Below are 54,712 nucleotides of genomic sequence, written 5' to 3' on the forward strand. Positions count from 1 at the left end.
ACGACGCCGAAGAGCGGGGTCGTGGCATTGATGATCGAGGCGAGGCCGCTGGCGATCTGGGTCTGGCCCCAGAAGATCAGGCCGAACGGGATCAGGTTGTTGAGCAGGCCCATGCCGAAGAAGGCGAGCCACATCCGCCCGCCGACACGCATCGATAGGCCTGACAGCCTGACTACGAGGAGCAGCGCGATGGCGGCCATGCCGACGCGGGCGAGCACGACGGCGAGCGGCGGCCATTCGGCGACGGCGATCTTGCCGAAGAAGAACGAGGCACCCCAGAGCAGGGAGAGCAGCAGGAGCAGCAGCCAGTCGCTCAGGTCCATGACGGGTTGCGGAGCGGGGGAGGACGACATGGTGAACCTGCTGAACAATAACGAGCCGGAGCGATAGGCTCGCCCCGGCTCTTCCTCCACCCGTTTCCTGTATCAGGCGGCTTCTGCGTCGCGCGCCTGCCACATCGCCTGGAAGGCCGGCCGTGCCTGGCAGGCATCGAGCCAGGCCTTGACGCGCGGAGCGGCCTCGAAGAGCTGCGTTGCGGGCTTCGCGTAGCGGATGATCTCGGCGACGTTGATGTCGGCGACTGTGAAGCGGCCGCCCATCACGTAGCCGTTGTTCTCGGCCAGCGTCTTGTCGAGCACGGCGAAGGGGCCGGGCAGGGCGGCCAGGGCAGCATCGACCAGCTCGGGCTTGCGCTTCTCCGGCGGATAGGCGGCGAGGTGGAACTGCAGGTTGAGCGCGTGGGTCTCGCACTCGGTCGCCGCCCAGAGCGCCCACATCACCGCGAGCCCCTCTTCCTGCGCGTTCTGCGGCGCGAGCGGGCCACCATGCTTGCGCGCCAGATAGAGGTTGATCGCCAGCGATTCGTGCAGCTTGAAACCGTTGTCGTCGATGCTGGGGATATGGCCGTTGGGGTTGATCTTCAGGAACTCGGCGCTGCGCGTGTGCAGCGGCACTCCCGGCGCCGCCGGATCGGGGAGGCGATAGGCCTGGATCACCGGCACATGGCTGAACGGCAGGCCGAGCTCGTTGGCGAGCCAGATGACGCGCGTGGCGCGCGAACGATAGCAACCATAGATCGTTAGGGTCATCGGCGGGATTCCAGTGAGAAATGGCGGACCGTCGGCGGAGGTGGCGCAGGGCGCCGATTCCGTCGCCGCGACCTTAGGCGCGCGATGGCGCTGAGCCAATGCGGATGATCGGGGGCAACGCGCCGAAAAAACCGTTTGACGCAGGCGTTTGGCGGGTGCATTGGCCTCCTGCTCCCGGCCTTCGTGGCCGGCTGCTCACAGGAAACTTCAACCCGATGCCAAGCGACAGTCCCAGCCGACAGTCGAAGCCGTCTGCCGCCGCTTCGCGCGCCTGACCGGGTTGCCCGGCTCGCCTGCGATCCGGCCATGACGGCCCGATCGCAAGGAATAGAGCCATGAACGATACCGCCGCCACGACGGACCTCCTTGCCGTGACGCTGGCCCAGACGCTGGCGCAAGAGCATGTCGCCGACATCGTCGAGACGCTGAACGAGCAGGACGACGCGACCATCGCGCATGTCCTGGCCGAATTGCCTTTCGATCGCGCCGTCGAGGCACTCGACCAGCCGGAATTCACCGCCGCCGCCGAGGCGCTGGCCTTGCTGCCCGACGGGCGCGCTGGCGCGCTGCTCTCGGCCATGTCGGCGGACCGCACTGCCGACGTCTTCCAGGAATTCGACGAAGAGACCCGTCAGCGCCTGAGCGGCCGTATCGACCGCCAGACCCGCTCCGACCTCAACAAGCTGCTGGCTTATCCCGAGCACAGCGCCGGCTCGATCATGACGACAGAGTTCGTCAGCGTGCCCAGCAACTGGTCGGTGCAGCAGGCGCTCGACCATATCCGCCGCGTCGAGCGCTCGCGCGAGACCGTCTACGCCATCTATGTGCTCGATTCCGTGACGCGGAAGCTGGTCCGGGCCGTCTCGCTGCGGCGCCTGATCAGCGGCGACCCCGAGGCTCCCGTCGAATCGGTCGTGCCGGCGCACAAGCCGATCACCGTTGCGCCCGAGGTCGATCGCGAGGACGTTGCGCGCCTGATCACCAAATACGACCTGCTGGCCGTTCCCGTCGTCGATGCCGACGACCACGTCGTCGGCATCGTCACCTTCGACGACGTCATCGACGCGATGATCGCCGAGACGACGGAGGACGTGCAGAAGCTCGGCGGCATGGAGGCCCTCGACCAGCCCTATAATGAGATCGGCTTCCTTTCGATGATACGGAAGCGTGCCGGCTGGCTCTCGATCCTGCTGGTCGGCGAGATGCTGACCGCCTCTGTCATGCAGTACTTTGAGGGCGAGCTCGAGAAGGCGATCGTGCTGACGCTGTTTATCCCGCTGATCATGAGCTCGGGCGGCAATTCCGGCTCGCAGGCGACCTCGCTGATCATCCGGGCGCTGGCGCTGCGCGAGGTCACGCTGAAGGATTGGTGGCGGATCGCACTGCGCGAACTGCCGACAGGTCTCACGCTCGGCGCCATTCTCGGCGTCATCGGCGTTGTCAGAATCATCGTGTGGCAGTGGCTCGGCTTCTACGATTACGGGCCGCACTGGATGCTGGTGGCGGCGACTGTCGGCGGCGCGCTGGTCGGCATCGTCACCTTCGGCTCGCTCGCCGGCTCGATGCTGCCCTTCGCGCTGAAGCGGCTCGGCTTCGACCCCGCCAGCGCCTCCGCGCCCTTCGTGGCGACGCTGGTCGATGTCACCGGGCTGGTGATCTATTTCGGTGTGGCCGCCGCGATCCTGACCGGAACGCTGTTGTAGCGGCACGCTCTTCAAGTGCAACCGTGCCGTCATTCCGGGGCATCGCGTCAGCGATGAGCCCGGAACCCAGAGCCGACGCCGATTCTGGTCAAGGCGCAGGCCCGGCCGTGTTCAAATGAAACAGGGCATCGGTTCTGGGTTCCGGGCTCGGGCCTTCCGCCCGCCCCGGAATGACGGCTCGCGTTTGTGTATCGTCAGCTCGCCAGCACGCGCTGCGGGGGGAAGGTGATCTCGACCAGCGTGCCTTCCTTCTTGACTGATGTGATCGACATCGCGGCGCGGTTTGCCTCGACCAGCGCCTTGGTCAGCGGTAGGCCGAGGCCGGTGCCGCCCGCGCGCCGCGTCGTCGGCACCTGCCGGAAGGGCTCGAGCGCAAGCTTCAGCTCGTCGTCATCCATGCCGATGCCGGTATCGCGCACCCGCAGGATTGCCTCGCCCTGGTCGCCGAGCGCGGTCGAGATGATCACCTGCCCGCCGGCATCGGTGAACTTTACCGCGTTGGAGAGCAGGTTGATCGCGATCTGCCGGATGGAACGCTCGTCGGCGACGACCGGCGGCAGTTTCGGCGACAGGCCGGAGCGCAGCACGACGCGTCCGCGTTGCGCCTCGGGCTGCAGCAGCGAGACGGTCGACAGCGCGATCTCGTTCAGGTTGACGCTGACGAAATCGAGGTCGAGCTTGCCGGCCTCGATCTTGGCGAGATCGAGCAGGTCGTTGACCAGGCTGATGACGTAGCCGCCGGACTGGTGGATGTCGCGCAGATATTCCTTGTAGCGCTCGTTGGCGATCGGCCCGAAGCGTTCCTCCGCCATCACCTCGGCAAAGCCGATGATGGCGTTGAGCGGGGTGCGGATCTCATGGCTGATCTTGGCGAGCACGTCGGATTTCTGTGCGCTCGCCATTTCCGCAGCCTTGCGCGCGTCGACCAGCTCGCCCTCGGTCTTCTTCCAGGCGGTGATGTCTCGCAGCACCGCGCAGAAGCGCGGCTCGGCCCCATGCGCGATCTGGCCCATGGTCATGAATAGCGGGATCTTGCCGCCCTGGCGCACCCGGCCCTGCACCTCGCGCCCGTCGTTCAGCACCGAGGCGACGCCGCCGCCCTTGAGGCCTTCGAGATAATCGAGCGCCGGCGCATGGCTCTCGCTGGCGAAGAGCAGCGTGAACAATTCACCCGTGACCTCGCGCTGGTCATAGCCGAACAGCGCCTCGGCCGCCTTGTTCAGCGCCAGGATGCGCCCGCGATCATCGACCGTGACGACGCCGTCAGTCGCCGTATCGAGCATGGCGGTGAGTTCGTCGATGCGGGCATCGCGGGTCTCGGCGTCGAGCCTGAGCGCCTCGACACGCGCCGCCGATTCGGATTCCTCGGCAGCGAACTCGGCCGCAAGCTCGGCTTCGTCCGCCTCTTCCGGCGTCAGTACCTTGACCTCGCCGCCGCCATTGGGATGGCGGAAGGCCATCAGCGTCGCCGGTTCGTCCTGCCAGCTCACGCTGGAAAGGATGGCATCGACGCTGACAAGATGGCCGCGGCGATCGATCAGCGTCATCGCGCCACCTTCGGCGCGCGAGGCTTCCTTGATAAGGCGGCTGACATTGCCGCCGGCCTTCAAATCGGCGAGGTCGGCAAAGTCGAGCAGGTCGAGCAGCGTGCGGTTGGCGTAGAGCGCCTCGTCGCCGCGGTTCACCAGGACGGCGACGGGCAGACGGTCGAGCACATCGGCATGGGAGTTGCGCTGCCGTGCGGGCGCGACGGCAGAGTCCGCTTCGGCTCCCGCCTTCTCTGCTGCGGCGGCCGCCTCTTCGCGTTCCTTGACCTGCAGCGGCGCGACGGGCGGCAGCCTTGGGCCGACTGTTTCCTCGTCGCCGGCCAGCCGTGCGCCCAGCGCCTTAGCGATCTCGCGGAAGGCATTGCGCTCGGCCGAGCTGAGGTGAGGCTTCGACGGCTCCAGAACGGGCCGCAGCGTGGTCAGCGTGCCGTTACGGAGCGGGACGATGTTGCCGCCCGGTGCCGCAGCCTCGGCCGCAGGCTGCTCGTCGCCAAGCCATTCGGCCGGCTGAATCTCGGGTTCGTCGTCTTCAGCCGGATTCGCGAGCGGCGTGGCAACGTCTTCGTCGGCATGGCTCTCCGCTTCCAGCTGCTCATGCTGATCAGCGGCGTCTTCGGCGAGGGGCTTGGGAATGTCGTCGGCGTGCGCCGGTAGAGCAGCCGCCTCGAGCGCGATTTCCGTAGCGGTTGCAGGCTCTTCCTGCCGGCCCGCCTTGTCATCCTCCGCAGCCGGGGCTTCCGCTTCCGGCAGGTCGAGGGCGGCTTCCGGCGCGGCGAAAGGCTCGCGCTCGTTCAGGCGGGCGATGCCGAAGCCGCGAAATCCGGCGAGAGCACGTCCGGCATCGAGAAGCGGCACGCCCGAGAGCTCGACGCGTGCGCCTTCGCCGGGCGTATCCGTCTGCCAGAGCAGGGCGTGTCCGCTCCAGGTCGCCGCCGTGGCGAGCCGCTCCGCCAGCCCGCCGTCGCGGTCGAGAACGGTGGAGCCGAGGAGATCGTGCCAGCTTTTGCCGGCCAGCCCGGCTGCGGCCTCTGCGCCGGTCAGGGCTGCGATTTGGTCGGAGACGCTGGTCAGCATCCCCTCGCGGTCGCTCTGCCAGAGAAAGCGAATCATCGCCGGACGCGCCGGCGCGGCGGCTTCGACCTCGGCCGGCGGTGTAGGGGGCGTCGCGATCGTAGCGGCTGCCGCCGGCTCGCTGGACTGGGGAATCGCGATGCCCAGCCGGCGCAACTCGGCTGCCGACACGACGACCGCCAGGATCGTTTGTCCATCGGGGCAGGACAGGAGTTTGCAGCCGCAGGTCACGGGCAGGGCGGCGAAGCCCGAAGTCAGGCGCAGCCTTTCGAGGCGGATGCCGGCCATGGAGGCCAGGCCGCCGGCGAGGGCATCGAGGCGCTGCCGCGCTTGATTCGGAACGACGATTTCAGCGGTCTTGCCGCCGAGCAGAGCCTGGCCGGCGGCGTTGGCGAAGCCGGGGCGTCCGGCGTCGGCATCCCAGAGCAGCAGGGCGCCGCCCGCGGCAAAGGTCGCAAGGGCGGCGTCATCAGCCGCCGCCGCTCCCCGTCGCGCCCAGTCCTGTCCGGATTCGCTCATGCTTGCCTGCTCGTTCAATCCGCGCCCGTTATGCCTAACAAACCTTTAATAGCTCCCAAATGGCCGCAAATCCATGGAACCAAAGATCGCTCTCCCGCTTCTCCTCGAAACAGCGTTAACATGGGCGGCGTCGCGATAGGTCACGCGGTTGTCATTGCATTGCAACAATGATATTGCAGTGCACAATATTGTAAGGCTTGGCTGCAAGACGACAGGAGGATCCCATGAACGGCAAATCACCCTACGAAGTGCCAACCGAGATGCGCGAGTTCGCGGAACGCAGCGTCGAGCAGGCCCGCAAGGCTTTCGACGGCTTCATCGGCGCGGCCCAAAAGGCTGTGGATAGCGCCCATGGCTCGGCCGAGAACGCCCGCGCCAACACTCACGACGCCACCCGCAAGGCGATCGCCTATGCTGAAGACAATGTCGCGGCGGCTTTCGACTTCGCCCAGAAGCTGGTGACGTCGAAAGACCTCACCGAGGTCATGCAGCATCAGTCGGATTTCCTGAAGTCCCAGATGGCGTCGTTCCAGACCCAGCTCAAGGATCTCGGGGCTGCCGCCCAGGACGCTGCGACGAAGGCTGCCGAGACCGTCAGCAAGGCCACCAAGGGCGGCCGCTGAGGCGCGTCTGCCGGCGCTGCTGCGCGCCGGCACGCATTCTGGCCGGGCCGAGCGCCCGGCCTCCGCTGTTTGCCGCTGAAGGAGAGCCGCCATGGTTAAGCCTGCTCCCACCAGGACCACGTCCAAGGTTCCGGTCAGCCTGCCTCCGGTGAGGGCGCTGTCGCCCGCGCCTGCCGAGAAGCAGGCCGACAAGCTGCCGTCGCCGAATCCGGATGCGCGTCCCGCCGCCAGCGATGCGGCGCCGCCTCGGCCTGCTCCCGCCAGCCCGGCCGTTTCGAAGCCGGCTTCTCCCGCGGACGCGGCCCCTGCGGCGGCTGCTCCCGTCGTCGTGGCTCCCCCGGCTGTCGCTCCCGCAGTGGCCGCGCCAAGTGCAGCCGCGCCAAGTGCAGCCGCTCCGGTTGCCGCGCAGAACAAGCCTTTGGCCGCAGTCTCACCGCCGGCAGCGCGAACCGAAGCGGTTGCTCCGGCCGAGGTCGCTCCGGTCAAGGAGGCCGTTACTCCGGTTAAGGCGGATCGGCCTGCCGTGACACCGGTCTCCGTCGCTGCCAAGAAGGCGGCGCCGGCCAAGAAAGCAGCTTCGGCCAAGATCCGCATCGAGAAGCCGGTCGCCAAGGTCGTTGCGCCGAAGATTGCTGCCAAGGCCGCTCCCGCTGCGCCGAAGGTGGCCCCGCAAGCTCCCGCGCCTCAGAAGGCCACTCCCAAAACCATCGCCAAGCCCGCCGCGCCGAAGGCGACATCAGCGCCGGCGAACGCCGCTGTGGCTGCACCTCCTGCCAGGACGATCCAGCCGGTCGCTGCACCCGCTCCTGCACCCGCCAAGCCGGTGCAGCCGGTATCGCTCGATTCGCTGCCTCTGCCGCGGCCGCCCGAGGCTGTCACCGTCGCGTCCGCGACCGTGATGAGCCAGGCGCTGACGATGGCACGGGCTTTCGGCGCCTTGCAGGCCCGCATGCTCGACCATGCCTGCGCGGAACTGGAAGCGACGTTGCACGACGCCCAGACGGTGGCGCGCAGCAACAGCGCGTCCGAAGCCATCACGCTTCAGGCCAAGGCGGTTCGCCGCAGCTACGAATCCTACGCGGACCACCTGAAGGAGCTTGCGCGCGTCGCCAATGCCGCCTTGCGCAAGGATTGATGGGCCACTGTGTACGGCGCACTCTCGGGCGCGCCGAAATTCGGCCGGCCGAATGCATTACGCGGTTGCAAAAGCAAAAACTCGGCACTAGGGTCCGCGCCGCTGGTGACCCCGCCGAGGCGGCTGGTTGCAAGGCCCAAGGTACGGGCAGCCATAGCTCAGTTGGTTAGAGCGCTAGATTGTGGATCTAGAGGTCCCCCGTTCAAGCCGGGGTGGCTGTACCATCTTTTCGACGAGAATCCTGAAGCGACCGTCGGCTGGCCAGGGCTCTCCGGTGCCTGTTCGGCTCCTCTTGAAGCAAGGCCTGCGGTTCGCCATATCCTTGCCGAGCGAAAGGGTTCGCCTTTCGCCCGCGGGGTGCTGCCGGCTGCGGGTCCCGATGATAGTGAGGCGCCTTTCGAGGGCCTGGATAGATGACGCGTACGCCTAGCCTGTCCCATCCGTTCCTGCTCGGCTTCGACGACATCGAGCGTGCGCTCGACCGTGTCGCCAAGGGCGCGAGCGAGGGTTATCCGCCCTACAACATCGAGCGGCTGCCCCGGACGGAGGACGAGCCCGATCGCCTGCGCATCACGCTGGCCGTTGCGGGCTTCTCGCGCGAGCAGCTCGAGATCACGCTGGAGGAGAACCAGCTCACGATCCGTGGCCGCCAGAGCGACGATAAGAATCGCCAGTTCCTGCACCGCGGGATCGCCGCCCGTCAGTTCCAGCGCAGCTTCCTGCTGGCCGACGGTATGCAGGTCCTTGGCGCGGATTTGTCGAACGGCCTGCTCGCGATCGATCTGGTCAGGCCGGAACCGGAACGGCTCATCCGGCGTATCGATATCATGAGCCGCGAGTAGAGGACGGAGTCCCGTCCAGCTTTTGAAGGATGCGTCAGCGGTTTTCGCATCTGTTCATAATTGAAGGCGCAGTATCAGAACCGCATTCGCACTGCTCTGAAGGAGGGCGCGATGAAACAGGACAGAATCCTTATCCAGGCCGACCCGCTGACCCCTGCGGAATTCGCCGCGCTCGGCGCCGGCGAAGTGGCATATGTCAAGCCGATGACCTCGGACGAGCTGATGCGGATCTTCCCGCAGGCGCCGAAGATCGAATCCGGCTTGCAGCTCTTCACACTGCTCTCGGCCGATGGCGCGCCGATCCTCGTGACGGATACGCGCGAGGCTGCGACGGCCAATGCCTGGGAGCACGACCTGAAGATGGTCAGCGTCCACTGACGCTGACCGCCCTTCCGGGCGTTCAGGGCGCGGTCGCCATTCCGGCGACTGCTGTTTGCAGCCGCACGATATCTTCCGGCGTGGACAGGCGGTGATCGCCGTCCTTGATCAGCGTCAGCACGACCGGATCGCCGCTCAGGTGCTCGACCAGCTTCAAGGCCTGGCGCCAGGGCACGTCGGGATCGCGCATGCCCTGCAGGATATGGACGGGGCAGCCGGCCCGGATTTCGCCGCCGAACATCAGGTGCTGCCGCCCGTCCTCGATCAGGGCGCGGGTGATCGGCGTCGGATCGGGTGAATATTCGGAAGGGCGCAGCCAGACGCCTTCGTCCAGGATCGCCCGGCGGATCGCGTCGGGCATCTGCGCCCACATCAGTTCCTCTGAGAAATCGACGGCCGGCGCGATCAGAACGAGGCCGGCCGGCTGGAGCGGGGACCCGAACAGGCGGCGCGCCGCGAGCAGCGCGATCCAGCCGCCCATCGATGATCCCACCAGGATCGGAGGCTGGCGGCACTGGCTTTCGATCGCAGCGAGCGCATCGGCCAGCCAGTGCGACAAGGTGAAGCCGGCGAAGTCGCCTTCGCTCTCGCCATGGCCGCCATAGTCGAAGCGCAGATAGGCGCGCCCGGTGTCATAGGCCCAGTCTGACAGGGCCTCGGCCTTGGTCGCGCGCATGTCGGAGCGGAAGCCGCCGAGCCAGACCACGGGCGCCCCGGTGCCCGGGTGAAAGAGATAGGCGAGGCGGCGCCGATCAGGGCCGTTTCCGACGTCGAGCCATTGCGGCGGCTGGCGCTCCAAGGCAAATCTCCTGTGACGAATCGCTTGGCCGCGGCGATTAAAGGCTGCGGTCGCGGCCGCATAGGGGCATATTCGCCCCCGTTGTCGAAAGTCCAGACCAAGAGCGCATGTCCTTCAAGCCGGGTGCCCATCTTTCGCTGCCGTCGACCGAAACGCATCCGCTGGCGGGGCGGACGATCCTGCAGATCATCCCCGAGCTGGAGGCAGGCGGAGCCGAGCGCACGGCGGTCGACATCGCCAAGGGGCTGACGGATGCCGGCGCCCGCGCTCTGGTCGCGACCGAGGGCGGGCGCCTCGTCGCTGAGCTTCAGGCCAAGGGGGGTGTCTGGCTGCCCTTCCCGGCGGCCTCGAAGAATCCGGTCGCGATGGCGCTCAACATCCGCAAGCTCGTTCTGCTCTGCCGGCAGGAGGGCGTGGAACTGATCCATGCCCGTTCGCGCGCGCCGGCCTGGGTCGCGCTCGGCGCGGCGAAGCTGCTGAAGCTGCCCTTCGTCACCACCTATCACGGCTCCTACAACAGCCGTTCGGCGGTGAAGACGCTCTATAATTCGGTGATGACGCGCGGCGACGTCGTCATTGCCAACTCCGGCTATACGGCCGAGCTGATCCTGTCGAAGCATCCCATGGCGCGCGAGCGGATCAGGGTCGTCAACCGCGGCACGAATTTCTCGGCCTTCGCGCCGGCTGCCGTCGGCGCCGAGCGGGTCCAGGCGCTGCGCAAGGCCTGGGGCGTCGAGCCGCATCAGCGCATCGTCCTGCTGCCCGGCCGGCTGACCGGCTGGAAGGGCCAGCGTGTGCTGATCGAGGCTGCGCGGCTGATGCGCGATGGCGGCGACGGCGAGACCGCCTTCATCCTCGCCGGCGATGCGCAGGGGCGGGACGGCTACGTGAAGGAACTCGACGGGCTCATCGCCAAGGCGGGGCTGGAGGGCCGTGTCCGGCGCGTCGGCCATTGCACGGACATGCCCGCCGCGATGCTGTCGGCAGCGGTCGTCGCCGTGCCGTCGACGGAGCCCGAAGCCTTCGGTCGCGTCGCCGTCGAGGCGCAGGCGATGGGTACGCCCGTCGTGGTCTCCGATCTCGGCGCCGTACCGGAAACGGTGCTCGCCCCGCCGCAGGTCGCGCCGGGAGAGCGCACCGGCTGGCATATCCCGCCGGGCGATCCGGCCGCTTTGGCGGCTGGGTTGAGCGAGGCGTTGGCGCTGCGTCCGTCCGCTCGCGATGCCCTGGCGAGGCGGGCGCGCGAACATGTCGAGAAGCATTTTTCGCTCGAGTCGATGGTGACGGAAACCCTCGATGTCTACTGCGCGTTGCTGGAACGCTGAGGCGCCACGGCCCAGGTGAATGGCTGCCGCAGCGGCGTCATGCATTGACAACGCGCATCTTTGTGCAATGTGTCTCAGTCAACGGCGCGATACGCGCCAAATGCAGGAGAATACCCCATTCGTCGCCCTTACCGTGCTGCCCCGACCCCGACCAAGGAAGGTCCCCGTTCGAACCGTGATATTCGCGGAGTTCGCGAGGTTCAGCTCATCGACGACACAGGCGCCAACCGTGGCGTGGTGTCGTTCTTCGAGGCGCTGAAGATCGCCGAGGATGCCGGTCTCGACCTCGTCGAGATCGCCCCGAACTCCGTACCGCCCGTCTGCAAGATTCTCGATTACGGCCGTTTCCGCTTCCTGGAGCAGAAGAAGGCGGCAGAGGCGCGCAAGAAGCAGCGCACCATCGAGATCAAGGAGATCAAGCTGCGTCCCGGCATCGACAAGCACGATTACGACGTGAAGATGAAGGCGATGCACGGCTTCTTCGAGGAGGGCGACAAGGTGAAGGTCACCCTGCGCTTCCGCGGCCGCGAGATGGCTCACCAGGATCTCGGCGTGAAGGTGCTGGAGCGCGTCAAGGTCGATACGGCCGAGTTCGCCAAGGTCGAAAGCGACTGGCAGCTGGAAGGCCGCCAGATGGTGATGGTCCTGGCGCCGCGCTGAGGCGCCCGTCTGTCCAGCGATCTCGTTCAAGGCAGATCGAGAAGGGGCGCCTCCGGGCGCCCTTTCTCATTTCGGCCGGTGCAACAAGCCGTCGAGCATCGCGTTGAAGGCGTCGGTCGCCGCCTGTAGGGCGGCTTCCGGTTGCGGGGCATGCGCGATCCATTGGGCCGCATGCTGGGTGGCGCCGACGATCAGCCGCGCCACGGCTTCCGGGTCGAGCGGCGCCAGCGCGCCGTCCGCGACGAGTTCGCCGAGGCCCCGGGTCATCATGCGGATACAGTCGTTCTGGATCGGCCAGTTCCAGGGGTCGCCGAGCACGGCAGGCCCGTCGCGCAGGACGATGCGCTGGATCTCTGGCTCCAGCGCCATCGCGAGATAGGCGGCGCATTCGTCGCGGAACCCGGTCCAGCGATCCTCCGCCTTGGCCGCGACGGCGCGCAGCCGCACAGTCATTTCCGCGTCGATCTGGTCCAGAACCGCCGCAAAAAGTCCCTTCTTGTCGCCGAAATGGTGATAGAGCGCGCCGCGGGTCAGCCCGGCTGACGCGGTCAGGTCGTCCATCGACGCTGCCGCATAGCCGACCGTGCCGAACGCCTCGCGCGCCGCCGAAATCAGGCTGGCGCGGGTTTCCGCGATCATGTCGGCGCGAAGCCTGCGAGCCATCATAACCCTTTCACATACGGTTCGTATGTTAATTGACATGCGCAGCGTATGCAATTACCCATTCGCATACGCGGCGTATGTCCGCTCTTCCTTCGGGACAAGCCTGTCATGCCCAATCCCTATCGCGAGATTTTCCGCGCGCCAGGCGCGCTCGCCTTTTCGTCCGCCGGCTTCGTCGCGCGCCTGCCTGCCTCGATGGTCGGGCTCGGCATCGTCACCATGCTGTCGGAACGGCGCGGGGAATACGCCATCGCCGGTGCGGTCGCCGCGACCTTCGCGCTCGCCAGCGCGCTGATCACGCCGCAGGTCTCGCGCCTCGTCGATCGCTACGGCCAGCGCCGCGTGCTGATGCCGGCCACAGTGGCGGCAGCCCTGGCGCTGAGCGCGTTGATGCTGTCGACATGGGCGGGCGCTCCCAGCTGGCTGCTCTTCGTCTTCGCGCTGCTCTCCGGCCTGATGCCGAGCATCGGCGCGATGGTGAGGGCACGCTGGACCGAGTTCTACCGCGATACGCCGCAATTGCGCACGGCCTTCGCCTTCGAATCGGTGGTCGACGAGATCATCTTCATGGTCGGGCCGATCGTCGCGATCGGGCTGAGCGTCAGCCTGTTTCCCGAAGCCGGGCCGCTGGCCGCGCTGCTGTTCTTGGTCGTCGGCGTGCCGCTGCTCTGTGTCCAGCGGCGCACCGAGCCGCCCGTCCGTGCATATGCCGCGGATGCCGATGTCTCGGTCATCCGGCTTGGCGGCGTGCAGGTCGTCGTGCTCGCCATGATCGCGGTCGGTGCCATCTTCGGCACTGCCGAGATCACCGCCGTCGCCTTCGCGGAAGCGCAGGGCCAGAAGGCAATGGCGAGCGTCGTGCTTGCCATCTACGCGGCGGGCTCGCTGATCGTCGGCCTCGTCTTCGGTACGCTCAAGCTCAAGGCCACGCTCGCCACGCAGTTCCTCGCCGCGATCACGCTCGCGGCCCTGACGACGCTGCCCTTGCTGGCGGTCGAGGGGCTGGTGTCGCTGGCGCTGGTCTTCTTCCTGGCCGGGGCGGCGGTTTCGCCGACGATCATCATCGCCATGGGGCTGATCGAGCGCCTGGTCTCGCCGCGCCAGCTCACCGAGGGCATGACATGGGGCATCACCGGCATCGGCATCGGCATGGCCTTCGGCGCCTCGGCGGCCGGCGCGCTGATCGATGCCTTCGGCGCCCGCAGCGGCTTCTGGATCTCGGTCGCCGCCGGTGTCGCGGCGCTGCTCGTCACGCTCATCGGCTACAGCCGGCTGCTCGGGGAACGCAAGGAGGCCGTGGTCTGCAAAGCAGCCTGAGCCGCTTCGAACCAAAAGGGCCGCCCCTTCGGAAGGGGCGGCCCGTTCTTCTCATCGCTACCTCGGCGAAGCCGTCAACCTCAGCGAATTGGCGGGGCGTACTGCAGCCCGCCCTGGGTCCAGAGCTTGTTGGCGCCGCGCGGCAGCGGGTTGCGCGTGTTCGGCCCGAAATGCCGATCGAAGCTCTCGCCGTAGTTGCCGACAGCTTTGACGACCCGCACGACCCAGTCGTTGCTAAGGCCGAGCGCCTCGCCGAATTTGCCTTCGCTGCCGAGCATGCGGCGGATTTCGGGATTCTGCGAAGTCTTCGCCATCTCCTCGACATTGGCCTGCGTCACGCCGAACTCCTCGGCATTGATCAGCGCGAAGACCGTCCAGCGCACGATGTCGAACCAGGCCGGATCGTTCTTGCGAACCCAGGGGCCGAGCGGCTCCTTGGAAATGACCTGCTGCAGGAGTACATGCTCCTCCGGGTCCTTCAGCCTGCCGCGCGTGCCGGCAAGCGACGAGAGGTCGGTGGTGTAGGCATCGCAGCGGCCCGCCTCATAGGCCTGCACGGTGTCGTCAAGGGTGGCGAAGGCGACGGTCTCGAATTTGATGCCGTTGGTGCGGCCATAGTCGGCGAGGTTGAGCTCGGTCGTCGTGCCCTGCGCCACGCAGACCGAGGCGCCGTTCAGGTCCTTGACGTCTTTCACATTGAGCTTCTTGCGGACGATGAAGCCCTGGCCGTCGTAGTAGTTGACCGCCGTGAAGGTCAGGCCCTGGCCGATGTCGCGGCCGAGCGTCCAGGTCGTGGTGCGGGCGAGCACGTCGATCTCGCCGCTCTGGAGCGCGACGAGCCGGTTCTTGCTCGACAGCGACAGATAGCTCGCCTTTTTCGGGTCGTTGAAGATCGCCGCCGCCAGGGCGCGGCAGACGTCGGTGTCGAAGCCCTGCCAGATGCCGTTGCCATCCTGCAGCGAGAAGCCGGGCACGCCTTCGCTGGTGCCGCAGATGATGTTGCCGCGGGCTTTGATCTTGTCGAGCGTGGATTGGGCAAGCGCAGGGGCCGAGGCGGCAGCCGTAAAGGCCAGGCCGGCGGCGAGGCTAAGCAGAAACTTCTTCACAGAGGGATTCTCCAGATGCGGAACGTGACGGATGACCTTACGTCGTGACAACCGTTTGAAGGAAGAGCGCAGATACCGAGCGTTTTTCTCGGCGGCCTCTCGCCGCGTTGCCGGCTTCGCACTTGCCAGAGCGGCGCTTTTCTGCGATAGGGCCGGCCTTCGATCGCCCGGCTGATAAGGGCTGCCGTGGCGGTCGTGCTTTGCTTCCTGAAAGCAAGACATTGGCAACGCGTTCAAAAAACGCGCGGCCACGACCATTGAGGAGCTGAAATGCCCAAGATCAAGACGAAGTCGAGCGCTAAAAAGCGCTTCAAGATCACCGGTACCGGCAAGGTGCTCTACGCCCAGGCCGGCAAGCGTCACGGGATGATCAAGCGGACCAACAAGCAGATCCGCAACCACCGCGGCACGACGACCCTCTTCGAGGGCGATGCGGCCAACGTGAAGAAGTACTTCCTCCCCAACGGCTGACGCCACCTGACACACCGGAGATCATGACATGGCTCGCGTGAAACGGGGCGTGACTGCCCACGCCAAGCACAAGAAGACACTGAAGGCCGCCAAGGGCTTCTATGGCCGCCGCAAGAATACGATCCGCGCCGCCAAGGCGGCCGTCGATCGCTCGATGCAGTACGCCTATCGCGACCGCAAGAACAAGAAGCGCTCGTTCCGCGCGCTCTGGATCCAGCGCCTCAACGCTGCGGTGCGCGAGCACGGCCTGACCTATTCGGTCTTCATCGGCGGCCTGATCAAGGCCGGCATCGAGCTCGACCGCAAGACCCTGTCGGCCATGGCGATCGACGACGTGGCCTCGTTCACGGCCGTGGTCGAGACCGTCAAGGGCGCGCTCGGCACCGAAGCCAAGGCCGCCTGAGCGGACTGGTATCGCTGAATTGGAAAAGGCCGGCGGTGACGCCGGCCTTTTTCGTTGGTTGTTGCCTCAAGGTTCTCGTCGTTACTCAGGCGGGTCTGAAGCCTCATTCAGCATAACCGCGCCAACATTGAAAATGTCAGAGACAGGAAAGTCGGCGTAGATCTTGGCTGCCGCAGCCACATGGTTGGGCACGTGGATCAAGAAAGCCAGCAGCATCTCGCTGATCGCTTCTGGATCGTGGCCGTCGGGATTCTCACAGAACTCCATGTAACGGCGCAGATCGTCGAGCCAGTCGGTCATATGAAAAGCGACGTCACGTGCCTCCTCGGACGATAGCTCCATGGCTTCCACTGCTGCACGTTCGATCTGCGCTCGCATCTTTGTGGCATCGAACATTTTCCGCCTCTTCATGTCTGTACGCTGCCATTCGTCGCCGGATTCCAGCTCTCTCCTGCACCCTCGACGATGCGCTCATAGGCCTGGTCGGGCGTATCTGCATATCTGAACAGCTTCAGATCCTCCGGGCGGATGAAACCGGCCGCTTCCATCCGATCGAGGTTGAGCAGGCCCTGCCAGTAGCCGGAATCGTAGAGCACGATCGGCACCGGCCCCATCTTGCCCGTCTGCACCAGCGTGATGATCTCGAACAGCTCGTCGAGCGTGCCGAAGCCGCCGGGGAAGACCACGAGTGCCGCAGCGCGCATGGCGAGATGCATCTTGCGCATCGCGAAATAGTGGAAGCGGAAGGTCAGGTCGGGCGTTGACCAGGCATTCGGCTCCTGTTCGTGGGGCAGGGTGATGTTGAAGCCGATCGAGATCGCGCCGGCCTCGGTCGCGCCGCGATTGGCCGCTTCCATGATGCCCGGCCCGCCGCCGGTGGCGATGACATGGTGGCGCCCGGCCTCGCCGTCGCGCAGCGCGCCGCCGCGTTCGGAGGCGATGCGGCCGAACTGCCGGGCGGCTTCGTACCAGGGATTGCCCTCGCGCACCCGCGCCGAGCCGAAGACCACGATCGTCGAGACGACGCCGCGCGCCCGCAGATGGTTCTCCGCCTTCTGATATTCCAGCATGAAGCGTACGCCGCGGGTCGAATCGCCGAGGATGAAATCGGGGTCGCGGGCTGCGAGCCGATAGGAGGGCGATTCCTTCTGGGCGGTGTTGTCGGGCAAGGCATCCTCCTGCATCGGCATCGACGAAGCTGAACCGGTTCGGCAAAGCGTCGCTTCGCTCTGGCATAAGCCGGCTGTTCCCGCTAGAACGCGCCCGTTCCCACGCCTTCAACGCTTGCGACCCATTCAATGACCGATATCGCCACCCTGGAACGCGACGTCCTCGCCGCGATCGACACCGCCTCCGACGAAACGGCCGTCGAGGATGTGCGCATCGCCGCGCTCGGCAAGTCCGGCTCGATCTCGGCGCTGCTGAAGACGCTGGGCTCGATGACGCCCGACGAGCGCAAGGAGAAGGGCCCGCTGATCAACGGCCTGCGCGACCGCGTGCAGGGCGCGATCGCGGCCCGCAAGGAAGCGCTCGGCGAGGCGGCGCTGGAGACGAGGCTCGCCTCCGAGCGCGTCGACGTGTCGCTGCCGGTTCAGGATGGCCCGGAGGCGCGGGGCCGCATCCACCCGATCAGCCAGGTCATCGACGAGATCACCGCGATCTTCGGCGATATGGGCTTCGCCATTGCTGAGGGACCGGATGTCGAGACCGACGACCTCAACTTCACCAAGCTGAACTTCCCGGTCGGCCATCCCGCCCGCGAGATGCACGACACCTTCTTCTTCGCGCCGGATGCCAATGGCGAGCGCAAGCTGCTGAGGACACACACCTCGCCGGTGCAGGTGCGCACCATGCTGGTGCAGGAGCCGCCGATCCGCGTGATCTGCCCGGGCCGGACCTACCGCAACGATTCCGACCAGACCCACACCCCGATGTTCCATCAGGTCGAGGGCCTCGTTATCGACAAATCGGCCCATCTAGGCCACCTGAAGTGGATCCTGGAGGAGTTCTGCAAGTCCTTCTTCGAGATCGACGACGTGAAGATGCGCTTCCGCCCGTCCTTCTTCCCCTTCACCGAGCCTTCGATGGAGGTCGACATCCAGTGCTCGCGCAAGGGCGGCGAGATCCGCTTCGGCGAGGGCGAGGACTGGCTGGAGATTCTCGGCTGCGGCATGGTCCATCCGAACGTGCTGCGCAATTGCGGGCTCGACCCGGAAGTCTATCAGGGCTTCGCCTGGGGTATGGGCATCGACCGCATCGCCATGCTGAAATACGGCATGCCGGACCTGCGCCCCTTCTTCGAGGCTGACGTGCGCTGGCTCGCCCATTACGGCTTCCGCCCGCTCGACCTGCCGACGCTGACGGGCGGCCTTTCTTCATGATGCAGCGGACCGGCCAGGGGAGGGCGCGATGACGCCTGCGGGCTGGGCGGCGCTGTTTGCCGGGCTGCTTAGCGCGACGAACCTGGCGAGCCAGGCCATCGCGCTCCGGCGGCTGCGCCGGCCTTTGCAGCGCTCGGTCCTGCTCGACACCTTGCCGCCGGTCACCATCGTCAGGCCGGTACGCGGCATCGAGGCCTTCAGCCGCGAGACGGCGATCTCCGGGCTTGAGCTCGACTATCCCAGCTACAGCACGATCTTCTGCGTCGCCGATGCGCAGGACCCGATCGTTCCGCTGATCGAGGAATTGATCGGCATCTACGGCGCCGACAAGGTCAGGCTGATCATCGGCGACGTCGCGGTCAGCGCCAATCCAAAGCTGAACAATTGCGTGCGCGGCTGGGAGGAGGCGACGACCGACTGGGTCATCCTCGCCGATTCCAACGTGCTGATGCCGAAGGATTACCTCCAGCGGATGCTCGCCGCCTGGCAGCCTGCTACCGGGCTCGTCTGCTCGACGCCGGCCGGCTCCCGGCCGCAGAGCTTCGGCGCCGAGGTCGAATGCGCCTTCCTCAACGCCTTCCAGGCGCGCTGGCAATATGTCGGCGAAGCCTTGGGGCTGGGCTTCGCGCAGGGCAAGTCGATGCTCTGGAACAAGCCCTTCCTCGAGGCGCTGGGCGGTATCGCCGCGCTCGGCGCCGAGATTGCCGAGGATGCCGCCGCGACCAAGCTCGTGCGTGGCGCCGGCAAGCATGTCCATCTCGTCGGCCAGCCCTTCGAGCAGCCGCTCGGCCCGCGCCGCCTGGCGGATGCGGTGCAGCGCCAGTTCCGCTGGGCGCGGCTGCGGCGCGTGACCTTCCTGCCGTTCTTCATGCTGGAGCTCATCTCCGCGCCGCTCCTGCCGGCCGTGCTGGCGGCCTTCGGCGCCCCGGCGCTGGGCTTGCCGTTCTGGCTGGGGCCGCTTCTGGTGCTGCTGCTCTGGTATGTCGGCGACATCGTGCTGTCCGCCAGCGTCGGCTGGTTTGTGAACTGGCGTACGCCGCTCGCGATGCTGGTGCGAGACATCGCCTTCCCCGGTGTCTGGGCCTATGCCTTCGTCGGCGGGGAAGTGAGTTGGCGTGGCAACGCCATGAAGATCCGCACTGACGGCGCCAACGAGCTGAACGACACGACGCCGACGCTTTCGACGGCGAACTCGAAGATTTCCGACTGATCTGGCAAGCTATTGATCTGACAACGCGATGAAATTCACGATTTCCTGGCTCAAAGAGCACCTCGACACCGACGCCTCCGTCGCCGAGATCGCCGAAACCTTGACCCGCATCGGCCTCGAGGTCGAGGCGATCGAGGATCGCGCCGCCGCGTTCTCCGCCTTCACCATCGCCTATGTCATCGAGGCGAAGCAGCATCCCAACGCCGACCGGCTGCGCGTCTGCCTGGTCGATACCGGCGCGGGCGAGCCCGTGCAGGTGGTCTGCGGCGCGCCCAATGCCCGCACCGGGATGAAGGGCGTGTTCTCGCCGCCGGGCAGCTACATCCCCGGCAAGAAGATCACCCTTGGCAAGGGCGTGATCCGCGGCGTCGAATCGAACGGCATGCTGGTCTCCGAGGCCGAGCTCGAACTCTCCGACGACCATGACGGCATCATCGATCTGCCTGACGATGCGCCGGTCGGCCAGCCCTACGCGACCTATGCCGGGCTCGACGACGCCGTGATCGAGATCGCGGTGACCCCGAACCGGGCCGATGCGCTCGGCGTCGCCGGCATCGCGCGCGACCTCGCCGCTGCCGGCCTCGGCAAGCTCAAGACGCCGTCGGTACCGCCGGTACGCGGCAGCTTCCCATGCCCGGTCAAGGTTACGCTCGACTTCGCCGACGAGGACCGCAAGCTCTGCCCGGCTTTCGCGCTGCGTCTCGTGCGTGGCGTGAAGAACGGCCCGTCGCCCGACTGGCTGCAGGCGCGGCTGCGCGCCGTGGGCCTGCGCCCGATCAACGCGCTGGTCGACATCACCAACTTCATGACGCTCGACCGCAACCGCCCGCTGCACGTCTTCGACGCCGCCAAGGTGCAGGGCAACCTCACCGTGCGCCGCGCCAAGGCAGGCGAGACCATCCTCGCCCTCGACGGCAAGACCTATACGCTCACCGACGAGCAGGTCGTGATCGCCGATGAGCACGGCGTCGAGTCGCTCGCGGGTATCATGGGCGGCGAAGCCTCCGGCAGCAGCGAAACGACCACCGACGTGCTGATCGAGAGCGCGCTCTGGGACCCGCTCAACATCGCTCGCTCGGGCCGCGCACTCGGCATCAACTCGGATGCGCGCTATCGCTTCGAGCGCGGCGTCGATCCCGATTTCGCCCGGCTTGGCCTCGACCTCGCCACGGCGATGGTCATCGATCTCTGCGGCGGCGAAGCCTCCGAGATGGAGTTCGCCGGCGAATTGCCTGACAGCCCCGGCGCGATCGACTTCCCCTGGTCGGAGGTCAAGCGCCTCACCGGGCTGGACCTGCCGCAGGCGGAGATGAAGCTCGCGCTGACCTCGCTCGGCTTCCACGTCTCGGGCGCGGGTGACCGGGTCAAGGTCGCGCCGCCGTCCTGGCGCGCCGATGTCGGCGGCAAGGCGGATCTGGTCGAGGAGATCGTCCGCATCGCCGGCCTGGATCGTGTCGCCTCGACGCCGCTGCCGCGCATCAAGGGCGAGGTGGTCAAGCCGATGCTGACCGTGCTGCAGAAGCGCACCCGCATCGCCAAGCGTACGCTCGCGGCGCGCGGCCTCGTCGAGGCCGTGACCTGGTCCTTCATCTCGCAGGATCAGGCCAAGCTCTTCGGCGGCGGCTCGCCCAAGCTCGCGCTCGCCAATCCGATCGCCGCCGATCTCTCCGACATGCGCCCCTCGTTGCTGCCGGGCCTGATCCGGGCTGCGCAGACCAACGCCGATCGCGGCTTCCCCGATGTCGCGCTGTTCGAGGTCGGCCAGGTCTTCAAGAGCGACGAGCCGGAAGGCCAGCTCATCGCCGCCACGGGCCTGCGTCGCGGCACGGCCCGCCTCGAAGGCGTCGGTCGCCATTGGGATGGCGGCGCCAAGCCGGTCGATGCCTTCGATGCCAAGGCCGATGTGCTCGGCCTGCTGGCCGGGCTCGGCGTGCCGACCGGTGGCCTGCAGATCGTTGCGGGCGGCCCGGTCTGGGCCCATCCCGGCCGCTCGGCCACGCTGCAGTTCGGCCCCAAAGGCATCGTCGGTGCCTTCGGCGAAATCCACCCGCGCATCCTCAAGGCGCTCGACGTCAAGGGGCCGCTCGTCGCCTTCGAGATCCATCTCGATGCGCTGCCGCTGCCGAAGTCCAAGCCGACCAAGGTCAAGCCGAAGCTAGCCCTCTCCGACTTCCAGCCGGTGACGCGCGACTTCGCCTTCATCGTCGACAAGGCGGTGGCGGCCGGAGATATGGCGAAGACCGCCCAGGGCGCCGATCGCGGGCTCATTGCCAATGTCGGCGTCTTCGACCTCTACGAGGGCGCGGGCGTTGAGGCCGGCAAGAAGTCGGTCGCGCTCGCCGTGACGCTGCAGCCGACCGAGAAGACGCTGACCGAAGCCGAGATCGAGGCCGTCGGCACCAGGATCGTCGCCGAGATGGGCAAGCGCTACGGCGCGACCCTGCGCGGGTAACGCCGCCATCCAACGCGCGGCATGCTCGGGCTCGACCCGAGCAGCGCGTGCAGGGCGAGGCTTTCTCGCCCTCTTTTGGCAGGAGATTCTCGGGTCACCGCTTCGCGGCGCCCGAGAATGACGTCCGGGCGCCCGCCAAGCTCCCACCATTGATCAGGATTGTGTAATAATCCGTGCGCGAAATCCCTGAGCTTTCAGGGTATCGGCTGGCGTATTCTTGCATTGCCGTGGTCCGATGAGCCTCACCAAACGTCCTGTAACGGACAATCTCTTCCCCGGTTTTCGCCTGCTCGACGTTCAGACGTCGGGCGCGCGCATCCGCGTGCGGACCGGTGGGGAGGGGCCGCCGCTCCTGCTGCTGCACGGCTATCCGCAGACGCACGCACTCTGGCACAAGGTCGCTTCGCGGCTGAAGGACAGCTTCACCCTCGTCTGCGCCGATCTGCGCGGCTATGGCGACAGCGACAAGCTTGCGACGGACGCCGAGCATTCCCCCTATTCGAAGCGCGCCATGGCGCAGGACATGGCCGAGGTGATGACCGCGCTCGGCCACGAACGCTTCTTCGTCGGTGCGCATGATCGCGGTGCCCGCGTCACCCATCGCTTGGCGCTCGACCATGCCGACCGCGTCATCCGCCTTGCCACGCTCGACATCGCGCCGACGCGCGAGATGTACGCCAACACCACCGACGCCTTCGCCCGCGCCTATTGGCACTGGTTTTTCCTGATCCAGCCGGCGCCCTTCCCGGAGCGCATGATCGGTGCCGATCCGGAGGCCTATTGGCGCAAGAAATGCGGGTCCGGCTCGGCCGGGATGAGGCCTTTCGCACCTGAGGCGCTCGCCCATTACCTCCGCTGTTTCGCCGACCCCGCGGCGATCCACGGCAGCTGCGAGGACTATCGCGCCGCAGCGACCATCGACATTCGCCACGATGATGAGGATGGCGGGCGCAAGCTGACCCAGCCGCTGCTTGCGCTTTGGGGCGCGAACGGCATCATCGGAAGATGTTTCGACCCGCTGGCCTTGTGGCGTGAGCGTGCGCAGGATGTGCGCGGCCATGCCCTGCCGGGCGGGCATTATCTTGCGGAGGAGGTCCCTGATCTCGTCGCCGCGGAGTTCAGGGCGTTCTTCGGAGAAACCGCATGACCGGGACCAATCGCGTTTACCGTATCGCCGTCATCCCCGGTGACGGCATCGGCAAGGAAGTCATGCCCGAGGGCCTGCGCGTGCTGGAGGCGGCGTCGAAGAAGTTCGGCTTCGAGCTTCGCCTGGACGAGTTCGATTTCTCCTCCTGCGACTACTACGCCAAGCACGGCAAGATGCTGCCTGATGATTGGAAGGAAAAGATCGGCGGCCACGATGCGATCTATTTCGGCGCCGTCGGCATGCCCCAGCAGGTGCCGGACCACATCTCGCTCTGGGGCTCGCTGCTGCTGTTCCGGCGCGAATTCGACCAATATGTCAACCTGCGCCCCGTGCGGCTGATGCCGGGCGTGCCCGGCCCGCTCGTGGGCCGCAAGCCGGGAGACATCGACTTCTTCGTCGTCCGCGAGAACACCGAGGGCGAGTACTCCTCGGTCGGCGGGCGCATGTATGCCGGCACCGAGCGCGAGATCGTCATCCAGGAGACGGTGATGAGCCGCGTCGGCGTCGACCGCGTGCTGAAATACGCCTTCGAGCTCGCCCAGCGCCGCCCGCGCAAGAAGCTGACTTCCGCCACCAAGTCCAACGGCATCTCGATCACGATGCCCTACTGGGACGAGCGGGTGAAGGAGATGGCGAAGAACTATCCCGGCGTCGCCGTCGACCAGTATCATATCGATATCCTGACCGCGCATTTCGTTCTGAACCCGGACCGCTTCGACGTTGTCGTCGCGTCCAATCTCTTCGGCGACATCCTCTCCGATCTCGGCCCGGCCTGCACCGGTACGATAGGCATCGCTCCCTCCGGCAACATCAACCCGACCGGCGATCATCCCTCGCTGTTCGAGCCGGTCCACGGTTCGGCGCCGGATATCGCCGGGCAGGGCATCGCCAATCCCGTCGGCATGATCTGGTCGGGCGCGATGATGCTCGATCATCTCGGCGAGCACGAAGCCGCGAAGGGCATCGAGGCCGCGATCGAGCGTGCGCTCGGCGACGCTGGCACCCGCACGCGGGATCTCGGCGGCTCGCTCGGCACGCAGGCGGCCGGCAAGGCGGTCGAGCAGGCGCTTTAAGACGGCCCGCCGGTCGTCGCAAAGGATTTGAACGCAGGGATTTGAAGATATGGATTTGTCGTCGATATCGATTGTCGATCCCCTGATCTGGGGCAAGCTGGCCGAGATCATCCTCCTCAACATCGTGCTCTCAGGCGACAACGCCGTCGTCATCGCGCTGGCCTGCCGCGCGCTGGCGCCTGCGCAGCGGACCAAGGGCATCGCGCTCGGCGCCGGTGTCGCAGTGGTGCTGCGGGTGGTCTTCACGGTGCTGATCGCGTCGCTGCTCAACACGCCGTTCCTGCGCATCATAGGTGCGGTTCTGCTCGTCTGGATCGCGGTGAAGCTGATCGTTGAGGACGAGGGCCAGGACGAGGATTCGATCACCGCCAGCAGCAAGCTCTGGAAAGCGGTGCAGACCGTCGCGATAGCCGACATCGTGATGAGCCTCGACAACGTGCTGGCCATCGCCGCCGTGGCGAAGGACTCGATCCCGCTCCTCATCGCCGGCCTGATCATCTCGATCCCGCTGATCGTGCTCGGCGCTTCGCTGATCACCAATCTGCTGACGCGCTTCCCGATCCTGGTCTGGGCCGGTGCGGCGCTGCTGGGCTGGGTCGCCGGCGAGATGTTCGAGAGCGATCCCTGGCTGATCGCCCGCTTCGGCGAGGAACTGCTGCACAAGCTGGAATACCCGGCCGCGATCCTGGGCGCGCTGCTCGTGCTCGGTCTCGGCTATCTCATCAAATCGCGCCGGCCCGACCCGGCTCACTGACAAGAAAGGGGCAGACCTTCGATGGATTTTTCGTCCTCCACCTTCTGGATATCGCTGCTGCAGATCATCTGGATCGATCTGCTGCTCTCCGGCGATAATGCGATCGTCATCGCGCTCGCCTGCCGCTCGCTGCCGGAGAACCGCAAGAAGATCGGCATCTGGCTCGGTGCCGGCGCAGCCGTCGGCCTGCGCATCGTCTTCGCGCTGGTCGTCACCTATCTGCTCGCGGTGCCGTATCTGAAGGTGGTCGGCGGTGTCCTGCTGTTCTGGATCGCGATCAAGCTCGCGGTGGGCGAGGAGGAATCCCACGGCAACATCGAGGCGAGCGAGAGCCTCTGGAAGGCGGTGCGTACCATCGCCATCGCTGACGCCGTGATGAGCCTCGACAACGTCATCGCCATCGCGGCGGCCTCGCGCGGCCATCCCGAGCTCTTCATCTTCGGCCTGCTGCTCTCGATCCCCCTGATCATCATGGGCGCGCAGCTCCTGACCTCGATCATCGAGCGCTTCCCGATCCTGATCTGGCTCGGCGCCGCGCTGCTAGGCTGGATCGCGGCCGAGATGATCCTCGGCGACATCGCGGTGCTGCGCTGGCTGCAGGCGAACTGGCCGGACTGGGTCATGACGATCCCGGTCGAGGTCAATCCGCTCGGCATCGGCCCGGCGAAAATACCGCAATATGCGGCGGCGGTTATCGGTGCGCTCTTCGTCTGCGTCCTCGGCTATGTGCTGAAGCGCAAGCCGGCCGACCAGCCGGGCTGATCCCCGGCGTCAATCGAGAACGATCACCGCGGCGGCCAGGATGTCCTGGCCGCCGTTTTTCATGGTGCGGAGATACCCCGTCATGTCGGTGGGTCGCAGTGGATCCGCCACGCAAAAGTGCGTGTCTGATAACAGCCCGACCGCAAAGCTCTCCGGAGCCCGTCCGAAACCGGTGCCGAGCGCCTTCACATAGGCCTCCTTCGCCGCCCAGAGGCGGGCGAAGGCGAGGGCGCGGGCATCAGGCGCGATCGCATCCAGAGCTTCGCGTTCGGCGGGATGCAGCACATCGAGCGGCGGCAGGGCTTGTGTCTCGACCCGTTCGACATCGACGCCGACCGGCTGCGAGGCCAGGGCCACCGCGACCACGCCCGCCCGCGTCGCGAGCGAAAGCTGCAAACCCCTGTCTCCGGGCTGGACGAGCAGCGGCTGGCCTGCCGGATCGTGCGCGATCACGACCTGCTCGTCCGTGCAGCCAAGCTGGCGGGCGAGCAGGCGCCGCGCGACGCCGCGCCTCAGCGCCGAGCGCTCGCCGAGATCGCGCGGGCTCGTCCCGGTCGGGATCAGCCAGACGGCCGGTAGGGCCGGGGCCACGCTGTCGCTGGAATCGAGCCAGAGCATGGCGCGGACTCTAGAGATGCTGCCGCGTACTGTCGCGTTCTGCGCGCAATTCATGCAGCTGCGCCTTTGGTGCGCGTTGACGCGCGCGCGGGCTTTCCGCTTCTGGAACGCGATGTCGCCCGATCCGAACACATTGCCGACCACCGAAAAGCGAGCGCCGGTTACGGGCGCCGGCATGCTGCTGGGTGTGCGCAAGGTCTCTGTGCTGATGCCGGGCGTCATCGTCTTCGCGGTCGCCTTCGGCGCTGCGGCCTCGGCAAAAGGGCTGTCCTTTCTCGAAACCATGCTGATGAGCGCCCTCGTCTACGGTGGCGTGTCGCAACTCGTGGCGATGGAAATCTGGCGGCCTGAATGGAGCTGGGGCGCCATCGCTGGCCTCGCCGTCGTCACGGCGACGGTCAATGCGCGCATGGTCCTGCAGGGCGCCGCGCTCCAGCCCTGGTTCGCGCAGTATCCCAAGACGCTCAACGCCTTCCATCTCTTCTTCTTCACCGACGCCAACTGGCTGATCGGCACACGTTACCAGGCCGAGGGCGGGCGCGATCTCGGCGTGCTTGTCGGAGCGGGCATAGCGCTTTGGGCGGTCTGGGTCATCGCGACGGGCGGCGGCTACATGCTCGGCGCGCTGGTGTCGGATCCGCGCCGCTATGGCATCGACCTCGTGATGCCGATCTTCTTCGCCGCGATGATCGTGCCGCTCTGGCGCGGTCGGCGCGGCGCGGTGCCCTGGGTTGTCGCCGGGCTCGTCGCGCTGGTGACGGCCAAGCTCGTCGATGGCTATGCCTTCATCATCGTCGGCTCGCTCGCCGGCGCCGTGACGGGAGCGTTCCGCGATGACGCTGCCTGATCCCGGCACCTGGGGCGCGATCCTCGCCATCGGCGCGATGACGCTGGCGACCTATCTCTGCCGCGTCGCCGGCGTGGCGCTGATGAGCGTCATCCCGCTGACGCCGCATGTCCGGCGCGGGCTCGCCGCGCTGCCGGGCTCGATAGTGGTCGCGACCGTCCTGCCACTGATCGAGCGATTGGGCTGGACTGCGGCGCTGGCCCTGCTGGTCGCCATCGGCACCATGATCCTGCGGCGCAGCGAGCTGCTGGCGCTGCTGACCGGCATGGCCGCGATCTCCGCCCTGCGCGCGCTCGGCTTCTGACCCATCACCTGTTCCGATTGCTTCCATCACATCCCGTCATCGCGATATGCGTTGGCATGTGTTGACGGCGGACGGTGGGGGGAGGACGGTGCGGCACGGTAAAACTGACTAAAATGGAGCGCCGTCATGGCATGGTATTCTCAGACGTGGACGTGGTTCGATGGCGCCTGGCACGAGGGCAACCCTGGCATCGTCGGTCCGCGCAGCCATGTGCTGTGGCAGAGCTCCTCGGTCTTCGACGGCGGCCGCTATTTCGATGGCGTGGCACCTGACATCGATCTGCACGCTGCCCGCGTGAACCGTTCGGCGCTGGCGCTGGGCCTCGAGCCCACCGTCACCCCTGAGTTCATCGTCGAGAAGATGTATGAGGGCGCCAAGAAATTCGCGCCCGGCACGGCGCTCTACGTCAAGCCGATGTACTGGGCCGAGGCCGACGGCCCGTCGACCATCATGCCCGATCCCGGCTCGACCCAGTTCGCGCTCTGCCTGTTCGAGGCGGCGATGCCGCAGCCGACCGCCGGCTTCTCGGTGACCAAGGGCATCTATCGCCGCCCGAGCTACGAGACCGCCCCGACCGATTCCAAGGCGGGTTGCCTCTACCCGAACAATGCCCGCGTGCTGAAGGCGGCGAAGGCCGCCGGTTTCGACAACGCGCTGGTGCTCGACATGCTCGGCCATGTCGCGGAGACCGCCACCTCCAACATCTTCCTCGCCAAGGACGGCGTCGTGAAGACCCCGGTCCCGAACGGCACCTTCCTGAACGGCATCACCCGCCAGCGCGTCATCAGGCTGATGCGCGAGAGCGGCGTGGTCGTCGAGGAATGCAGCCTGCGCTACGAGGATTTCGAGCAGGCCGACGAGATCTTCATGTCCGGCAACTACTCGAAGTGCATGCCGGTGACGCGCATCGACAACCGCACGCTCCAGCCCGGCCCGCTCTTCCGCCGCGCCCGCGAACTCTACATGGACTTCGCCCACAGCAAGGCCAAGGCTGCCTGAGCCCGGCCTCCTGACATGGCGCGTCTCGCCACGCGGCTGACCGAGCGGCTTGGCATCGCCCACCCGATCCTGTCGGCGCCGATGGCGCTGGCAGGCGGCGGGGTGCTCGCCGCCGCCGTCACCCGGGCGGGCGGCCTCGGCCTGATCGGCGGGGGCTACGGCGACGGCGCCTGGATCGAGCAGCAATTCACCGCTGCCGGCAACACTCAGGTCGGCTGCGGCTTCATCACCTGGTCGATGGCAGGGAAGCCCGAACTTCTGACCCAGGCGCTGGCCCACAAGCCGGCCGCGCTGATGCTCTCCTTCGGCGATCCCACCCCCTTCGCCGCCGAGATCGCGGCCGCCGGCGTGCCGCTGATCTGCCAGTGCCAGTCGATCGCACATGTCCGGCAGGCGCTCGATGCCGGTGCCGCGATCATCGTCGCACAGGGCGCCGAGGCCGGCGGCCATGGCCATCGCCGCGCGACGCTGCCCTTCGTGCCGGAGGCGGCCGACCTTATCGCTCGCGAAAGTCCCGATACGCTGCTGCTCGCAGCCGGTGGCATCGCCGACGGGCGCGGGCTCGCTGCAGCGCTGATGCTCGGCGCCGATGGTGTGCTCGTCGGTACGCGCTTCTGGGCAAGCCGCGAGGCGCTGGTGCATGAGCGCCATCATGCGGTGGCCGTAGCCGCAAGCGGCGACGAGACCATACGTTCCGCATTGCCCGATATCGCCCGCCAGCTCGACTGGCCGAAGCCTTTCGACATTCGCGTCAGCGACAACGCCTTCATCGCGAAATGGGCTGGCCGTGATGCCGAACTGAAAGCCGCCATCGAGACGGAAGCTCCGGCCTATCGCGAGGCCTTCATGGCCGGCGATCCCGAGAAGGCGGCCGTCATCTTCGGCGAGTCGGCGGGGCTGATCGCCGATATCCCCACCGCCAGCGAGATCGTCGAGCGCATGGTGGCGCAGGCTGCGGCGCTGCTCGGTCGCGCCGATCGCCTCCTCGCCTGAGCTTCAGCGCAGGAGCCTGAGCAGCCCTGTCGCCTTCAGCGCGCTGCCTGCGAGTGCGGCGTAAACGACTGCTGCTGCCCCCGACAGGAGGATTACCGCTATCAGCAGCGGCTCGAAGGGCAGGGCCGCTGTTAGCCGCAGCGCCAGCGGCGCAGCCCACCAGGCAAGAGCCCCTGTTATGACAGCTGCAATACAAACGATCGCCGCGAAGCCCGGCAGGCGCCGGTCGACCTGTGTCCAGCCGCGCCGCCGCGCCAGCACGAACAGCGTCAGCAGGTTGACCCAGGCTCCGGCTGCGGTCGCAAGCGCGAGGCCGGGCGCGCCCCAGTCGCGCCAGAGCAGGAGCTTCAGCGCGAGATTGCAGGCGATGGCTGCGAGCGCGATCAGCATCGGCGTCTTGGTGTCGCCGCGTGACTGGAAAGCCGAAACCTGCGTCCGAATCATCACGATCGCCGGCAAGCCGAGCGCGTAGGCAAAGAGCACGGCGCCGGCCGCGGCGCTCGCCTGCGCGTCGAAGGCGCCGCGCTGGAACAGTCCGGCCACCATCAGCTCGGGCACGGCTACGAAGGCCGCGACGAAGGGCGCGCTGGCGATGAGGGAGATCGCGATGGCACGGTTCTGCGCACGATTGGCGGCAGCCTCGTCGCCGCGCGCGACGGCGCGGCTCATCGATGTCAGCGCGACGGTGCCTACGGCGATGGCGATCAACCCGAGCGGGAGCTGGTAGAGCCGTTCGGCATAGTAGAGCGCCGCATAGCCGCCGCGCGGCAATAGCGAGGCGATGATCGTATCGGCGAAGATCGCGATCTGCACTCCGGCCGAGCCGATAACGGCCGGGCCGAACGCCTTCAGAAAGCGCCGGACGCCGGCATCCATATGCGGCTTGACCACCGTGCTGGAGACGCCGGCCCGCTTCGCCGCGACGTAGAGCAGGACCCACTGCGCCACGCCCGAGATCGAGACGCCCCAGGCCGCGGCATGGGCCGCGCTCGGGAACAGGAACGGCACGGCCAGCGCCGCCATGATGATGACGTTGAACAGGATCGGCGCGGCGGCGAATGCGGCATAGCGCTCGACGGCGTTCAGCGTCGCGCCGAGGAACGTGACCATGGTCACGAACAGCAGATAGGGGAAGGTGATCCGCGTCAGCGCGACCGCAAGCTCGAAGACGGCGGGGTCGCGAGTGAAGCCGGGCGCCAGAAGCGTCACCAGCCAGGGCATGAGGGGCAGCATCAGCGCCAGCAGCGCGATCTGTACGAGAAGGAGAACGGTGAAGAGGCGGTCGGCGAAGAGACTGGCGGCCTCCTGGCCCTGCCGTTCCAAGACATGGGCATAGGTCGGCACATAGGCCTGGTTGAAGGCGCCTTCGCCGAAGATGGCACGGAAATGATTGGGCAGGCGCAGCGCGACAGAGAAGGCGTCCATCGTCGCGCCGGCGCCCAGCACGGCCGCCAGCATGATGTCGCGCGCGAAGCCGGTGAGGCGCGAGATCAGCGTATAGCCGCCGACCGACAGGATGTTTCTGAGCATGAAGGCCTAGCGGATCAGCGGCGGCAGTGCGTCGCCGCGCGGATGGTCGACCGTACGCGCGTCGAAACCGACTCGTTCCCCGATCAGGTAGAGCGGACGGCGTTTTACCTCGGCGAAGATGCGCCCCACATATTCCCCGATCATCCCGAGCGAAAGCAGCTGGATGCCGGAGAAGAACATGATCGAGACGATCAGGGACGGGAAGCCCGGCAGGTCGGTGCCGACAAGCAGCGTCCGCAGCAGGAAGTAGGCTGCCGTCAGCGCCGCGATCACCGCGATGACCGCCCCCGACCATGTCGCCACCTTGAGCGGCACTGTGGAGAAGGAGGAAAGCCCGTCGAAGGCGAAGGAGAACAGCTTGCGGTATTTGAATTTCGACTGCCCGTGCTCGCGCTCGGCGACATGGAAGGGCACGCCCACGGAGCGAAAGCCGACCCAGGCATAGAGCCCCTTCGAGAAACGCGCCCGCTCCGGCAGCGCGCGCAGCGCATCGACGGCCTTGCGGTCGAGCAGGCGGAAATCGCCGGCGCCTTCCGGCAGCGGGGTTTCGCCGAAATAGCCGAAGATGCGGTAGAACATCTTGGCGAAGTTGCGCTTCAGCCGCGTCTCGTCCTCGCGGTCGGTGCGCTGGCCGTAGACGTTGAGATAGCCCTCGCGCCATTTCGCCAGGAAGGCCGGGATGGTCTCCGGCGGATGCTGGAGGTCGGCATCCATGATGATCGCAGCGTCGCCCAGGGCGTGGTCGAGCCCGGCGGCGATGGCGATCTCCTTGCCGAAGTTCCGGCTGAAGGAGACCGCGCTGATCCGCGGATCGGCGGCATTCAGGCCGCGGATGACGGCCAGCGTCTCATCGCGGCTGCCATCGTCGACGAAGACGAGCTGCCAGGAGGAGACCGCCTCGTCGAGGACCGTCCGCAGCCGTTCCACCAGCAGGGGCAGGTTCTCCGCCTCGTTGTGCACGGGCACGACGACGGAGAGCTCCGGCCGGCCTGTGCCGGTACCGGGAGCGGCAGGAGCGGGGCTGGACGCGATGTCCGACACGGACGCCCTTTCAGCGCTAGAGCATTTTCAAGCGAAGTGGATACCGGTTCGCGTAAAGAAAATGCGATAAAACAAACGGCTCGAGCATTTTCGCGATTCAGGGAAACGCGGAAATGCTCCAGCGTCATCGCCGGATGACGCGCGTGGCACAGAACCTTAAAGCTTGCCGGCCGACAAGCCTGCCGCGCTATAGCGCGATGCAGCTGAACGAGGAATAACGAACGGCATGGCGAAAGGCTTCATCCTCTGCGCCGATGATTTCGCCCTGACCGATGGCGTCAGCCGCGCCATCCTCGACCTCCTCGGGCGCGGCAAGCTCACGGCGACCGGCGCGATGACCAACCGCCCGCATTGGCGCCGGCTCGCGCCGGAACTGGCGGCGTTTACCGGCAAAGCCGATCTCGGCCTCCACCTCAACCTCACCTGCGCGGCGCCGATCACGAAGATGCCCAGCCTCGCGCCGGGCGGCACTCTGCCCGGCCTGAAGGATGTCGCCCGCGCCGCCGTTTCCTCAGGGACTGTGCGGGCCGAGATTGCGGCCGAGATCGCACGCCAACTCGACGCCTTCGAAGAGGCGCTGGGGCGCCCGCCCGACTTCGTCGACGGCCACCAGCATGTCCATGTTCTGCCGGGTGTCCGGGGGGCGCTGCTCGACCTGCTGGCCCGGCGCTATCCAGCCGGCTCGCTCTATCTGCGCGATCCTGCCGACCGTGTGATGGCGATCCGGACCCGCGGCGTCGCCGTCGGCAAGGCACTTGTGATCGCGGGCCTCGCAACGGGTTTCCGCAGCGCGGCGCTGCGGCGGCAGCTTCGCGTCAACCGAGGCTTCTCCGGCGTGGCGCCTTTCGACCCTCAGCGCGATTTCGGCGCTGATCTCGCCCGCTTCCTGATCGATCCCGGCCCGGCCCATCTCGTCATGTGCCATCCCGGCTTCATCGACGACGAATTGGCAGGGCTCGATCCCGTCACTGCGACGCGACCTGTCGAGCATGCCGCGCTCGCCGCTTTCCAACCGCCTCCTGGCATGCCGTTGCGCCGTTTTGCAGAGCTGGCGGGCTGATCCGCGTCGCCACTGGCGCGCAAGCGATTTGTTTACCGGGATCGGCGAATGTTGGCCCAGGGTAGTTGGGCGCTCTGCTTTGCAGCTGTTGCGCCGGATTTCGGGGATATCAGGCTCGATGACGTGGTTCAGACGCGCCTCCGCTGCGGGCGAGTTGGCGCAGCCGGTCGGGCGAGGCCTGGGCTCGCTCAGCCGGCAGATCGCTGCCGCCGCCGTGGCGATCGTGGCCGTGGCGGTCGTCCTCGTCGTCATGGCGGTCGCACGCTACAATGATGCCCGCACGCGCGCCGATCTGGATCAGAAGATCACGGCGCTCACCTTGATGGTGGTCAATGCGGCGCCGTCCCTGATCCTCTCGCGCGACACCAACACGCTCGGCTACATCCTGACGTCGCTTCGGCGCGATCCCGATTTCGATGCGGGCCTGGTCGGCGATGATCTCTCCGCTCTGGCTTCGGCCGGACGCAATGAGGACGCCCGTCTCTCTTTGACGCCTCGATGGCTGGCCAAGCTCATCGGCGAGGAGCCGTGGAAGGTCCTGCAGGGTCGTGAAGAGATCACGATCGAGGATGATGTCTTCGTCTCGAAGATTCATGCGGTGCGTGTCGGCAACCAGCAGAAGCTGATCGGCTACGTCGCGCTGCGTTTCGACAAGACCCGGCTTGTGGCTCGCGCGGCCTGGGAGCAACTCGTCACCATCGGGCTTGGCCTCCTCATCCTGGTCGTGCTCGGGCCGCTGCTGTGGTTCTCGCTGTCACGGACGATGCGGCCGCTGCGCAGCATGACGAAATCGATCGTCAGCATTTCGGACGGCAAGCTGGACACTCCCATCGATGCGCTGGAGCGGCGCGACGAGATCGGCGCGATTGCGCGGGCGCTCGGCGTGCTCAAGGTTCGGTTGGCGGAGCGTGCGACGCTTCAGCAAAGGCAAAGCGTGTCGGAGGCCGAGCAGCGCGACCGCCAGCAGGGCGTCGACATGGCGATCACGTCGTTTCGCAGCGAGGTCGGGCTCGCGCTGGAAGCGTTCAAGAACAATGCCGAGCGGATGCGCGAAGCCTCGGACGGGCTCGCGCGCGTCGCCGCCGAATCGTCCCAGCGCGCCGCCCGCGCCGCCGACAACGCTCATGGCGCCTCCGGCAACGTCGAGAATGCCGCGCAGGCGGCCGAGGAGATGGGCGCGGCCATTCGGGAGGTCGAGTTCCAGGTGCGGCGCGTCCGCACCGAGATCGTCGAGGCGGCTTCCGCCTCGCGCGATACGGCCGGCTCCGTGCGCGAACTCGACGAGACGGCGCGCGCCATCGGCGAGGTGGTCAACCTGATCCGCGACATCGCCGCGCAGACCAATCTGCTGGCGCTCAATGCGACGATCGAGGCAGCGAGGGCCGGCGAGGCCGGTCGTGGTTTCGCCGTCGTCGCCTCCGAGGTGAAGTCGCTGGCGGCACAGACCGCGGACGCGACGGACCGTATCGTCGCCCAGGTCGCCGCGATCCAGGGCGCCACCGGACAGGTCGTCGGCGCGATCCAGAACATCGCCGAGCGCATGAACGCCATCGAGAAGTTCGCCAACTCGGTCGCGACCTCGATCGAGCAGCAGGCGATTGCCACCGGCGAGATCGCCAGCGGCGTGGCGATGGCGAGCTCCTCCTCGCTCTCGGTATCGAGCGATCTCGGCGTGCTCGCCGACAGCGTCGAGGAGACCGGCCGCTCGGCCGAGCAGGTGCGCGGCGCCGCCAGCGAGGTCGCCACCCAGGCGCAGCGTCTCGATTCGACGGTCGACCAGTTCCTGCGCAACGTCGCCGCCTGAGCGAAGTCGCAGCACCGGCCATAAAAAAACGGGGCCGCAAGGCCCCGTCTGTATTTCCAGCCTGCGGTAAGGCTCAGGCCTTGGCGGCGTCGTAGAGCTCCGCGACATAGTCCCAGTTCACCAGGCTCTCCAGGAAGGCCTTGAGATAGTCGGGACGACGGTTGCGGTAGTCGATGTAGTAGGAGTGCTCCCAGACGTCGACGCCGAGGATCGGCGTGCCGCCATGGACGAGGGGATTCTCGCCGTTCGGGGTCTTGCTGACGGCGAGCTTGCCGCCCTTGACCTCGAGCCAGGCCCAGCCTGAGCCGAACTGGCGGACGCCGGCCGCGGCGAAGTCTTCCTTGAATTTCTCGACCGAGCCGAAGGCATCGACGATCGCCTTCTCGAGCGCGCCCGGGATCTTGCCGCCGCCATTCGGCTTCATCCACTTCCAGAAATGGAGGTGGTTGTAGTGCTGGCCGGCATTGTTGAAGACGGGGGCGTTCTTGCCGTAGGAGCCCTTGACGATCTCCTCCAGCGACTTGCCTTCGAATTCCGTGCCCTTGATCGCGTTGTTGCCGTTGTTGACGTAAGCGAGGTGGTGCTTGTCGTGGTGGTACTCGAGCGTCTCCTTCGACATGAAGGGCTGGAGAGCATCATGGGCGTAGGGAAGATCAGGAAGAGTAAAAGTCATGAGGTCTCTCCTCGGGCTATGAAAATCGCTTGAATGAGAATGGCTTGCCATCACTGGACGGGGGCAGGGAAGCCCTGCCATTCCATGCGATAGTTAAGCCCCCCGGCGCCGGTCGACAACCGCTGCCACTGCGAAATGCGCATGTCTTCTCGACAGGCGGCCACAATCGCGCCAGATTCCTCCTTCTTAGCCGTCCGGATTGGAAACTCTCCCTTATTCAATACGTTAGATAGTCATGCGCCTTCGCTGCGTCCCAGCGCTGGTGCGGCTCATGCCAAGGATGCGAAATTGATCGCGATTTTTACCGTTCTGGGCCTCTTTCTCTTCGGTGGCGGCGCCTATGCCATCTATGACGGCTGGCCCTATCTGGTCCTCGAGCGCGGTTTCACCCAGGTCATCATCGGTTCGATCGCAAGCAGCGCCGGGTTGATCCTTATCTCGCTCGCCTGGGTCCTGCGTGAGATCCGCACGCTCAAGCGTTCGCTGGCCGAAGCCGCGCAGATGCGGCCCGATTTGCAGGCGCCGGCTACAGTCGATGTCGTGCGCGTGCCGTGGGAGGCCGCGCGTCCGGACAGCGCCTCGGGAAGTTCGGTGCTCGCGCCCGCTGCCATCGGCGCGGCAGCCGGCGCCGTCGCTGCCGGCGCGGTGGCGGATACGCTTGGGATGCCGGCCGTGGAGACGGCGCCGCCTGCGACCGAGGGCGCTTCCACCCCAGAGCGCGATCTGTTCGGAACGCTGGTGGCACGGCGCCTCGAGGAAGCGGAAGCGAAGCAGGACGACGTGCAGGAAGAAGCGGCGTTGATCGAGCCCGCCGAACCGCTGCCCGACATGTTCGAGGATGCGCCGTTCGAACAGGCCGAAGAGGCCGAGAAAGCGCCGATCGCGATCGCGACGGAGAGCCATGAGCCGGCGGAGATCGTCGCTGCGAAGATTCAGCCTGTAGCGGAGGATGAAGCTCTCGCGCATGCGGCCGAGCCGATCGTTGTCGCCCCCCCGCCTTCTGAGGAACATGCTGACGATCTTCCTGCCGCACAGGATGAAAACAAGCCTGTCACCGGGAGCGCGTCCGGCTTCGACGAGTTCAGCCTGCTGCGCGAGAGCCTGGCCGGCCATCTGAACGAACCCATCGGGACCGACACGCGGGTGGAGCCCTCGCTCGCGCCGGAGGCCGATCCGTTCGCGCAAGCCGAAGCCTGGATGGACAAGGCCTCGCCACGCAAGGAGCCATGGTTCGAGACCCACGCTCCCACAGACGAGGATGCCCCCGAGGCAGCTTCTCTGCCCTGGCCCCCGCGGACCGAGGCCCCGGATTTTACGGCTGCCTCAGAGCAGGTCGTGACGGAGCCTGACGAAGAACCGGAGGCGGTGACAGCTTCGGACGAGGTTCTGCCGGAGCATGAGGTCGTGCCGGAGCAGGATGAGCAGGAGACCCCCCCGACGACTGTAGCGGCCGGCGAGGATGCGGCAGAGGACGATCCGGCCCCGGCATCGGAGCGGGCGGCTTCCGATGAGGGCATTGTCGGCGCCTATCAGGTCGGCGACGCCCATTTCACCATCTATGCCGACGGCTCGATCCAGGCCCGGACGCCCGACGGCGAGTACAGCTTCGCCTCGATGGACGAGCTCAAGGTCTATCTCGCCAGCGAGAAGAGCCGGCTGGGCGTCTGATCAGACGCCCTTCGTCGACGGCCAGCCATCCCCGGCGGTCTGGATCGCGAAGGCATAGGCCAGCGCCGTTTCCTTGAGCGAGTCGAACCGGCCGGCAGCGCCGCCATGGCCCGCTTCCATGTTGGTGTGGAGCATGATCGGGCCGCCGCCCGTCATCGTGGCGCGCAGCCTTGCCACCCATTTTGCCGGTTCCCAATAGGTCACGCGCGGATCGGTCAGCCCGCCCATCGCCAGGATCGGCGGGTAGTCCTGCGCCGTGACGTTGTCATAGGGCGAATAGCTGCGGATCGTCTCGAACGCCTTCACGTCGCGGATCGGATCGCCCCATTCCGGCCATTCCGGCGGCGTCAGCGGCAGCGTGTCGTCGAGGATCGTGTTGAGTACGTCGACGAAGGGCACTTCCGCGACGATGCCGGCGAAGAGTCCGGGCGCCATGTTGGCGACCGCGCCCATCAGCATGCCGCCGGCGCTGCCACCTTCCGCGACGATCCGGCCATGGCTGGTGAAGCCGGCATCCGCCAGCGCTTCGGCAGCGGCGATGAAATCGGTGAAGGTGTTGCGCTTGTTCTCTCGCTTGCCGTCGAGATACCAGCGCCAACCCTTGTCAGTGCCGCCGCGCACATGGGCGATAGCATAGACGAAGCCGCGATCGACCAGGCTGAGCGGCCGCGTCCTGAAGGAGGCGGACATCGCCGAGCCATAGGAGCCGTAGCCGTAGAGCAGGCAGGGAGCCGAGCCGTCGAGGGGCGTATCGGCGCGATGCAGGATCGAGATCGGCACGCGCGCACCGTCCTTGGCCGTCGCGAAGATGCGGCGCACCTTGTAGGCGGCAGGATCATGGCCGGAAGGGATCTCCTGGCGTTTCAGCAAGCTTCGCTCGCCTGTCGCGAGGTTGTAGTCGTAGGTCTCGGCCGGGCGCGCCATCGAAGCATAGATGAAGCGCAGCGTATCGGTGTCGAATTCGTAGCCGGCATCCATGCCGAGGCCATAGGCTTCTTCGTCGAAGGCAATGCTGCTTTCCGCTCCGCTGGCGAGGTCGCGGACGATGATCCGCGGCAAGCCATCCTCGCGTTCCAAGCGGATCAGGCGCCCCTTCAGGCAGACATGGCTGATGACCAGCCGTCCCGGCTTGTGCGGCACCAGATCGCGCCAATGCTCGGGCGCGGGTCCGGCCACCGGCACGCTGACGATCTTGAAGTCTTCGGCTTCGTCGGCATTGGTCAGGATCAGGAAGTCGCCGCCATGATGCTCTAGCCCGTATTGCCGGCCGATCTGGCGCGCAGCTATCAGGATCGGTTTGGCAGTGGCGTCGTCGAGATCGACCACCCGCGTCTCGGATGTCTCGTGGTCGCCGATGGTGATCAGCAGGAAGCGGCCCGACTGCGTGCGGTCGATGTCGACGAACATGCCCGCATCCGCCTCGTCATGCAGCAGCTCGTCCGCGCTGCTCGGCGTGCCCAGCTGATGGCGCAGCACCCGCGACGGGCGATGGTCGGCATCGAGAGCGACATAGAAGAACGCGCGCGAATCATTGGCCCAGACGATGTCGCCGGTCGTATCGCGGACCTCGTCCGGCAGGTCCGTGCCGCTTTCCAGGTCGCGAACCCGGATGGTGTGTAGTTCCGAGCCTGCCTCATCGGCGCTCCACGCCAGCAGCTTGTGGTCCGGGCTATGCGCGGTGTCGCCGAGATCGAAGAAGTCCTTCCCTTCGGAGAGGGCGTCGGCATCGAGCATGATCTGCTCGCGCTCCTTCTTCGGGCCGGCGGCTTCATCTCGGGCGCGACGGCAGATCAGAGGATGCTCGGCGCCCTTGCGGTAGCGTGAATAGTAGAGAAACGGGCCATCCGGCTGCGGCACGCTGGAATCGTCTTCCTTGATCCGTCCGCGCATTTCCTTGACGAGGTCGCGCTGTAGCGCTCGCGTCGTGGCCATCAGCTTCTTGCAATACGCGTTTTCGGCTTCGAGATAGTCGCGGATGTCGTCTGGCAGTGCATCGGGATCGCGGAGGACGTCCTTCCAGTTCGATGCCCGCAGCCAGTCATAGTCGTCGCGCAGCACGACGCCGTGGACGACGGTTTCCTTCGTCCTGATTTCCGCTCTCGGCACCCTCGACCCTGATGGCGGCGCGCCGCGAACCTGACGATGCTGACCCGAGTGCATGGGAATTCTCCGATAGTGGTGGCGACAGGTAGAGAGCAGGGTGCATACTCTGGCAAGATGCATGCGAAATCGTACGTTTGATTTTACGGTGCAGTGAAAATTGCTCTCGCTGCGGTTGAATTATAGAGGTTCCAGAATTTCAATTGTTGGGAATTGTTCTCTTGCATGAATAGTCGGCATGGACTAAACGCATATCCCGATCAGTCCGCGTTGTCCGACTCTGAACGTGGTAGTGCTTGATCCGCTATCGCAAAGTTTGGTCACAAATCAGGCAGAGCAAAACGGGCGATCCTCAGAAAACCGCTTCCAAAAATGATAAGGAGTGACATCGCCATGGCCGATAACGAGGGGTCGGACTTCATCGAGCTGACAGCGGATATCGTCTCCGCTTATGTTTCGAACAATTCCGTGCCTGCATCCGAACTGCCTGCTCTGATCAGCGAAGTTCATTCGGCATTGAGCCGGGTCATTGGCGGCGCTGCCCCGATCGTTCAGATCGAGGCGCCGAAGCCCGCTATTCCGGTGAAGAAGTCGATCACGGCCGACTACCTGATCTGCTTGGAAGACGGCAAGAAGTTCAAGTCGCTGAAGCGGCACCTGCGCACGCAGTACAACATGTCGCCCGAGCAGTACCGCGAGAAGTGGGGCCTGCCGCCTGACTATCCGATGGTCGCGCCGAACTATGCCGAGGCGCGCTCCCAGCTTGCGAAGAAGATGGGTCTCGGCCAGCAGCGCCGCAAGCGTCGCTGAACCGACCCGCCGGTCTCCGGATCTGGCAATGAGGAAGCCGCCGATCGCTCGGCGGCTTTTTCATGCCTGTCACCTCGTGGCAGGAGCCGGGGATAAGGCCGAGTCCGAGCTTGCCAGCCAGAATTTAAGAATATAATCCTATTATCGAAATCGCCATCGAGGAAACCGGCGGGTCGTTAATAGGAACATATCATGAACTCAAGAAATATCCAGAGCTGCGTTTCCTTGCATGCCGCGGCGGGTGCGCGTTTGGCCGAGGCCGCGGTCGCCGCAACGGCGCGGGTTCATCTCGCCGGCATGCGGGGCGCTACCCGCGGCCCGCAGCGGGAGGCTCTGGCGCGGCAAATGGCGATGTATCTCGCCCATGTCGCTTTCGGTCTCAGCCTTACACGCGTGGGCATCTGCTTCGGCCGTGACCGCACGACGGTCCGGCATGCCTGCGCCCTGATCGAGGATCGGCGCGACGATCTGCGCCTCGAATGCGGGCTCAACGCGCTTGAGGCGGCGCTTCTCGCCTTGAAGAGCAGCTTGGAACGTCACGCCGGGAGGGCATGCTGATGACGACCGAACAGGATCGCAACCAGCAGACGCGCCTGCTGCGGCATCTGGCGGCGCCGGGATGCTATGCCGTCGCCTCGCCGCTGGGCTGCGGCCGCATCGCCCTCTATCGGGAAGCGGGCGGCACCAGCCTGGGCGCAGGCTATGTTTCGGCGGAGACGGCGGCCGCACTGGTCGCGGATGGAGCTGTCGCCTGGACTGGAGCGGGGAGGGCGGCGAGACTCGGGCTGTGTGAGCATGTCCAGGGCAACCAGCAGGTTGAGGAAGCGCGCTCGGACACATCCGATCAAGCCAGGCCCGCGCTGGACGAGCGGGAGAGCCCGTTGCTCTGGCTTTATCGCCGCCCGGGGAAGGACGGAAAACCGCAGATCGGTGACGAGGAATTCGCGGCCGGCGAACGTTTTCGGGCCGATATCACCTTGGCGCAGATGCTGCCCCGCACGACGATGAACTGGGACGCCGCGCTCACGCCGGAGCAGCGCAGCCCGGGGCCTCGCGATGTGGGGGGAGCGTCCGATACGTCGCTCGCGGCGCGCCAGCGCGTCAGACTGGCCTGCGAGACGTTGGGGCCGGAACTATCAGGGCTCGCCATCGATGTCTGCGGCTTCCTGAAGGGGCTCGATCTCGTCGAGAAGGAACGCCGCTGGCCGGCGCGCTCGGCCAAGGTGGTGCTCCGCATCGCTCTGGCGAGGCTGGCGACACATTATGGGCTGGACCGCCGGGCGCGACCCGCAGGACTTCGAAGCTGGCAGTCGCAGGATGCCAAGCCCGCCCTCCTTCCCGTGGCGGCCGAGTGAAGCCGCTCAGCCTGCCGCCGCCGCGCGGGCGTCGTTCTTGATCCGGTCGATCATCGCGCGCACGCCGTTCGAGCGCTGTGGCGTGAGATGGGCGGCGAGGCCGAGCTTCTCATAGATCGCGAAGGCATCGGTCGCGAGGATCTCGGAAGCCGGCCGGCCCGAGAAGATGGCGAGCGCCAGCGCAACCAGCCCGCGCACGATATGGGCGTCGCTGTCTCCCAGGAAATGCAGACGTGTCTGCGGGCCGGGGCCGCCCTCGCGATGGACATCGAGCCAGACCTGGCTCGCGCAGCCGCGCACCTTGTTGACGTCGTTGTGGGCAGCTTCGGACAACGGCTCGAGACCCTTGCCGAGCTCGATCAGGTAGCGATAGCGATCGTCCCACTCGTCGAGCAGTTCGAAATTGGCGACGATGTCGTCGAGAGATGTTGTCATGTCCTGCCTGGCCGCGGTCGCGCATCCCTAAAGATGGGCGGCGCGCCCTCTTCCCGCGAGGGGCGCGCGACGTCAAGCGCGCTAACGTGACGAGGGCTTCGCCGTCGCAGTCGTCATCGCCGTATTCAGGGTGCGCTCGCGCATCACGGGGTCGAGCCCTGCCAGAATCTCGGCCGCCTCCCGCGCGGCCGTCAGGCTGCCGGCGGCGTTGCGTGCGCCCGCCTGGGCGCTCTCGACAGCCTGGCGGACGGCCTGCGGCAGCGTCGTATCGGCGGGCTTGCCGCTGTGAACCGGCGAGTTCACCGCGATAAACCCGATGATCGCGACCTTGCGCAGGAAGTGAGCCATCTCAATCTCCATCGCCGGCGCGTCTCGTTCGGCGCCGGATGACAGACACTACGCGCCGATCCGGAAAAATCGCGTCATTCCGAAGGCTCAAATGCGAGTCGAATGCAACGAGCGATCTTCAGTTTCCGTTCACCCTGCCGCGAACATCGCGATGCCTTCGAAAATTGCGCGGTCGCAGATTAAATGCATGAAAAACATCAGATAATTTTACTTGAATGGCCTGAATGAGAGTTTCGGCGCAATGGGCCTTAAGCCCCGCTTAAACCGCTCGTGGCGAGATGCAGGGCGCGGACGGTTGGTCCGCAGAGTTTGGGCGTTGCGTTCCGTATGGCAATCACGGCACTGAGGACACAGGCGGCGGCACTGGTGCACGCATCGGTGCGGTCGAACCCGGCCGAGCGGTTGCGTCACGAGCGCTTCGTCCTGTCGCGCCTGCTCGTCGGTGGCGGCGCGCTCAGTCTCGCTCCGGCCTATCTTGCGTGGCGCGGTGCGCTTGGCGCTTTCGAGGCCGCCATGGTCGTTGCGGCAGCCCTTCTGGTTCTGGCCGTCGTGCTGCTGTCCCGCACCGGCCGGCTGGAAATCGCGCATCTGATCTCGTCGGCGGCGCTGTCGCTCTTCATCGTCGCGCTCGCCGGAGCCACCGGCGGGCTGTCCTCCCCGCTGCTTCTCTGGCTCTTCGTCGTCCCGGTCGAGGCCGCCTTCTTCGGCTCCCGGGATTTCGTGCTGCGGGCTGGCTGGACGGCTGTCGCCGCTCTGCTTGCGGCGATCGGCCTGGAGCATCTCGGCGTGCTGGCCGGCCCTGCGACCTGGACCAGTGAAGCGATGTCGATGCTGGCGGTGGTCGCGCTTGCGCAGGCGCTGATCGCCGCCGCCGTCCTGCTGCGCCGGCGCGACGCCGAAGAGCGGACGCAGCGCGCGGCGGATGCACGCGCGCAGCTCCTGCTCGATCATGTCGGCGATCTCGTCACCTGGCACGATGCAGGGGGTGCCGTCGTCTTCGCCAATGCGGCTGCGCGGACGCTGGCCGGCGCCGAGCCGCGTGACCTGATCGGGCGCGGACTGCTCGACCGTGTCCACGTCGCCGACCGGCCTCTCTTCCTCAAGGCGCTGAGCGATGCCGCCCATGGCAATGGCGCTGCCACGATCTGCTTCCGCACTCTCTTCGTTCCGCGCGAGGGCGAGAACCGCCTGCCGGTATCGCTGTGGCTGGAGATGCAGGCCTATCGCACCGCCGAGGCCGGCGCGAAGGACGGCGCCGCAGTAGTCTGCGTGATGCGCGACGTCACCGCGCGCCGTGCTGCCGAGGAGGAGCGCGATCGCGGCCATGCCGAGGCGCTGCGGGCCAATGACGTCAAGGCGCACTTCCTGGCCACGGTCAGCCATGAGCTGCGGACGCCGCTGAACGCCATCATCGGCTTCTCGGAAATGCTGGGCGCCGAGGAAAACGGCTGGATCGATGCCGCCAAGCGGCTCGAATACACCCGGATCATCCATGCCTCCGGCCATCATCTGCTCGAGGTCGTCAACACCTTGCTCGACATCTCGAAGATCGAGAGCGGCGCGATGGAGATCGAGCGCGAGCCGCTGGATCTCGCCGCGCTGGCCCGCGATTGCTGCACGCTGATGGCGCTGCGCGCCGAGAGCGGCAACGTCGCGGTGGATCGCGTCGCCGGCCCGGCCCTGCCGATGGTGGAAGGCGATCGGCGCGCGCTGAAGCAGGTCGTGCTCAATCTCCTCGCCAACGCCATCAAATTCACGCCGGCCGGCGGGCGCGTCGTCCTCGCCATCGTCCGCGACGGCGACACGATCGACCTTTCGGTTTCCGATACCGGCATCGGCATCGCTGCCGCCGATCTGCCGCGGCTCGGCGACCCCTTCTTCCAGGTCAAGGGCGCCTATGACCGCAACCACGAAGGGACCGGCCTCGGCCTGTCGGTGGTCCGGGGCCTCGTCGGCCTGCATGGCGGCCGCATGACGGTCGAGAGCGCGCCGGGCATCGGGACGCGCGTCTCGATCCGGTTGCCCGTCGGTGGCGCCGATGGCGTCGAGCAGCCTGCCAAGATTGTCACTTTCGCCCGGGCCCCGCGCAAGGGGCTCGAGACCAAAGAACCATTCCGCCTGACCGCCTGAAGACCGAGCTGAGCAATGTCCGTGACCATGGCCGCCCGCGCCCATTCCAGCGCTTCTCTCTCCGCACCGGTCCGGCGCGCCCAGCCGGCGCGTCGCAAGTCGTCATGGCTCGGCCGGGTCGGCCGCATGGTCGGTCGGCGGCCGGGGAGGACACTCCTGTTCCTCGCCTTCGGCATCGCGACCTGCGCGATCCTCGCCAATGCCCTGATGTTCCAGAAGGCGCGTCATCCGGCACCGATGCTCTCGGCCGCGCCGGCACCCGCGCCTCGCGCCGCAGCCGAGCGCCGTGCCGAGCCGGTGCCTGTGCAGGAAGCTGCCACGACACCGTCTTCGGGCTTGGCGGCGGTGCCGTCTCGGCCGCCCGCACGGCCCGCAGACCTTTCGACTGCGCAGCCGGCGCGCGAGGCCGCGCCGCGTCCGCCGGCACCGATCGCCAGCCAGCCGCGCACGGCGCAGCCGGCCACGACATCGGTGCCCAAGGCGGCGCAGGCTCCGGCCCGCGACCCGATCGCCGATCTCCTCAATGGCGGCGACCTTCGTCCGCCGGCCGACGTCAAGGGCGCGGCCTCGCGCTCTGCCGCCGCGCCGCGCCGGTCGGCCGAGAACTGAGCCGGGCCGTCGGGCGATGGCGCGCCTGACCAGCGATTTTTGGGTATCGGCCTATCTGCGCCAGGCCGGGCATGACGGGCTCGTCGCGATGCTGCGTCGTCGCGGTGCGCGCGAGGCCGGCGCGATCTTCATCAAGCTCGATCGTCTCGACGGCACGGCGGCTCTTTATGGCCCGGCCCCGCAGTCGCTGGCCGAGGATGACGGCGAGCGCCGCTTCCAGCTGCTGATCGATGCCGATCCGCTCGCGGTCGAGGACCGGGTCGATCGCGAGCTGCGCTTCGATAGCGACCTCTGGCTGGTCGAGATCGAGAACCGGGCCGGCCATCCGCGCCTTGCGCTCGTCGAGGCCTGATCGCCTCGGCTCAGCCGCGATCGCGCCGGGCGCCGATCCGTCCCAGGACCTCGGACAGGCCGGGCTGAGCCTCCGGGCGGGCCGCGCCGGAGCGTGCGGGGGTGCCGCTCGGGTCCATCGCCGGCTGATGCTGGCCTTTCCGCTGCGACGCGGAGACGGGGTGGGCGCCTGCGATCAGCATCGCCAGCCGGAACGCGATCGACGGCCTGATCGTCCGCATCAGCGCAACCAGGGCGAAGATCCGCTCGACCGAATGCGCCGTGTCGTCGCCGAGGCGGATCAGGAAGCGTGTGGCTTCCTCGACGCTCGCCCCGCTGGCGACGAGGCTCAGCGCCGCGAGGTCGCGCGATCTGTCATATGCGATCGCGGTGGCGAGGGGCGCGCCGCCGCCGAGATGTTCGGCGATGGCGCCGAACGCACTCGCGCGATCGTCGCCGGCCAGGCTGAGCCAGCCGGCAAAGGCATCGTTGGAGATGGCAGGCCGCCTCTCACCGGGATGCAAGGCCTCGCGCGCCATCAGCGATTCCACAATGGCGAGCCGGCGCTCCGGCCCCGCCCGAAGGAAAAGCGGTGCCAGTTCGAGATTGGACAGGTCTTCCCGCGCCAGCAATCCGGGCTGGTAGGCTGCGTCGCTGCGCGAGCGAGCGATCAGGATCTCGACGGCGGCGCGGGGCAGGGGCGCATCGACATTGCCGATCAGCGCCAGGTCGATGGCGCGATCGGCTTCGGAAACCAGCAGCAGCACTGCGGTATTGCTGAGGTCCGCGCGCACTGCCAGTCCGGCGCGGATCGCCTCATCGCCGGTTTCGGCGAGGTGTTCGAGCTCGGCGACAGAGAGCGGCATGCCATGGCGCAACAACTCGACCAGCACGGAGCCGCCGCGTGCCGCCAGCGCGGCCAGCACGGGACCGGGCGTATGGCGCCAGCCGGCAAGCTTGCGCGCCAGGATGAGGGCGGTGGGCTCGTCGATCGTCGGGATCAACGTGCTCGCCATCTCGCTGAAGGCGGCGATGTCCTCCTGCGGCGGCTGGGCCGCCGACATGAGCAGGTCCGCCTTCACCCGGAGCGAGACCTGGCTGAGGTCCAGGTCACCGTCGCGTGCGAGGCGGGCGAGGTCGGCGAGTTCCTGGGAAATACGGGCAGGCATGGCTGGCTCGGGTAAGGATCCGATGGATTCGCGAAGCTTATCCCCGAGGCATTAAGGCCACGTTAACCATGTCGGAGCCTGATGGGTCTTGAGGGCCTGCGACTCGGTGCGGCCTCGGGCACCAGGACGGCTCTCGCGATTGCAACTCAGCGCTGGATAGGAGGCGCTTCATGGCCGTCGTCATCCCTTTCGCGCTATACCGGCGCCGGCAGGATCGGTCCTGCCCGTTCCCGCAACGCTCGGCGGACATCCTGTTCTTTACCGGCGTCCGCTATGAGCGCCCCAAAGAGGCGCGGCCGCTGGAAGCCAAGGCCGCCGTCGTGCGGCGCCCGCGCAAGTTGTCCGCTCGCAAGACGGCTCGCAGGCAGCCTGCGTGAGACAGCCTCGGGTCGAAGAACAGCGGCGCTCCTGGCGTCCGTCCGGAGCGGCTATCGCACTTTCGCTGTCATCAGCGCTGATCCTGACTGCCTGCACGGCGACCGACGGGGATCTGGGGCGCCCGCGGCCGACGGTATGGTCGCAGATCATGGCGCCCGAGGCCGGCTTCTGGTCGGCGACCGCGCGCGGCGAGCAGGCTTCCTATTTCCGCCTCACCGACGATGAGGAGCAGATGCGCGACCGCGCCTGGCGCTTCATCATGCCAGCCAGCCCGCACAGCGTTTTCCAGGGGGAGGTTTCGAACCTCGCCCATTCGCGCATCGTGCCGGTCGCAAACCAGTCAACCGATGTCTCCGACTATTTCCGCGGGTTGACCTCGGTCTCCTTCGCCTCGCAGGCCTCGCGCTACAACCGCCTTGCCCAGGACAGCAATGCGGATCGCCTGCTGATCGGCCCCTTTCGCGCCAATGCGCTGCGGGTCGTGAGCATGGACCGCGTCCGGATGCGCACCGTCGAATCCTCGCCCGACATCGCTCCGGGCAAGCAGGAGCCGGCGATGGCGCGCGTGATCGAGAATGAAGGACTGATCTTCTGGGTCTGCGAGCGGCTCGATTTCCGGATCAGGAGCTATCGTTACGCCCTCGCCAATCTCGTCGTCGAGATGCCCTCCCGCGAGGCGGTCCGCGCCGAGCGCGCGATCATGGCGCTGGAGGCCGAGGCGGCCCCGCTCTGCCAGATGCCCCTGAATGGCGCCTTCGGCGAGGGTGGCAAGCGGCCGGTCGTCTACAAGGGCTGAGCCGCACCCTCGGAGCGTGCCTCGTTTTCATGGAAATGCGGGTCATCCCGGCCGAAGCGAAGCGGAGAGCCGGGATCCATGCCTGAACCTTGATCGGCGGCGCTCCGGCATGAATCCCGGGTCAAGCCCGGGATGACGGCGTGGTTTCGTGCAAAAACAGCACCCTCGGAGTTTCTCAGTTCGCGGGCCCGCATGCGACGCCCGTCGCGAGCGCTTCGGCATCGGCCTTGTCCGAAGGCAGGCGGACGAGGACCCGCGCCACGATCAGCCCCTGGCCGGCGTCGGAGACGATACGCAGCTCCCGGCTGCTCTCCCCTTCCTCGTCGGCGGCGATGCGCTCGTCGAGCTGGGCTTCGGTCATCACCAGGAATTCGAGCACGCCGCGGATCGCGGCGCGGTCGGTGATCGCGTAGATCACCCCGCCGCCTTGCCGGTGCAGCGTCAGGCCGAGCGGCAGCACGCCGGTCTTCGCGACGACGCGCATCGGCCCCGCAGAGAGGTCGTAGCTGCAGATCGCCGTGACGACGTCGGGGTCGGCCTCGCGCAGGGCGGGAATCCTGCGCCCCTGGCCCGGCGCCGGAACGAGCTCGGCATGGCCTTCGATGCCGATATCCCGATAGGCATGCGCGGCATCGTTCCGCGACAGCACGGGCACGGCGAGGATCGTGACGATATGCACGATCCCGGCCAGCATCAGCCCGGCCAGTGTCGTCATGACGATGCGTGCAAGGCCGCTGCGCAGATGGGCGCCCCAGTTCACCGAAGGCGGGACAGGGGTCTGCGCCACGTCGTGATCGATCGCACTCATCGGCAGTCGAGGCGCGTGATGCGGGGCAGGTTGGCGGCCCGCGTCTCGCCGGTCTGGCTGGAGATCGGGGTGTCGTAGAGCCGCAACCGCAGCTGGAAGCGGCCGCTCGCCGGCAGGGGCAGCCAGTTGCCCGCTTCGGGCGTCGCGGCGGCGGCGATCGCCAATTGGCCATCCTCCGGCCGGACGATCTCGGAATCGGTGAAGCTGCTGCGCTCAAGCGGCAGGCGGAAGGGCAGGCCGTCACCATCGCTGACGCTGAGCGTCCAGCCGCGCGTCGTCGGCGTCGCGCCGGAGAGGCTGTAGCGGCAACGGCCATCGAGCGGCCACCCCTCGTCGTCGCGCTCCGCGATCAGCTCGAGGCCCTCGCCGGAGCCCAGCGGCAGGTGTACCCCCCGGGCCAGATAGGCGCGCATATAGGGGTCGATGTCACGGCCGCCGCTGCGCGGCCAGGCCATCCAGGCGCCGACCTCTACCTTGCCGAGGGCAGGGCGCCCGGCCACGGCCCAATGCGCCGAGCCGAGGCCAAGGCCTGCTCCGAGTGCCAGGATATAGGTGAGATCGAGAATCCGCACGCTTGCCTTCCGGTTGCGTGATGCAGCTTGCCTGAGTTGAGCGGGGCCGTCCGCGATCGTCAACAAGGCGTTAGGCGGAGTGAATAGTTTCCAGAGACGAGCTTGTCGGAACCCCCGCCGTCATCGGGGCAGGCCGCAGGCCTGAGCCCGGAAACCAGAACCGATGCTGGCTCCGCGAAAGGCGCGGTTGGGCGACCGATCAAACGGGGCACGGCATCGGTTCTGGGTTCCTGGCTCTTCGCTGGCGCGAAGCCCCGGAATGACGGCGGCGACACGACTACGCCGAGGAGATCAACTGTCTACCGAGCCTAGCGCAGCCGCGTCTCGCCCGCCGAGACCTCGCGGATGCCGACCTGCACCGGCCGGCCGGCGACACGCGAGCGTTCGATCGTCTTGAACATCGAGCCGACGGCGGAGAGAACCTCGAAGGACTGCCTCGGCATGTGCCCGGCCCCCGGCCCCGGCGGATGACCCGCATCGGGCGCAGGCGCCCCGGCCTTGGCGACGGCGATGCCCTTCGGATCGGCGGCCGGCACGCCCGGAATGGGCTTCAGCTCCAGCCCCTGATGGGCGAACTGCATGATCTCCTTCCAGGTCATGGCCGGCAGGGAGCCGCCGGTCATGTTGGCGGTTTCCGCCGAATTGTCGTTGCCGAACCAGACCGCGCCGACGAGGTTGCCGGAATAGCCGACATACCAGGCGTCCTTGTAGCCGTTGGTGGTGCCGGTCTTGCCGGCCGTGACGACGCCGTCCAGGGCGGCGCGGCGCCCGGTGCCCTCGGTCGGCACCTTCGAGAGCATGAAGTTCATGTCCTGCGCCACCTGCGTGCTCAGCACCTGCTTCGGCTCTGGCTCGTCGCGGTCATGGCGATAGATGACGTCGCCCTGCGAGTTGCTGATCTCGAAGGCGGCGTAGGGTTTCGCCCGCTTGCCGCCATTGGCGAAGACGGCATAGCCCGCCGCCTGGTCGATGACAGTGACCTCGGCCGCGCCGATCGGCAGCGAGACGGTGTCGGTCAGCGGCGTCGTCAGGCCCATGGCGTGGCCGGTCGCGATGATCCTCTTGCGGCCGATCAGGGCGGCGCGCGCCTCATGCGTCTCGCCGGTGGCGCGCCCGATGGCGATCGACATCTGCACCGGGATCGTATTGATCGACTTCGCCAGCGCGACCGTGAGCGGCATCGAGCCGGCATAGGAGCGGCCGTAATTGTTCGGGCACCAGTTGCCGATGCAGACCGGGCGGTCGGTCACGATGGTGTTCGGCTTGTAGAGGCCGGCCGAAAGCGCCGCGGCATAGACATAGGGCTTGAAGGACGAGCCCGGCTGGCGCTGGCTCGCGGTCGCCCGGTTGAACTGGCTCGCGCCATAGTCGCGGCCGCCGACGATGGCGCGCACCGCCCCGTCCGGGTCCATGATGACCGTGGCGGCCTGCTTGACCCGGTAGGCCGGCCCATGCTGGCGCAGGATCGCCTCGATCGCCTCGTCGGCCCGGGTCTGGATGGCGGAATCATGCGGCGTCTTGACCGTCAGCACGCGGTCGGGCCCGAGCTTGCCTTCGTTCGCGAGCTCCTTCACCGCGTCGAATGCCCAGTCGAGATAATAATCGGGGCTGGAATCACGCTTGCGATCGACCGGCGTCGCCGGGTTGCGCTTGGCGCTGTCGACCTGGCCGGCGGTCATGAAGCCGGCATCGACCATGGCGTTGAGCACGTCGTTGGCACGGGCGCGTGCCGCCGGCAGGTTGACGTGCGGGGCATATTTCGTCGGCGCCTTGAACAGGCCGGCGAGCATGGCGGCCTCGGCCAGCGAGACGTCCCTCACCGACTTGCCGAAATAGTAATCGGCCGCCGCCGCGACGCCGAAGGTGCCGCCGCCCATATAGGCGCGGTCGAGATAGAGCTTGAGGATCTCGTTCTTGCTCAGCCGCGTTTCCAGCCACAGCGCCAGGAAGGCTTCCTTGATCTTGCGGTCGAGCGAGCGCTCGTTGTTGAGGAACAGGTTCTTGGCGAGCTGCTGCGTCAGCGAGGAGCCGCCCTGGACCACGCCCGACGCCCGTGTGTTGACCAGGAGGGCCCGGGAGGTGCCGATCAGGTCGATGCCGAAATGGTCGTAGAAGCGGCGGTCCTCGGTTGCGAGCACGGCCTTCAGCAGATGGTCCGGCATCTCCTCGAGCTTCAGTGAATCGTCGTGCCGGGCGCCGCGATGGCCGATCGTCGTGCCGTAGCGATCGAGGAAGGTGACGGCGAGAACCTGGTTCTTCAGCGCCTCCTCATTGCCGATGCGGAAGGCCGGCAAGGCCAGCATCAGGACGATAAGCGCACCGACGATGCCGATGTTCAGCCCCTCGCTGGCGAATTCGGCGGCGAGGCGCTTGCCGCCGGTCACGGTCAGGCGGTCGGCAGCGCTACGGATGCGCTCATAGGCCTCGCCCGCGCGGCGGCCCGCACCCCACAGGCCGGCATCGAGCCATGAGTCCGCAGCGAGCGCGTAGCGCTTCAGCCGCGTCCTCCAGCTTGCCTTCCTGAACTCCATGGCCGTTCCAGGCTTTTCGAATGGCCCCCGACACTTTCCTGCCGCGCCATGGTCGTCTTGGCAACAGCATCGGGCCAGAGAATAGACACATAGTCACGCCTCGCTTCGAGTTAAGGGATGGGGCGCGAATATTCCGTTTGCGGCAGCAGAAACTGCGCCAACCCGGCTGTTTCGCTCTGGCACAAAAGCTGGCGTTGACGCTGCGCTCTTCCATCTTGGCGCCCGGCGGCGCATAAGCCGGTCATGACGCTGAAGCAGCCGAAAGACGAGCCGTTCTGGCGCACGACGCCGCTCGAGGCGATGTCGGTGGAGCAATGGGAATCGCTCTGCGACGGCTGCGGGCGCTGCTGCCTCGTGAAGCTCGAGGACGAGGATACCGGGCGCATCTTCGCGACCGATGTCGGCTGCCGGCTGTTCGACGCCGGAACCTGTCGCTGCAAGGATTATCCGAACCGCTCCGTCAAGGTGCCCGATTGCGTGACGCTGACGCCGCATGACGTGCGCACGCTGCCCTGGCTGCCGCCGACCTGCGCCTACCGCCTCGTCGCGGAGGGCAGGGATCTGCCGTGGTGGCATCCGCTCGTTTCCGGCGATCCGGAGACAGTGGTGGCGGCCGGCATCTCCGTCCGTGGACGTGTCTACGCGTCGGAAGACGATATCCCTGAAGACGAGGTCACGGAGCGCGTCGTCAACTGGCCGCTGCGCTGGCCGCGCGCCGCGCGCGCCAAGGCCAAGTGAAATACCGGCAAGTGAAACACAGGCAAGCGAAACACCGGCGAAATGAGCGTCGGCATTTGTGCGCTGCCGGGTATTTTGTTGCACCTGCTCATTGATTGTTCAGGTGGTTTTGGGCATGACCGCCCCATCCCGCTGCCGGTGTCCAAAGGGCATCGACGGCTCGCACACGAAACTTTCGCATCGCCGCGACGTTGCTGCGTCCGGCTGCCAACGAAGAGGTTGAAGTGATGGCTGGTGGGAAGTGGGTCTACACCTTCGGCGACGGCAAGGCCGAGGGTGAGGCGGGAATGAAGAACCTGCTCGGCGGCAAGGGCGCGAACCTGGCCGAGATGAGCAATCTCGGCCTGCCCGTCCCGCCCGGCTTCACCATCACCACCGAGGTCTGCACGGCGTATTACGACAACGGCAAGAGCTTCCCCGCCGATCTCGACGCCCAGGCCAGGGCCGCGCTCGCCGGCATGGCCAAGCTGACCGGCAAGACCTTCGGCGACCCCGCCAATCCGCTGCTCGTTTCCGTGCGCTCCGGCGCGCGCGCCTCCATGCCCGGCATGATGGACACCGTCCTCAATCTCGGCCTCAACGACGAGACGGTGGAAGCCGTCGCGAAGGCGTCCGGCGATGCCCGTTTCGCATGGGACAGCTATCGCCGCTTCATCACCATGTATTCCAACGTCGTGCTCGATATCGACCACGGCCTCTTCGAGGAGGCGCTGGAGGATTACAAGGAGCGCAAGGGCCTGCACCTCGACACCGATCTCAAGGCCGACGACTGGAAGGTGCTGGTCGGCAAGTACAAGGAGATCGTGAAGAAGGCGCTCGGCTCCGACTTCCCGCAGGATCCCGAGAAGCAGCTCTGGGGCGCGGTCGGCGCCGTCTTCTCCTCCTGGATGAACGCCCGCGCCATCAAGTACCGCGAGCTCAACAACATCCCGGCCTCCTGGGGCACGGCGGTCAACGTCCAGTCGATGGTGTTCGGCAATATGGGCGACACCTCCGCCACCGGCGTCGCCTTCACCCGCAATCCCTCGACCGGCGAGAACGCGCTCTATGGCGAGTTCCTGATCAACGCCCAGGGCGAGGACGTCGTCGCCGGCATCCGCACCCCGCAGGACATCACCGAGACGGCCCGCAAGGAAGCCGGCTCCGACAAGCCTTCGATGGAGCAGGAGATGCCGGAGGCCTATGCGGAGCTCTGCCGCATCTACGGCATCCTCGAGAAGCACTACCGCGACATGCAGGACATGGAGTTCACCATCCAGGAGGGCAAGCTCTGGATGCTGCAGACCCGCTCCGGCAAGCGCACGGCCAAGGCGGCGCTCCGGATCGCCGTCGAACTCGCGCAGGAAGGCTTGATCACGCAGGAGGAGGCGGTCGGCCGCGTCGAGCCCGGCGCGCTCGACCAGCTCCTGCACCCGATGATCGATCCCAAGGCGGAGCGCCGTGTGCTGACCACCGGCCTGCCGGCCTCGCCCGGCGCCGCCGCCGGCGCGATCGTCTTCAACTCCGACGACGCTGAGGCGGCGAAGAAAGCCGGCCGCAAGGTCATCCTGGTCCGTGTCGAGACATCGCCGGAAGACATCCACGGCATGCACGCCGCCGAGGGCATCCTCACCACGCGCGGTGGCATGACCTCGCATGCCGCGGTCGTCGCGCGCGGCATGGGCAAGCCCTGCGTCTCCGGCGCCGGCCAGATCCGAGTCGACTACGCCAAGGGTACGCTGGCGATTGGCCCCACGACGCTCAAGGCCGGCGATGTCCTCACCATCGACGGCGGCAACGGCCAGGTGCTGCTCGGCGAGGTCAAGATGCAGCAGCCGGAACTCTCCGGCGAATTCGCCACGCTGATGGGTTGGGCCGACAAGGTCCGCCGCCTCAAGGTCCGCGCCAATGCCGAGACGCCGGAGGATGCGAAGACCGCGCGCGAATTCGGCGCCGAGGGCATTGGCCTATGCCGCACCGAGCACATGTTCTTCGACGAGAGTCGCATCCAGTCGATGCGCGAGATGATCCTCGCCCCTGACGACAACGGCCGTCGCGCCGCGCTTGCAAAGCTCCTGCCTATGCAGCGCCAGGACTTCGTTCAGCTCTTCACCATCATGAGCGGGCTGCCGGTGACGATCCGCCTGCTCGATCCGCCGCTGCACGAGTTCCTGCCGCATGGCGACAAGGAGATCGCCGAGGTCGCCGCGGCGCTGGGCGTGACGCCCGATGCACTGAAGCACCGCGCCGCTGAACTGCACGAATTCAACCCGATGCTCGGCTTCCGCGGCTGCCGTTTGGCCGTAGCCTTCCCCGAGATCGCCGAGATGCAGGCCCGCGCTATCTTCGAGGCGGCGGTGATCGCGGCGAAGGAAACCGGCAAGCCGGTGATCCCGGAAGTGATGGTGCCGCTCGTGATGGGCAAGCCCGAGCTCGACCTCGTCAAGGCCCGCATCGACGCCATGGCGAAGGCCGTGATCGAGGAGAGCGGCACGAAGATCGACTATCAGGTCGGCACGATGATCGAGCTGCCGCGTGCGGCCTTGCGCGCCGCCGAGATCGCCGAGAGCGCCGAGTTCTTCTCTTTCGGCACCAACGACCTGACGCAGACGACGCTGGGCATCAGCCGCGACGACGCCTCGTCCTTCCTCGGTTCCT

53 protein-coding genes and 1 tRNA gene (2 of these 54 cut by a window edge) are annotated in these 54,712 nt (G+C 66.9%); 35 read left to right on the forward strand and 19 right to left on the reverse strand.

The annotated features are described in order from the left end of the window. Both AC2FAN_RS12695 and AC2FAN_RS12700 read right to left on the reverse strand, forming a co-directional pair. On the reverse strand, positions 1-353 hold the start of the coding sequence (locus AC2FAN_RS12695) for a DMT family transporter (protein WP_265052268.1). 574 nt of this gene lie to the left of the window's left edge; 353 of the gene's 927 nt are visible here — the first part of the coding sequence; the start codon lies at positions 351-353; its stop codon lies beyond the left edge, outside the window. Positions 354-425: 72 nt separating this feature from the next. Further along, positions 426-1,088 (reverse strand): glutathione S-transferase family protein, encoded by a 663-nt coding sequence (locus AC2FAN_RS12700; protein WP_265052269.1) that lies wholly within the window; start codon positions 1,086-1,088, stop codon positions 426-428. Positions 1,089-1,423: 335 nt separating this feature from the next. Here AC2FAN_RS12700 and mgtE point away from each other — a divergent pair, with 335 nt between their 5' ends. Then, a complete protein-coding gene (gene mgtE / locus AC2FAN_RS12705; RefSeq protein ID WP_485174392.1) occupies positions 1,424-2,791 on the forward strand; it encodes a magnesium transporter in 1,368 nt (455 codons plus the stop codon). A gap of 194 nt (positions 2,792-2,985) precedes the next feature. Here the strand turns inward: mgtE and AC2FAN_RS12710 are convergent, their stop codons facing one another. Next, positions 2,986-5,928 carry a sensor histidine kinase gene (locus tag AC2FAN_RS12710; RefSeq protein WP_485174394.1) on the reverse strand — a complete coding sequence of 981 codons (2,943 nt, stop codon included), beginning with the start codon at positions 5,926-5,928 and terminating at the stop codon, positions 2,986-2,988. A 224-nt stretch (positions 5,929-6,152) separates the two neighbouring features. On the opposite strand from AC2FAN_RS12710, the gene AC2FAN_RS12715 reads away from it, so the two are divergent. The 5 genes from AC2FAN_RS12715 (at position 6,153) to AC2FAN_RS12735 (ending at position 8,906) form a co-directional block, all read left to right on the forward strand. Beyond that, positions 6,153-6,551, forward strand: a complete 399-nt coding sequence (locus tag AC2FAN_RS12715) for a phasin (RefSeq protein WP_265052272.1) — start codon at positions 6,153-6,155, stop codon at positions 6,549-6,551. A gap of 91 nt (positions 6,552-6,642) precedes the next feature. Then, positions 6,643-7,686, forward strand: a complete 1,044-nt coding sequence (locus tag AC2FAN_RS12720; protein ID WP_485174397.1) for a phasin family protein — start codon at positions 6,643-6,645, stop codon at positions 7,684-7,686. A gap of 147 nt (positions 7,687-7,833) precedes the next feature. Further along, positions 7,834-7,910 (forward strand) — tRNA-His (locus AC2FAN_RS12725). A gap of 189 nt (positions 7,911-8,099) precedes the next feature. Next, a complete protein-coding gene (locus AC2FAN_RS12730; protein ID WP_265052274.1) occupies positions 8,100-8,528 on the forward strand; it encodes an Hsp20 family protein in 429 nt (142 codons plus the stop codon). A gap of 111 nt (positions 8,529-8,639) precedes the next feature. Beyond that, positions 8,640-8,906, forward strand: a complete 267-nt coding sequence (locus tag AC2FAN_RS12735; protein WP_265052275.1) for a BQ00720 family protein — start codon at positions 8,640-8,642, stop codon at positions 8,904-8,906. 22 nt (positions 8,907-8,928) lie between these two features. On the opposite strand, the gene AC2FAN_RS12740 is transcribed toward AC2FAN_RS12735, so the two are convergent. Then, positions 8,929-9,705 carry an alpha/beta hydrolase gene (locus AC2FAN_RS12740; protein WP_476805066.1) on the reverse strand — a complete coding sequence of 259 codons (777 nt, stop codon included), beginning with the start codon at positions 9,703-9,705 and terminating at the stop codon, positions 8,929-8,931. A 107-nt stretch (positions 9,706-9,812) separates the two neighbouring features. Here AC2FAN_RS12740 and AC2FAN_RS12745 point away from each other — a divergent pair, with 107 nt between their 5' ends. Then, positions 9,813-11,030 carry a glycosyltransferase family 4 protein gene (locus AC2FAN_RS12745; protein ID WP_485174399.1) on the forward strand — a complete coding sequence of 406 codons (1,218 nt, stop codon included), beginning with the start codon at positions 9,813-9,815 and terminating at the stop codon, positions 11,028-11,030. Between the two features lie 117 nt (positions 11,031-11,147). Beyond that, positions 11,148-11,690 (forward strand): translation initiation factor IF-3, encoded by a 543-nt coding sequence (gene infC, locus AC2FAN_RS12750; protein WP_265055037.1) that lies wholly within the window; start codon positions 11,148-11,150, stop codon positions 11,688-11,690. Positions 11,691-11,756: 66 nt separating this feature from the next. Here infC and AC2FAN_RS12755 read toward each other — a convergent pair whose 3' ends face one another. Further along, positions 11,757-12,353: a TetR/AcrR family transcriptional regulator gene (locus AC2FAN_RS12755; RefSeq protein WP_265052278.1), complete on the reverse strand. Its 597-nt coding sequence runs from the start codon at positions 12,351-12,353 to the stop codon at positions 11,757-11,759. A 108-nt stretch (positions 12,354-12,461) separates the two neighbouring features. Here AC2FAN_RS12755 and AC2FAN_RS12760 point away from each other — a divergent pair, with 108 nt between their 5' ends. Then, entirely contained in the window at positions 12,462-13,670 is a 1,209-nt protein-coding gene (locus AC2FAN_RS12760; protein WP_485174401.1) for an MFS transporter, read from the forward strand. Positions 13,671-13,750: 80 nt separating this feature from the next. On the opposite strand, the gene AC2FAN_RS12765 is transcribed toward AC2FAN_RS12760, so the two are convergent. After that, positions 13,751-14,776, reverse strand: a complete 1,026-nt coding sequence (locus AC2FAN_RS12765; protein ID WP_485174403.1) for an amino acid ABC transporter substrate-binding protein — start codon at positions 14,774-14,776, stop codon at positions 13,751-13,753. Positions 14,777-15,046: 270 nt separating this feature from the next. On the opposite strand from AC2FAN_RS12765, the gene rpmI reads away from it, so the two are divergent. Then, on the forward strand, positions 15,047-15,247 hold the full coding sequence (rpmI, locus tag AC2FAN_RS12770; protein WP_131860007.1) for a 50S ribosomal protein L35: 201 nt from the start codon (positions 15,047-15,049) through the stop codon (positions 15,245-15,247). A gap of 28 nt (positions 15,248-15,275) precedes the next feature. Beyond that, on the forward strand, positions 15,276-15,650 hold the full coding sequence (rplT, locus tag AC2FAN_RS12775; RefSeq protein ID WP_476805070.1) for a 50S ribosomal protein L20: 375 nt from the start codon (positions 15,276-15,278) through the stop codon (positions 15,648-15,650). 81 nt (positions 15,651-15,731) lie between these two features. Here the strand turns inward: rplT and AC2FAN_RS12780 are convergent, their stop codons facing one another. Then, complete coding sequence (locus tag AC2FAN_RS12780; RefSeq protein WP_485174406.1) at positions 15,732-16,046, reverse strand: hypothetical protein; 315 nt, start codon at positions 16,044-16,046, stop codon at positions 15,732-15,734. 11 nt (positions 16,047-16,057) lie between these two features. Continuing rightward, the gene (locus AC2FAN_RS12785) at positions 16,058-16,834 is read right to left on the reverse strand and encodes an LOG family protein (protein ID WP_485174584.1); all 777 of its coding nucleotides are present in this window, start codon (positions 16,832-16,834) and stop codon (positions 16,058-16,060) included. Between the two features lie 114 nt (positions 16,835-16,948). On the opposite strand from AC2FAN_RS12785, the gene pheS reads away from it, so the two are divergent. The 7 genes from pheS (at position 16,949) to AC2FAN_RS12820 (ending at position 25,429) form a co-directional block, all read left to right on the forward strand. Further along, on the forward strand, positions 16,949-18,031 hold the full coding sequence (gene pheS, locus AC2FAN_RS12790; RefSeq protein WP_485174408.1) for a phenylalanine--tRNA ligase subunit alpha: 1,083 nt from the start codon (positions 16,949-16,951) through the stop codon (positions 18,029-18,031). Positions 18,032-18,059: 28 nt separating this feature from the next. After that, the gene (locus AC2FAN_RS12795) at positions 18,060-19,241 is read left to right on the forward strand and encodes a ceramide glucosyltransferase (protein ID WP_485174410.1); all 1,182 of its coding nucleotides are present in this window, start codon (positions 18,060-18,062) and stop codon (positions 19,239-19,241) included. 28 nt (positions 19,242-19,269) lie between these two features. Next, on the forward strand, positions 19,270-21,693 hold the full coding sequence (gene pheT / locus AC2FAN_RS12800) for a phenylalanine--tRNA ligase subunit beta (protein WP_485174412.1): 2,424 nt from the start codon (positions 19,270-19,272) through the stop codon (positions 21,691-21,693). 235 nt (positions 21,694-21,928) lie between these two features. Next, complete coding sequence (locus tag AC2FAN_RS12805; protein ID WP_485174414.1) at positions 21,929-22,840, forward strand: alpha/beta fold hydrolase; 912 nt, start codon at positions 21,929-21,931, stop codon at positions 22,838-22,840. Then, a complete protein-coding gene (locus tag AC2FAN_RS12810; protein ID WP_265052286.1) occupies positions 22,837-23,913 on the forward strand; it encodes a tartrate dehydrogenase in 1,077 nt (358 codons plus the stop codon). The genes AC2FAN_RS12805 and AC2FAN_RS12810 overlap by 4 nt, the downstream gene beginning before the upstream one ends. Positions 23,914-23,962: 49 nt before the next feature. Then, the gene (locus tag AC2FAN_RS12815) at positions 23,963-24,667 is read left to right on the forward strand and encodes a TerC family protein (RefSeq protein WP_265052287.1); all 705 of its coding nucleotides are present in this window, start codon (positions 23,963-23,965) and stop codon (positions 24,665-24,667) included. A gap of 21 nt (positions 24,668-24,688) precedes the next feature. After that, positions 24,689-25,429, forward strand: a complete 741-nt coding sequence (locus tag AC2FAN_RS12820) for a TerC family protein (RefSeq protein ID WP_485174417.1) — start codon at positions 24,689-24,691, stop codon at positions 25,427-25,429. A 9-nt stretch (positions 25,430-25,438) separates the two neighbouring features. Here the strand turns inward: AC2FAN_RS12820 and AC2FAN_RS12825 are convergent, their stop codons facing one another. After that, a complete protein-coding gene (locus tag AC2FAN_RS12825) occupies positions 25,439-26,269 on the reverse strand; it encodes a 4'-phosphopantetheinyl transferase family protein (protein ID WP_485174419.1) in 831 nt (276 codons plus the stop codon). On the opposite strand from AC2FAN_RS12825, the gene AC2FAN_RS12830 reads away from it, so the two are divergent. From AC2FAN_RS12830 to AC2FAN_RS12845, 4 genes are all read left to right on the forward strand, one after another. After that, positions 26,223-26,894, forward strand: coding sequence for an AzlC family ABC transporter permease (locus AC2FAN_RS12830; RefSeq protein WP_485174421.1), 672 nt, complete (start codon positions 26,223-26,225; stop codon positions 26,892-26,894). The genes AC2FAN_RS12825 and AC2FAN_RS12830 overlap by 47 nt on opposite strands. After that, entirely contained in the window at positions 26,881-27,198 is a 318-nt protein-coding gene (locus AC2FAN_RS12835) for an AzlD family protein (protein WP_485174423.1), read from the forward strand. Before AC2FAN_RS12830 ends, AC2FAN_RS12835 begins: the two co-directional genes overlap by 14 nt. A 126-nt stretch (positions 27,199-27,324) precedes the next feature. Continuing rightward, the gene (locus AC2FAN_RS12840) at positions 27,325-28,197 is read left to right on the forward strand and encodes a branched-chain amino acid aminotransferase (protein ID WP_485174425.1); all 873 of its coding nucleotides are present in this window, start codon (positions 27,325-27,327) and stop codon (positions 28,195-28,197) included. A 15-nt stretch (positions 28,198-28,212) separates the two neighbouring features. Beyond that, positions 28,213-29,190, forward strand: coding sequence for an NAD(P)H-dependent flavin oxidoreductase (locus tag AC2FAN_RS12845; protein WP_485174427.1), 978 nt, complete (start codon positions 28,213-28,215; stop codon positions 29,188-29,190). 3 nt (positions 29,191-29,193) lie between these two features. Here the strand turns inward: AC2FAN_RS12845 and murJ are convergent, their stop codons facing one another. Continuing rightward, positions 29,194-30,720 carry a murein biosynthesis integral membrane protein MurJ gene (gene murJ / locus AC2FAN_RS12850; protein WP_485174429.1) on the reverse strand — a complete coding sequence of 509 codons (1,527 nt, stop codon included), beginning with the start codon at positions 30,718-30,720 and terminating at the stop codon, positions 29,194-29,196. Between the two features lie 6 nt (positions 30,721-30,726). Further along, the gene (locus tag AC2FAN_RS12855; RefSeq protein ID WP_485174431.1) at positions 30,727-31,761 is read right to left on the reverse strand and encodes a glycosyltransferase family 2 protein; all 1,035 of its coding nucleotides are present in this window, start codon (positions 31,759-31,761) and stop codon (positions 30,727-30,729) included. Between the two features lie 226 nt (positions 31,762-31,987). On the opposite strand from AC2FAN_RS12855, the gene AC2FAN_RS12860 reads away from it, so the two are divergent. Both AC2FAN_RS12860 and AC2FAN_RS12865 read left to right on the forward strand, forming a co-directional pair. After that, entirely contained in the window at positions 31,988-32,821 is an 834-nt protein-coding gene (locus tag AC2FAN_RS12860; RefSeq protein ID WP_485174433.1) for a ChbG/HpnK family deacetylase, read from the forward strand. A 118-nt stretch (positions 32,822-32,939) separates the two neighbouring features. After that, positions 32,940-34,625: a methyl-accepting chemotaxis protein gene (locus AC2FAN_RS12865; RefSeq protein ID WP_485174435.1), complete on the forward strand. Its 1,686-nt coding sequence runs from the start codon at positions 32,940-32,942 to the stop codon at positions 34,623-34,625. A 73-nt stretch (positions 34,626-34,698) separates the two neighbouring features. Here the strand turns inward: AC2FAN_RS12865 and AC2FAN_RS12870 are convergent, their stop codons facing one another. Further along, the gene (locus AC2FAN_RS12870) at positions 34,699-35,298 is read right to left on the reverse strand and encodes a superoxide dismutase (protein ID WP_485174437.1); all 600 of its coding nucleotides are present in this window, start codon (positions 35,296-35,298) and stop codon (positions 34,699-34,701) included. 288 nt (positions 35,299-35,586) lie between these two features. On the opposite strand from AC2FAN_RS12870, the gene AC2FAN_RS12875 reads away from it, so the two are divergent. Then, positions 35,587-36,966, forward strand: coding sequence for a hypothetical protein (locus tag AC2FAN_RS12875; protein ID WP_485174439.1), 1,380 nt, complete (start codon positions 35,587-35,589; stop codon positions 36,964-36,966). Here the strand turns inward: AC2FAN_RS12875 and AC2FAN_RS12880 are convergent, their stop codons facing one another. Further along, positions 36,967-39,126, reverse strand: a complete 2,160-nt coding sequence (locus tag AC2FAN_RS12880) for a S9 family peptidase (protein WP_485174441.1) — start codon at positions 39,124-39,126, stop codon at positions 36,967-36,969. It abuts the gene before it with no gap. 333 nt (positions 39,127-39,459) lie between these two features. Here AC2FAN_RS12880 and AC2FAN_RS12885 point away from each other — a divergent pair, with 333 nt between their 5' ends. The 3 genes from AC2FAN_RS12885 (at position 39,460) to AC2FAN_RS12895 (ending at position 41,231) form a co-directional block, all read left to right on the forward strand. Next, complete coding sequence (locus AC2FAN_RS12885; RefSeq protein WP_265052300.1) at positions 39,460-39,876, forward strand: Ros/MucR family transcriptional regulator; 417 nt, start codon at positions 39,460-39,462, stop codon at positions 39,874-39,876. Positions 39,877-40,068: 192 nt separating this feature from the next. Further along, complete coding sequence (locus AC2FAN_RS12890) at positions 40,069-40,434, forward strand: helix-turn-helix domain-containing protein (protein WP_485174443.1); 366 nt, start codon at positions 40,069-40,071, stop codon at positions 40,432-40,434. After that, complete coding sequence (locus AC2FAN_RS12895; RefSeq protein ID WP_485174445.1) at positions 40,434-41,231, forward strand: DUF6456 domain-containing protein; 798 nt, start codon at positions 40,434-40,436, stop codon at positions 41,229-41,231. Before AC2FAN_RS12890 ends, AC2FAN_RS12895 begins: the two co-directional genes overlap by 1 nt. 6 nt (positions 41,232-41,237) lie before the next feature. On the opposite strand, the gene AC2FAN_RS12900 is transcribed toward AC2FAN_RS12895, so the two are convergent. Beyond that, positions 41,238-41,666 (reverse strand): SufE family protein, encoded by a 429-nt coding sequence (locus AC2FAN_RS12900; protein WP_265052303.1) that lies wholly within the window; start codon positions 41,664-41,666, stop codon positions 41,238-41,240. An 81-nt stretch (positions 41,667-41,747) separates the two neighbouring features. Continuing rightward, positions 41,748-42,014: a hypothetical protein gene (locus AC2FAN_RS12905; protein ID WP_485174447.1), complete on the reverse strand. Its 267-nt coding sequence runs from the start codon at positions 42,012-42,014 to the stop codon at positions 41,748-41,750. Positions 42,015-42,341: 327 nt separating this feature from the next. On the opposite strand from AC2FAN_RS12905, the gene AC2FAN_RS12910 reads away from it, so the two are divergent. From AC2FAN_RS12910 to AC2FAN_RS12920, 3 genes are read left to right on the forward strand one after another with little or no spacing between them, the layout of a single operon-like run. Then, positions 42,342-44,144, forward strand: coding sequence for a PAS domain-containing sensor histidine kinase (locus tag AC2FAN_RS12910; RefSeq protein WP_485174449.1), 1,803 nt, complete (start codon positions 42,342-42,344; stop codon positions 44,142-44,144). 15 nt (positions 44,145-44,159) lie between these two features. After that, positions 44,160-44,753: a hypothetical protein gene (locus AC2FAN_RS12915; protein WP_476805092.1), complete on the forward strand. Its 594-nt coding sequence runs from the start codon at positions 44,160-44,162 to the stop codon at positions 44,751-44,753. Between the two features lie 16 nt (positions 44,754-44,769). Beyond that, complete coding sequence (locus AC2FAN_RS12920; protein ID WP_485174451.1) at positions 44,770-45,105, forward strand: DUF1491 family protein; 336 nt, start codon at positions 44,770-44,772, stop codon at positions 45,103-45,105. A 10-nt stretch (positions 45,106-45,115) separates the two neighbouring features. Here the strand turns inward: AC2FAN_RS12920 and AC2FAN_RS12925 are convergent, their stop codons facing one another. Next, entirely contained in the window at positions 45,116-46,252 is a 1,137-nt protein-coding gene (locus AC2FAN_RS12925; RefSeq protein WP_485174453.1) for a DUF2336 domain-containing protein, read from the reverse strand. A gap of 170 nt (positions 46,253-46,422) precedes the next feature. On the opposite strand from AC2FAN_RS12925, the gene AC2FAN_RS12930 reads away from it, so the two are divergent. Both AC2FAN_RS12930 and AC2FAN_RS12935 read left to right on the forward strand, forming a co-directional pair. Next, positions 46,423-46,629: a hypothetical protein gene (locus AC2FAN_RS12930; RefSeq protein WP_485174455.1), complete on the forward strand. Its 207-nt coding sequence runs from the start codon at positions 46,423-46,425 to the stop codon at positions 46,627-46,629. 149 nt (positions 46,630-46,778) lie between these two features. After that, complete coding sequence (locus AC2FAN_RS12935; protein ID WP_485174457.1) at positions 46,779-47,426, forward strand: hypothetical protein; 648 nt, start codon at positions 46,779-46,781, stop codon at positions 47,424-47,426. 175 nt (positions 47,427-47,601) lie between these two features. On the opposite strand, the gene AC2FAN_RS12940 is transcribed toward AC2FAN_RS12935, so the two are convergent. The 3 genes from AC2FAN_RS12940 to AC2FAN_RS12950 form a co-directional block, all read right to left on the reverse strand. Beyond that, positions 47,602-48,234 (reverse strand): DUF1254 domain-containing protein, encoded by a 633-nt coding sequence (locus tag AC2FAN_RS12940; protein WP_265052311.1) that lies wholly within the window; start codon positions 48,232-48,234, stop codon positions 47,602-47,604. Then, the gene (locus AC2FAN_RS12945) at positions 48,231-48,806 is read right to left on the reverse strand and encodes a DUF1214 domain-containing protein (protein WP_265052312.1); all 576 of its coding nucleotides are present in this window, start codon (positions 48,804-48,806) and stop codon (positions 48,231-48,233) included. The genes AC2FAN_RS12940 and AC2FAN_RS12945 overlap by 4 nt, the downstream gene beginning before the upstream one ends. Positions 48,807-49,114: 308 nt before the next feature. Then, entirely contained in the window at positions 49,115-51,337 is a 2,223-nt protein-coding gene (locus tag AC2FAN_RS12950) for a transglycosylase domain-containing protein (RefSeq protein ID WP_485174460.1), read from the reverse strand. A 243-nt stretch (positions 51,338-51,580) separates the two neighbouring features. Here AC2FAN_RS12950 and AC2FAN_RS12955 point away from each other — a divergent pair, with 243 nt between their 5' ends. Together AC2FAN_RS12955 and ppdK are read left to right on the forward strand one after the other, a co-directional pair. After that, a complete protein-coding gene (locus tag AC2FAN_RS12955) occupies positions 51,581-52,075 on the forward strand; it encodes a YcgN family cysteine cluster protein (protein WP_265052314.1) in 495 nt (164 codons plus the stop codon). Between the two features lie 227 nt (positions 52,076-52,302). After that, on the forward strand, positions 52,303-54,712 hold the 5' portion of the coding sequence (ppdK, locus tag AC2FAN_RS12960; protein WP_265052315.1) for a pyruvate, phosphate dikinase. The gene runs 275 nt beyond the window's last position; the window shows 2,410 of its 2,685 coding nt (coding positions 1-2,410); the start codon lies at positions 52,303-52,305; its stop codon lies off the right edge, out of view.

This window comes from Allobosea sp. RIT-PG3_2 (assembly GCF_057321085.1).

Bases quoted from the DNA above. Each gene is read 5' to 3' on its own strand.
- AC2FAN_RS12730 (WP_265052274.1), top strand. From the start codon at position 8,100: ATGACGCGTACGCCTAGCCTGTCCCATCCGTTCCTGCTCGGCTTCGAC.
- AC2FAN_RS12860 (WP_485174433.1), top strand. From the start codon at position 31,988: ATGGCGAAAGGCTTCATCCTCTGCGCCGATGATTTCGCCCTGACCGAT.
- AC2FAN_RS12955 (WP_265052314.1), top strand. From the start codon at position 51,581: ATGACGCTGAAGCAGCCGAAAGACGAGCCGTTCTGGCGCACGACGCCG.
- AC2FAN_RS12935 (WP_485174457.1), top strand. From the start codon at position 46,779: ATGGCGCCCGAGGCCGGCTTCTGGTCGGCGACCGCGCGCGGCGAGCAG.
- AC2FAN_RS12925 (WP_485174453.1), bottom strand. From the start codon at position 46,252: ATGCCTGCCCGTATTTCCCAGGAACTCGCCGACCTCGCCCGCCTCGCA.
- AC2FAN_RS12700 (WP_265052269.1), bottom strand. From the start codon at position 1,088: ATGACCCTAACGATCTATGGTTGCTATCGTTCGCGCGCCACGCGCGTC.
- AC2FAN_RS12785 (WP_485174584.1), bottom strand. From the start codon at position 16,834: ATGCAGGAGGATGCCTTGCCCGACAACACCGCCCAGAAGGAATCGCCC.
- AC2FAN_RS12910 (WP_485174449.1), top strand. From the start codon at position 42,342: ATGGCAATCACGGCACTGAGGACACAGGCGGCGGCACTGGTGCACGCA.
- AC2FAN_RS12745 (WP_485174399.1), top strand. From the start codon at position 9,813: ATGTCCTTCAAGCCGGGTGCCCATCTTTCGCTGCCGTCGACCGAAACG.
- AC2FAN_RS12840 (WP_485174425.1), top strand. From the start codon at position 27,325: ATGGCATGGTATTCTCAGACGTGGACGTGGTTCGATGGCGCCTGGCAC.
- AC2FAN_RS12920 (WP_485174451.1), top strand. From the start codon at position 44,770: ATGGCGCGCCTGACCAGCGATTTTTGGGTATCGGCCTATCTGCGCCAG.
- AC2FAN_RS12835 (WP_485174423.1), top strand. From the start codon at position 26,881: ATGACGCTGCCTGATCCCGGCACCTGGGGCGCGATCCTCGCCATCGGC.
- AC2FAN_RS12815 (WP_265052287.1), top strand. From the start codon at position 23,963: ATGGATTTGTCGTCGATATCGATTGTCGATCCCCTGATCTGGGGCAAG.
- AC2FAN_RS12950 (WP_485174460.1), bottom strand. From the start codon at position 51,337: ATGGAGTTCAGGAAGGCAAGCTGGAGGACGCGGCTGAAGCGCTACGCG.
- AC2FAN_RS12845 (WP_485174427.1), top strand. From the start codon at position 28,213: ATGGCGCGTCTCGCCACGCGGCTGACCGAGCGGCTTGGCATCGCCCAC.
- AC2FAN_RS12755 (WP_265052278.1), bottom strand. From the start codon at position 12,353: ATGGCTCGCAGGCTTCGCGCCGACATGATCGCGGAAACCCGCGCCAGC.
- rpmI (WP_131860007.1), top strand. From the start codon at position 15,047: ATGCCCAAGATCAAGACGAAGTCGAGCGCTAAAAAGCGCTTCAAGATC.
- AC2FAN_RS12715 (WP_265052272.1), top strand. From the start codon at position 6,153: ATGAACGGCAAATCACCCTACGAAGTGCCAACCGAGATGCGCGAGTTC.
- AC2FAN_RS12865 (WP_485174435.1), top strand. From the start codon at position 32,940: ATGACGTGGTTCAGACGCGCCTCCGCTGCGGGCGAGTTGGCGCAGCCG.
- AC2FAN_RS12930 (WP_485174455.1), top strand. From the start codon at position 46,423: ATGGCCGTCGTCATCCCTTTCGCGCTATACCGGCGCCGGCAGGATCGG.
- AC2FAN_RS12915 (WP_476805092.1), top strand. From the start codon at position 44,160: ATGTCCGTGACCATGGCCGCCCGCGCCCATTCCAGCGCTTCTCTCTCC.
- AC2FAN_RS12720 (WP_485174397.1), top strand. From the start codon at position 6,643: ATGGTTAAGCCTGCTCCCACCAGGACCACGTCCAAGGTTCCGGTCAGC.
- AC2FAN_RS12810 (WP_265052286.1), top strand. From the start codon at position 22,837: ATGACCGGGACCAATCGCGTTTACCGTATCGCCGTCATCCCCGGTGAC.
- pheS (WP_485174408.1), top strand. From the start codon at position 16,949: ATGACCGATATCGCCACCCTGGAACGCGACGTCCTCGCCGCGATCGAC.
- mgtE (WP_485174392.1), top strand. From the start codon at position 1,424: ATGAACGATACCGCCGCCACGACGGACCTCCTTGCCGTGACGCTGGCC.
- AC2FAN_RS12820 (WP_485174417.1), top strand. From the start codon at position 24,689: ATGGATTTTTCGTCCTCCACCTTCTGGATATCGCTGCTGCAGATCATC.
- AC2FAN_RS12825 (WP_485174419.1), bottom strand. From the start codon at position 26,269: ATGACGCCCGGCATCAGCACAGAGACCTTGCGCACACCCAGCAGCATG.
- murJ (WP_485174429.1), bottom strand. From the start codon at position 30,720: ATGCTCAGAAACATCCTGTCGGTCGGCGGCTATACGCTGATCTCGCGC.
- AC2FAN_RS12940 (WP_265052311.1), bottom strand. From the start codon at position 48,234: ATGAGTGCGATCGATCACGACGTGGCGCAGACCCCTGTCCCGCCTTCG.
- AC2FAN_RS12760 (WP_485174401.1), top strand. From the start codon at position 12,462: ATGCCCAATCCCTATCGCGAGATTTTCCGCGCGCCAGGCGCGCTCGCC.
- AC2FAN_RS12830 (WP_485174421.1), top strand. From the start codon at position 26,223: ATGCTGCTGGGTGTGCGCAAGGTCTCTGTGCTGATGCCGGGCGTCATC.
- AC2FAN_RS12890 (WP_485174443.1), top strand. From the start codon at position 40,069: ATGAACTCAAGAAATATCCAGAGCTGCGTTTCCTTGCATGCCGCGGCG.
- AC2FAN_RS12885 (WP_265052300.1), top strand. From the start codon at position 39,460: ATGGCCGATAACGAGGGGTCGGACTTCATCGAGCTGACAGCGGATATC.
- AC2FAN_RS12710 (WP_485174394.1), bottom strand. From the start codon at position 5,928: ATGAGCGAATCCGGACAGGACTGGGCGCGACGGGGAGCGGCGGCGGCT.
- pheT (WP_485174412.1), top strand. From the start codon at position 19,270: ATGAAATTCACGATTTCCTGGCTCAAAGAGCACCTCGACACCGACGCC.
- rplT (WP_476805070.1), top strand. From the start codon at position 15,276: ATGGCTCGCGTGAAACGGGGCGTGACTGCCCACGCCAAGCACAAGAAG.
- AC2FAN_RS12780 (WP_485174406.1), bottom strand. From the start codon at position 16,046: ATGTTCGATGCCACAAAGATGCGAGCGCAGATCGAACGTGCAGCAGTG.
- AC2FAN_RS12795 (WP_485174410.1), top strand. From the start codon at position 18,060: ATGACGCCTGCGGGCTGGGCGGCGCTGTTTGCCGGGCTGCTTAGCGCG.
- AC2FAN_RS12880 (WP_485174441.1), bottom strand. From the start codon at position 39,126: ATGCACTCGGGTCAGCATCGTCAGGTTCGCGGCGCGCCGCCATCAGGG.
- AC2FAN_RS12870 (WP_485174437.1), bottom strand. From the start codon at position 35,298: ATGACTTTTACTCTTCCTGATCTTCCCTACGCCCATGATGCTCTCCAG.
- AC2FAN_RS12900 (WP_265052303.1), bottom strand. From the start codon at position 41,666: ATGACAACATCTCTCGACGACATCGTCGCCAATTTCGAACTGCTCGAC.
- AC2FAN_RS12905 (WP_485174447.1), bottom strand. From the start codon at position 42,014: ATGGCTCACTTCCTGCGCAAGGTCGCGATCATCGGGTTTATCGCGGTG.
- AC2FAN_RS12895 (WP_485174445.1), top strand. From the start codon at position 40,434: ATGACGACCGAACAGGATCGCAACCAGCAGACGCGCCTGCTGCGGCAT.
- AC2FAN_RS12735 (WP_265052275.1), top strand. From the start codon at position 8,640: ATGAAACAGGACAGAATCCTTATCCAGGCCGACCCGCTGACCCCTGCG.
- AC2FAN_RS12805 (WP_485174414.1), top strand. From the start codon at position 21,929: ATGAGCCTCACCAAACGTCCTGTAACGGACAATCTCTTCCCCGGTTTT.